General features: G+C 54.9%; 35 protein-coding genes and 1 pseudogene. 11 read left to right on the forward strand and 25 right to left on the reverse strand.

Going from position 1 to position 43,794, the window contains the following annotated elements; genetic code table 11:
• Positions 1-152 precede the first annotated feature (152 nt).
• From gspE to WH50_RS02135, 7 genes are all read left to right on the forward strand, one after another.
• On the forward strand, positions 153-1,862 hold the full coding sequence (gene gspE, locus WH50_RS02105; RefSeq protein ID WP_110185810.1) for a type II secretion system ATPase GspE: 1,710 nt from the start codon (positions 153-155) through the stop codon (positions 1,860-1,862).
• Between the two features lie 2 nt (positions 1,863-1,864).
• Positions 1,865-3,067, forward strand: a complete 1,203-nt coding sequence (locus WH50_RS02110; protein ID WP_110185811.1) for a type II secretion system F family protein — start codon at positions 1,865-1,867, stop codon at positions 3,065-3,067.
• Positions 3,068-3,143: 76 nt separating this feature from the next.
• Positions 3,144-3,614 carry a type II secretion system major pseudopilin GspG gene (gspG, locus tag WH50_RS02115; protein ID WP_243409957.1) on the forward strand — a complete coding sequence of 157 codons (471 nt, stop codon included), beginning with the start codon at positions 3,144-3,146 and terminating at the stop codon, positions 3,612-3,614.
• 9 nt (positions 3,615-3,623) lie between these two features.
• On the forward strand, positions 3,624-4,073 hold the full coding sequence (locus WH50_RS02120; protein ID WP_110185839.1) for a GspH/FimT family protein: 450 nt from the start codon (positions 3,624-3,626) through the stop codon (positions 4,071-4,073).
• Complete coding sequence (locus WH50_RS02125; RefSeq protein WP_110185812.1) at positions 4,070-4,453, forward strand: prepilin-type N-terminal cleavage/methylation domain-containing protein; 384 nt, start codon at positions 4,070-4,072, stop codon at positions 4,451-4,453. The genes WH50_RS02120 and WH50_RS02125 overlap by 4 nt, the downstream gene beginning before the upstream one ends.
• Positions 4,450-5,079, forward strand: a complete 630-nt coding sequence (locus tag WH50_RS02130) for a prepilin-type N-terminal cleavage/methylation domain-containing protein (RefSeq protein ID WP_110185813.1) — start codon at positions 4,450-4,452, stop codon at positions 5,077-5,079. The genes WH50_RS02125 and WH50_RS02130 overlap by 4 nt, the downstream gene beginning before the upstream one ends.
• Positions 5,080-5,907, forward strand: a complete 828-nt coding sequence (locus tag WH50_RS02135) for a type II secretion system minor pseudopilin (RefSeq protein ID WP_110185814.1) — start codon at positions 5,080-5,082, stop codon at positions 5,905-5,907.
• Positions 5,908-5,936: 29 nt separating this feature from the next.
• Here the strand turns inward: WH50_RS02135 and WH50_RS02140 are convergent, their stop codons facing one another.
• From WH50_RS02140 to WH50_RS02235, 20 genes are all read right to left on the reverse strand, one after another.
• Positions 5,937-7,061 (reverse strand): FAD-dependent oxidoreductase, encoded by a 1,125-nt coding sequence (locus tag WH50_RS02140; protein ID WP_165838275.1) that lies wholly within the window; start codon positions 7,059-7,061, stop codon positions 5,937-5,939.
• A 167-nt stretch (positions 7,062-7,228) separates the two neighbouring features.
• Positions 7,229-9,406, reverse strand: a complete 2,178-nt coding sequence (locus tag WH50_RS02145) for a hypothetical protein (protein WP_110185816.1) — start codon at positions 9,404-9,406, stop codon at positions 7,229-7,231.
• A 380-nt stretch (positions 9,407-9,786) separates the two neighbouring features.
• Positions 9,787-11,694 carry an asparagine synthase (glutamine-hydrolyzing) gene (gene asnB, locus WH50_RS02150; protein ID WP_110185817.1) on the reverse strand — a complete coding sequence of 636 codons (1,908 nt, stop codon included), beginning with the start codon at positions 11,692-11,694 and terminating at the stop codon, positions 9,787-9,789.
• The gene (locus WH50_RS02155) at positions 11,682-12,950 is read right to left on the reverse strand and encodes a flippase (protein ID WP_110185818.1); all 1,269 of its coding nucleotides are present in this window, start codon (positions 12,948-12,950) and stop codon (positions 11,682-11,684) included. The genes asnB and WH50_RS02155 overlap by 13 nt, the downstream gene beginning before the upstream one ends.
• A 105-nt stretch (positions 12,951-13,055) precedes the next feature.
• The gene (locus tag WH50_RS02160) at positions 13,056-15,116 is read right to left on the reverse strand and encodes an acyltransferase family protein (protein ID WP_110185819.1); all 2,061 of its coding nucleotides are present in this window, start codon (positions 15,114-15,116) and stop codon (positions 13,056-13,058) included.
• Positions 15,117-15,186: 70 nt separating this feature from the next.
• A complete protein-coding gene (locus WH50_RS02165; protein WP_110185820.1) occupies positions 15,187-16,071 on the reverse strand; it encodes a glycosyltransferase family 2 protein in 885 nt (294 codons plus the stop codon).
• A gap of 78 nt (positions 16,072-16,149) precedes the next feature.
• Positions 16,150-17,262, reverse strand: a complete 1,113-nt coding sequence (locus WH50_RS02170; RefSeq protein ID WP_110185821.1) for a GNAT family N-acetyltransferase — start codon at positions 17,260-17,262, stop codon at positions 16,150-16,152.
• A complete protein-coding gene (locus tag WH50_RS02175; protein ID WP_110185822.1) occupies positions 17,259-17,963 on the reverse strand; it encodes a GNAT family N-acetyltransferase in 705 nt (234 codons plus the stop codon). The genes WH50_RS02170 and WH50_RS02175 overlap by 4 nt, the downstream gene beginning before the upstream one ends.
• Positions 17,960-19,918: a hypothetical protein gene (locus WH50_RS02180; RefSeq protein WP_133251216.1), complete on the reverse strand. Its 1,959-nt coding sequence runs from the start codon at positions 19,916-19,918 to the stop codon at positions 17,960-17,962. Before WH50_RS02180 ends, WH50_RS02175 begins: the two co-directional genes overlap by 4 nt.
• Before the next feature lie 45 nt (positions 19,919-19,963).
• Positions 19,964-21,958 (reverse strand): hypothetical protein, encoded by a 1,995-nt coding sequence (locus WH50_RS02185; RefSeq protein ID WP_133251217.1) that lies wholly within the window; start codon positions 21,956-21,958, stop codon positions 19,964-19,966.
• A gap of 101 nt (positions 21,959-22,059) precedes the next feature.
• Positions 22,060-23,067: a polysaccharide deacetylase family protein gene (locus tag WH50_RS02190; RefSeq protein ID WP_110185840.1), complete on the reverse strand. Its 1,008-nt coding sequence runs from the start codon at positions 23,065-23,067 to the stop codon at positions 22,060-22,062.
• Between the two features lie 11 nt (positions 23,068-23,078).
• Positions 23,079-24,215 (reverse strand): glycosyltransferase, encoded by a 1,137-nt coding sequence (locus WH50_RS02195; RefSeq protein WP_110185825.1) that lies wholly within the window; start codon positions 24,213-24,215, stop codon positions 23,079-23,081.
• The gene (locus WH50_RS02200; protein WP_110185826.1) at positions 24,208-25,170 is read right to left on the reverse strand and encodes a glycosyltransferase; all 963 of its coding nucleotides are present in this window, start codon (positions 25,168-25,170) and stop codon (positions 24,208-24,210) included. Before WH50_RS02200 ends, WH50_RS02195 begins: the two co-directional genes overlap by 8 nt.
• A complete protein-coding gene (locus WH50_RS02205) occupies positions 25,167-26,546 on the reverse strand; it encodes an O-antigen ligase family protein (RefSeq protein ID WP_165838276.1) in 1,380 nt (459 codons plus the stop codon). Before WH50_RS02205 ends, WH50_RS02200 begins: the two co-directional genes overlap by 4 nt.
• Positions 26,543-27,646 carry a glycosyltransferase family 4 protein gene (locus WH50_RS02210; protein ID WP_110185828.1) on the reverse strand — a complete coding sequence of 368 codons (1,104 nt, stop codon included), beginning with the start codon at positions 27,644-27,646 and terminating at the stop codon, positions 26,543-26,545. The genes WH50_RS02205 and WH50_RS02210 overlap by 4 nt, the downstream gene beginning before the upstream one ends.
• The gene (locus WH50_RS02215) at positions 27,619-29,187 is read right to left on the reverse strand and encodes a GumC family protein (protein WP_110185829.1); all 1,569 of its coding nucleotides are present in this window, start codon (positions 29,185-29,187) and stop codon (positions 27,619-27,621) included. Before WH50_RS02215 ends, WH50_RS02210 begins: the two co-directional genes overlap by 28 nt.
• 9 nt (positions 29,188-29,196) lie before the next feature.
• A complete protein-coding gene (locus WH50_RS02220) occupies positions 29,197-30,198 on the reverse strand; it encodes a polysaccharide biosynthesis/export family protein (RefSeq protein ID WP_110185830.1) in 1,002 nt (333 codons plus the stop codon).
• 15 nt (positions 30,199-30,213) lie between these two features.
• A complete protein-coding gene (locus WH50_RS02225; RefSeq protein ID WP_110185831.1) occupies positions 30,214-30,861 on the reverse strand; it encodes a CpsD/CapB family tyrosine-protein kinase in 648 nt (215 codons plus the stop codon).
• A 1-nt stretch (position 30,862) separates the two neighbouring features.
• Positions 30,863-31,600 carry a sugar transferase gene (locus WH50_RS02230; protein ID WP_110185832.1) on the reverse strand — a complete coding sequence of 246 codons (738 nt, stop codon included), beginning with the start codon at positions 31,598-31,600 and terminating at the stop codon, positions 30,863-30,865.
• 770 nt (positions 31,601-32,370) lie between these two features.
• A complete protein-coding gene (locus WH50_RS02235) occupies positions 32,371-33,459 on the reverse strand; it encodes a TRAP transporter substrate-binding protein (protein WP_207780137.1) in 1,089 nt (362 codons plus the stop codon).
• Between the two features lie 289 nt (positions 33,460-33,748).
• On the opposite strand from WH50_RS02235, the gene hexR reads away from it, so the two are divergent.
• The 3 genes from hexR to WH50_RS02250 all read left to right on the forward strand — a co-directional run bounded on the left by hexR (position 33,749) and on the right by WH50_RS02250 (position 36,237).
• Positions 33,749-34,621 carry a transcriptional regulator HexR gene (gene hexR / locus WH50_RS02240; RefSeq protein WP_243409958.1) on the forward strand — a complete coding sequence of 291 codons (873 nt, stop codon included), beginning with the start codon at positions 33,749-33,751 and terminating at the stop codon, positions 34,619-34,621.
• A gap of 618 nt (positions 34,622-35,239) precedes the next feature.
• Complete coding sequence (locus tag WH50_RS02245) at positions 35,240-35,434, forward strand: PA3496 family putative envelope integrity protein (RefSeq protein ID WP_104153289.1); 195 nt, start codon at positions 35,240-35,242, stop codon at positions 35,432-35,434.
• A 197-nt stretch (positions 35,435-35,631) separates the two neighbouring features.
• Positions 35,632-36,237, forward strand: coding sequence for a MarC family protein (locus tag WH50_RS02250; RefSeq protein ID WP_110185834.1), 606 nt, complete (start codon positions 35,632-35,634; stop codon positions 36,235-36,237).
• Between the two features lie 56 nt (positions 36,238-36,293).
• On the opposite strand, the gene WH50_RS02255 is transcribed toward WH50_RS02250, so the two are convergent.
• From WH50_RS02255 to WH50_RS02270, 4 genes are read right to left on the reverse strand one after another with little or no spacing between them, the layout of a single operon-like run.
• Positions 36,294-37,193: a transglutaminase family protein gene (locus tag WH50_RS02255; protein ID WP_110185835.1), complete on the reverse strand. Its 900-nt coding sequence runs from the start codon at positions 37,191-37,193 to the stop codon at positions 36,294-36,296.
• Positions 37,194-37,205: 12 nt separating this feature from the next.
• Positions 37,206-39,686 carry a circularly permuted type 2 ATP-grasp protein gene (locus WH50_RS02260; protein WP_110185836.1) on the reverse strand — a complete coding sequence of 827 codons (2,481 nt, stop codon included), beginning with the start codon at positions 39,684-39,686 and terminating at the stop codon, positions 37,206-37,208.
• A 53-nt stretch (positions 39,687-39,739) separates the two neighbouring features.
• Positions 39,740-40,672, reverse strand: a complete 933-nt coding sequence (locus WH50_RS02265) for an alpha-E domain-containing protein (RefSeq protein WP_110185837.1) — start codon at positions 40,670-40,672, stop codon at positions 39,740-39,742.
• A gap of 4 nt (positions 40,673-40,676) precedes the next feature.
• Positions 40,677-42,131 (reverse strand): circularly permuted type 2 ATP-grasp protein, encoded by a 1,455-nt coding sequence (locus WH50_RS02270; protein ID WP_104153275.1) that lies wholly within the window; start codon positions 42,129-42,131, stop codon positions 40,677-40,679.
• Between the two features lie 524 nt (positions 42,132-42,655).
• On the opposite strand from WH50_RS02270, the gene ppnP reads away from it, so the two are divergent.
• A complete protein-coding gene (gene ppnP, locus WH50_RS02275; protein WP_104153273.1) occupies positions 42,656-42,937 on the forward strand; it encodes a pyrimidine/purine nucleoside phosphorylase in 282 nt (93 codons plus the stop codon).
• 94 nt (positions 42,938-43,031) lie between these two features.
• Here ppnP and WH50_RS26275 read toward each other — a convergent pair.
• Positions 43,032-43,794: pseudogene (locus WH50_RS26275) on the reverse strand (hypothetical protein); the annotation flags it as partial.

The following is a 43,794-nucleotide window of genomic DNA, read 5'->3' on the forward strand; positions in this document are numbered from 1 at the left end:
GCAGCCTTTGCCTGCGGATCAGGACCATACGCTGTGTTGCAACTGACACCGGCGCTTGAGCTGACTAAGTGAGCTTTTGGACTGCTGATAATAAGCGAGAAATATGTGCTTTTATATGACGGAAATAAGAGGTGGCGGAGTAAATACTGCGCATGGAATTAGCCAACATTATCAAACCCGACGATCTGGAACGCGCCCAGCGTCTGTATAACCCGGTCAGCGACGGGCGCTTTTCGGCCTTTCTGGTGCGGCTGGGGCTGGTGTCGGAGCGTGATCTGGCTGAACACTTTGCTGCGCAGTATCAGTTGCCCCGCTGGCAGGGCGATGAGGCGCAACTGGCACTGCTGGATGTGGCGGCGTTGCCGGAGGTGTCGCTGCGCTTTCTCAGGCAGCACAAGGTGTTCCCCTATGGCTGGCAGTCTGCGGCAGAGCGCGAGGCCACGCAGGGGGAGCCACTGCCGCTGTTGCAGGTGGTGCTGGCTGACCCGGAAGACCGTTATGTGGTCGATGCCCTGAGCTATGCCTGTGAGGCGCAGGTGGCCGTCAGTATCGGGCTGGCCAGTGATATAGATGAACTGCTGGAGCGCTATTACGGCCAGGGCCGCTCGGCCATGGGTTCGCTGGTGGAAAGTATCGGCGAGAGTGGCGACGTGGTGGAGGATGTGGAGCATCTGAAGGATCTGGCGTCAGAGGCACCGGTAATCCGGCTGGTCAATCTGCTGATCCAGCGGGCAGTGGAGCGGCGGGCATCGGATATTCATATCGAGCCGTTCGAGAACCGCCTCAAGGTGCGCTACCGGGTAGACGGTGTACTGCAGGACAGCGAGGCGCCACCGGTCAGCTCCACTGCAGCGGTGATTTCCCGCATTAAGATCATGGCACGGCTGAATATTGCCGAGCGGCGCCTGCCGCAGGATGGCCGCATCATGATGCGGGTGCAGGGGCAGGAGCTGGATTTGCGTGTGTCCACCGTGCCCACCAGCTTTGGGGAGTCGGTGGTCATGCGTCTGTTGCAGCGTGAAACGGTGCGCTTCGACTTTGCCAGCCTGGGTATGGACGAGGCGACACGGGCGCGTTTTCGTCAGTTGCTGGATCGTCCTCACGGCGTGGTGCTGGTGACCGGCCCCACCGGCTCGGGTAAAACCACCACGCTCTACACGGCGCTATCGGCGCTGAATACCTCTGAACGCAAGATCATCACGGTCGAAGATCCGGTGGAATACCAGCTCGAAGGTATCAACCAGATTCAGGTCAAACCCGCTATCGGCCTCGACTTTGCTCAGGCGTTGCGCTCCATTGTGCGGCAAGACCCGGATGTGATCATGATCGGCGAGATGCGTGATCTGGAAACCTGTCGCATCGCTATCCAGTCGGCACTGACCGGCCATCTGGTGCTGTCTACGCTGCACACCAATTCCGCCGCTGCCAGTATCACTCGGCTGCTCGATATGGGGGTGGAAGACTATCTGCTGGTTTCCACCATCAATGCCATTCTGGCTCAGCGTCTGGTGCGGCGGCTGGACCCGGCCCTCAGCGAAGCCTATGAACCACTGCCAGAAGTGACTGAGCGCTATCAGTTGCAACGCTATGCCCACGGCCAGCCTATCCGGCTGTATCGGCCCCGTGCCGGACTGGCCGCGGGTGAAGGTTATCTGGGCCGCTGTGCTATCACGGAGTTGCTGGTGCTGAGCGACAGCCTGCGCAAACTGGTGATGCAGCGGGCGGATGCTAGCCTGCTGGAGCAGGAGGCGCGGCGGCAGGGCATGCTGACGCTGTATGAGGATGGTTTGCGACTGGCCTTACAGGGCGTCACTACCCTGGATGAGGTGCTGCGCATTACCTACGATGGCAGCGAGGGCTGAGCATGGCACTGTACCGTTATCGCGCCGTGGCCCTGAATGGTGAGCAACAACAGGGGCAGATGCAGGCCCATTCCGAGCAGGACGTCATCACTTACCTGCAGGAGCGTGAACTGATGGTGCTGGAAGTCAGCGACCGGGCAGGGTGGGGGGCATGGCGACAGCTGGGGCAGAAGCCTGCCATGACCACGACCGAACTGCTGCGCTGGACCGAGCAGCTGGCGACCTTGCTGGCCGCCGGGCAAACACTCGACAAGGCGCTGACCCTGCTGGCCTCGCAGGCCCGCGAGCCGTTGCAGCGGCTGATTGAGCGGCTGCGCGAACGGGTCAAGGGCGGGATGGCGTTATCGGCAGCCTTGCAGGAAGAGCACGGCATCTTCCCGGCGCTGTATATCAGTCTGGTGCAGGCCGGTGAGGCCAGTGGCCAGCTGGACGACTGTCTGCGACAACTGCACGATTATCTGCAACGGGCGGCCGGACTGAAGGCCGAGGTGATCAACGCGCTGATCTACCCCTGTTTTCTGCTGGTCGGGGTGCTTGGCTCGCTGGTGTTGCTGCTGAGCTATGTGGTGCCGCAGTTTGTGCCGATCTTTACCGATCTGGGGGTGCCGATCCCGGCCATTACTCAGGCTATCCTGCTGCTGGGCAGCGGCCTGAGTGACTATGGCCTGATCGTGCTGATCTTTCTGGCGATGCTGTTCTGGCTGCTGGCGCTGCGTTATCGCCAGCCTGCAACCCGGCTGGCGTGGCAGGCGTACTGGCTGCGGCAGCGCGGGTGGGGGCCGTTGTTACAGCGTATACACACGGCACGTCTGGCGCGGACGCTTGGCACCTTGCTGCACAGTGGTGTGCCGTTGGTCAGGGCGCTGCAACTGAGCCGCGAAGTGACCAGTAATCTGGCGTTGCAGCAGGCCATGAGCGAGGCGACCGAGCGGGTGAAAAATGGTGCCTTGCTGTCCTCCGCTCTGGCTGAGGCACAACTGCTGCCCCTGCTGGCGGTGCAGATGATGCAGGTCGGCGAAGAGGCCGGGCAACTGGATGAGATGCTGCTGAAGGTGGCGGTGCTGTTCGATACCGAAGTCAAACACAGCATTGATCGCTTTATGGCTGCCCTGACGCCGTGCCTGACCATTGTGATGACGCTGCTGGTAGCGCTGATCATGCTGTCGATCATGCTGCCGTTAATGAACTTGACCAGTGGTCTGTAACCCCGTACAGGGCATGATCAGCACCACCGGTCGGACGATTGAATTGATACTCGCTGTCATGTGTAAAGGACACTTCATGAACCGAACTCTGTACTCCGCTGTCACCTCTCCTGTAGCGCTGGCATCTCGCCGTGGCATGGCTGCCCGGCCCCGGCAGCAGGGCTTTACCCTGCTGGAGATGCTGGCTGTGATCGTGCTGCTGGGCATTGTGGCCACCATTGTGGTGCGCAATATCGGCGGCAATGTTGATAAGGGCAAGTACAACGCGGGCAAGGCGCAGCTGGCCAGCCTCAGCATGAAAATCGAAAGCTATGCGCTGGACAATGGCGCACCACCCCGACAACTGGGCTTTCTGTTGGAAAAACCGGCCGGTGTGAACACCTGGGTTGGCCCTTATGCCAAGGCATCGGACCTGAAAGACCCTTTCGGCCATGAGTTTGGCTACAAGGTACCGGGACAGCATGGTGCCTTCGACCTGATCTTCTTCGGGCAGGACGGACAGGCCGGTGGTGACGGCTATAACGCTGACATCGGCAACTGGGAATAATCATCGCGCATGGTTCGCTGCGTCGGGCAGCGGGGTTTTACCCTGCTGGAGCTGCTGCTGGTACTGGTGTTGCTCGGTATTGCGCTGGTCGCCGTGTCGGTCAACATCAGCCGTGGCCTGCAGCCACAGGCCCGGCAGGAGGCTGCCGCGTTGCTGGCGGCCTTGCACAGCGTGCGCAGTCAGGCCATCAGTCAGGGGCAGCCGCTGACCCTGACCGTTGACCCTGACACCCGGCAATGGTCAGCGCCGGGTCAGGGCAGCCATCGTCTTTCTGCCGGGCTGATGATCGAACTGCACAGCGCCGCTCAGTCGTCACTGCCGCAGGGCACCTACACCTTCTACCCTGACGGCAGTGCCAGTGGTGGTTATATCCAGCTGACCAGCGGCGGACAGCGCTGGCGACTGGATATCGACTGGCTGACCGGGCAGATACGTCAGCAGCAGAGTGAGCAACCATGAAGCATGCAGGCGGACGGGCACAGCACGGCTTTACCTTACTGGAGCTGATGGCCGCGCTGGCGATTCTGGCATTGACCATGACGGTGCTGCTGGGAGCGGTTGGGGATGGTAGTCGCCTGACCGGCAAAAGTGTGCGTGCCGGGCAGATGGCATTACAGGCCCGTTCACTGCTCGAAGGGCTGGGCCTCAGTGGTCCGCTGCAGGTGGGTAACAGTGAGGGCGTGCTGGATGATGGCAAGACTCACTGGCAGTTGCATATCCAGCCCTATCCCGGCAGCTCAGCGCAGGTGCAGCTGCTGCATATCGAGCTAATTTTGCAGCGCGATGGTCAGCAACAGCGCTTTGTCACCCTGCGGGCACAGATTGAGGGGCAGACATGAGCGCTACACGCCTGCCCCGGCAGCAACGAGGCTTTACTCTGCTGGAGCTGCTGTTTGCCCTGGTCCTGCTGGCGTTATTGCTGTTGCTGTCGTGGCAGGCCATCAGCCGGGTGCAGCAGGTAGCAAGGCACGTGGAGCAACTTAACCAGCGTCAGGATGAGATCCGTACCGCACAGAATTATCTGCGTCAGGCACTGATGAATGCGTTAGCGCAGACAGTTCACACTGATGACAGCGGTCAGCGTCAGGTATTTGTCGGTGCGCCAGACTCGGTGCTGTTTGTGGCGGCGTTGCCCAACCAGTTTGCTGGCCTGGGGCCACTGGCACAGCAACTGAGCCTGCAGGAGCAACGTTTGCAGATCAGTCTGCATACCCTGCCTGCGGAGCCGGGAGCCACTCCTTCACCTTTCTGGCAGGAGCAACATACCCTGCTGGATGGGGTCAGGCAGTGGCAGCTGCAGTATCTGGGCTGGAACGAAAACGGCGAGGCTTCTGCCTGGCAGTCGTCCTGGCAATGGAGCAATCGTCTGCCGCTGGCCGTGCGTATTCACATCACTCTGGCAGAGGGTACACCGTGGCCTGTCCTGACCATTCCCATCCGCCGCAATGTGTCAGGTTACTGGTAGATGAACAACGCTGGTATCCGCATTCAACAACGTGGTGTGGCCCTGATTCTGGTGCTGTGGATCGCGGCTTTGCTGACCGTCGTGGTGACAGCGATGCTCAGCGTGACCCGTACCTCGCAGCGACTGCAAAGCTATCAGCTGCAACATACCCAGGCCGTGTTGCTGGCACAGGCTGGCGTGGAGCAGGTGGTGGCAACCTTGCTGCAAGCGGCTGATGGCGCAGGGCCGTGGCAGGCCAATGGTCAGCCCTATGCGATAAGCATCGACCAGCAACCACTGGAAATAAGGCTGTACAGCGACCTCGGCAAGGTGGATATCAACGTGGCGGGTAGTGAGTTGCTGACGGCCCTGTTCACCGCAGCGGGAGCCGATAGCCGTCTGGCGCAACGGCTGGCCGCCGAACTGCTGGACTGGCGTGATGCGGATGATCAGCCGCAGCCCAATGGTGCCGAAGCGCCTGACTATCTCGCCAGTGGCCGCCTGAGTGTGCCGCGTAATCAGTCCTTTCGCAGCATTGAAGAGCTGCGCCAGTTACGCAGTATGACCCCTCAGCTGTTTCTGCAGCTGGAGCCGCTGGTGACCATCTGGACCGGGCAGGAGGTGCCGCGCCTTAAACTGGCCGCTCCGGCAGTAGCGACGGCGCTGCAGCGTACGCAGGGCACTCAGCTCAGTAATCTGGCCAGCGCGCCCGGGAACGTGCTGACCATCATCAGCCAGGTACAGATGGCCAGCGGTGCCCCCGCTGGTGTGGTGGAAACGGTGATTCTGGATGCCGGTGGCGGCCGGCAGGGCCGACCCTATCGGTTACTGTATTTACGTGAGTTTTGAGCATCGCCATTACGGCAGGCTGGCGGTCGTCACCCCACTCCCATCAGTTTGGCCAGCTTGCGCTTCACCTTGCTGATGATTTCCGGATGCAGGGCATTGTCCGCCAGATAGACCCATTCCCGTTTGGCCAGACTGTCGACCGCCTGCTTGTCCGGATGACGATAGAACTGCTGAATCTTGTCGACCGTCATGCCGTCAGTCTCCAGCCATTGCGGTATCAGGCCAGACAGCACATCCACATCAGTCAGTACCTTGCTCAGCCCTTTGCCGGTGGCGGGGGACACGCTCTGGAATTCATCACCAATAACGACAATACCGGGCTGCTCCACCTTGCTCAGTTGATAGTACTGAGTGGGGAACAGCGCCACCTTATCAGAACCGGTCGGTACCGAATCACCGATCTGTTCAAACAGACCGGGGAAGTATTCATCCAGCTCCCGCATGGGGTTGCGACGCATGGCGCGCACGCGCATATCCTTGGGATGCCATTGGGTAAAGAGGTTGATGCGGACGCTGTCGCCGATGGGGAACAGGGTGATGTAGTCGATCTGGTGTTCGCGAGGATCGAGGAAGTAGTTGAAGCTCTGGAAGTCATAAGGCTGGCCATCGGCCCGGCAGATATCGAACGCAAACGACAGCGAACGCAGCTCACGGGTGGCCTGCTGTCGCATGCCCAGCTTGAAGGCCAGTGGGTTGATGACATTACCGCCGGTAGCCAGCACCAGCAGCCTTGCTTGCAGCTGCTGTCCGTTTTCCAGCACGAGATGCTGTTGTGTGCCTGAAGTGGAGAGGTCAATCACCCTGGACTGAAAGAAGTCCACATGCTGTCTGGCCAGGCTGCGTAGCTGATTGACCGTATCGGTGTAGTGAATACCGTACTGCGGCCCGACATCCTGCTGATAATGCTGGCCCTTGCGGTAACAGTCGACACGGTGAATGGGCGACGCCAGCGGCTGGCGGGCATCGAGCAGGCCGAATTTGCTGAGCAGTTCAGCCTGATCCTGCTCCAGTTTTTCGGCACGAAAGCTGGGAGGGTAGCTGGTATTACGGTCAAGCAGCGCCACTCTGCACGACTGCTTTCGTAGCAACCAGCTCAGGCAGGATCCGGCAAAGCCGGCACCGATGATCGCGATATCGTAAGTAGTAGGTGGCACGCTCCCTGTCCTATGTTGAAAAGCCTGGGTAATTATTAACCAAGAACGTCAAGTGGGCTGTCGTGTTTGTGTAAATGGCAGAATAGGGTTGAGTTGACAGAGGGCTGATAGATACAAAGCTCAGCCCAGCGCTGAAAACGGACTTTTCCTGATGATAGCCAGCCAGGTCAGACTGTCGCCTGGGTGGATGGCTCACCGCGCTCCGTCACGACAGATTGCTTTTCCCCTGAGCCTGACAAATGCAACCATGTGGGATAAGTCAGCTTGCCTGCACTGACAGGTCGATACCATTGATGATCACTGGCTTTGACAAATCCCGCATTGTGGAACAGGTCTGCACAGGGGGAATTACGTTCGCTGGCAGTGAAGGTGCCAACGAGGGTATGGATACCCGTAAAAGTGGCTACCGGCATACTGATCAGCAACGATTCCAGGCCAAACCCCATGGCTCTGCAACTCATCACCACACTTTCATAGATAAGGCACTGATTATCGACGCGACAGATCACACTGCCGACAATGCCCAGCGAGCCAAACTTATCTGACAGGGTGGCAACAAAGACGCCATGGTCACGAGCCTTTAACAACTGCTCTAGCTCTGCCTGGCTATAGCGAATCGTGGTGGTATTGAACTGATTGGTGCGACTGATCAATTCATGCAATCGGTCCAGGTCCTTGTGCGTTGCAAGCCGCCAGCCCACCTTAAGTTCCAGGCTGTGCATCATGGCATCGTAGTCGAAGCTAATGGCTTGGGCTTCCCGACGTTGGGCAGCTTCACGGTACATGCTGGTGCGTCGGCCTGCCTCTTCCGTCTGTCGGGTGGCCGGGAATGAGAGTAACCAGCGCAGATATTGCCAGCTGGAGGGCTGTAAAGGGTCGAAGGCCGTGATGCCCTGTACGCTGGTGGTAACCAGTTCACGTTCCACAGGGTTGTCGTCCAGCATGACAAAGGAGCGTGGATCAAGGTCCAGTACTGATGCCACCTCAAGAACAGCCTGGGGCTTGGCATCCCAGCTAATTTTATGCAGTACGAAGTCATCCGGCTGGAGCTGCATTTCCTCCCAGCGGATGTTTCTTGGGTCGTTCTTGCTGAGGGACACCAGCAGAATGCCCGCCTGTTGCAGTTCTTTCAGTAGCTGCTGGCCAGCAACATCATGCACAACGGGGCCATCGGCCATGACTCCCTGCCAAAGCGTGTTGTCAAAGTCGACCAGCAGGACCTTGGTATTCGCCAGCAGGTAGTAGGCATTCACCATGTGGGCATACTCCTCAGCCATTAGCATGCCAAAGCGTGAATGGTGGATATAGGCGTTTTTTCGCAAGGCGTGCGGCAGTAAATGCTGGCTGGCGTAGCGGTGTCCTGCGCGCGCCACCACTGCTTGCTCATCGATCAGCAGGATATTCTCCAGGTGACCGGCAATATCTCGCAGCCCCGCATTCAGGCGCTCTACCACATAGCGCTTGCCAGGACTCATGACGGGCAGGAACGGCAGTCGCCGGCGATATTTTCCCAGTGGTAGCCCACTGCAGCCATGCAACAGAATGGGAGTGTTGGTCCTGGCTCGAATGGCAGCAATATAACGGTCGATTGATACCAGTAGCGCATCGCATTGCTCGTTCAGCACGGACAAGGCTACTTTTCCTGAGGTTGCTGTCTGTAGTAGATGGGTATAGAGCGGTAGCCCTTCAAAGGTCAGGAAACTGAGGGCAATCAGGTCGAACTTGCCGGAGGCGATACCTTCTTCAATGCCTTGGGTATCGATACCCTCGCCCATGCGGCTGCTGAAGTAGAAGGTTTTGTAGTCAATGCTGATAGTACGTTCAAACAGCAGTGGCTCAAGAAAGCTACTGATTTCCGTCATGATGCAGTCGCCAATCAAAGCGATACGAATCGGCTTGGACGAATGCTTGTTGAGCAGTGGCTGATGTACACCTTCCATTACTGCACAGAAAGCGTCTGCCACATCTGGAGCGTTGCAGCGGAGCAGGTCGGTTATTGACTGGATATCTGCCGCAAGCATGTCCACCAGCTCTGTCAGCCCTCCTTGCTCTCTACTGTCAAGCGGCATGAACCTTAGTCGCTCACTACCGTATATATGCAGGAAATGTCTATCCCCTTTAGCAAAGGCCAGAGACAGCAGTTTGAGCAAGGTACCAATATAGAACTCTTCATATTCCTGCCAGTTGCTATTGATTTTTATATTTATATTTTTCACATAAATAGGGTAGGTGCTATGACGTAATGACCAGCTTTTCACCAGACTTGAATAATGGTTACTGATGGTTGAGGAAATTATTTGCCGGTCTTTCCTATGTAGTCCTTCCATGGTGGAGGTCATTTGCATGGCTCAATCCTTTGATTTTTAGTGATAAATAGCTATTGCCAAAATATGTCTAACTAATTAATAGCAGAGGCTGTTCCTGTTAATAGAGTTATGTCTCGTTCACGAAATATTTTTCCTAGTAATTTAGACCCATCATTATTGAGATGAGTATTGTCCCGATAAGTTAGGATAGTTTTATGGTGAGAATGGTGCGTACGTATATCCAAAACTAGGAAAAGGAAGATCAGCATTATGGCCAGCTTAAATTTGGTTTGTGATATCAACCGCCTTTAGTCGTGCCCCTTTGAGGTGATAACTGACCAAGCCCCTGCTTTGCAGGGGATTGTACTCAGCCCCTTTCGTCACACCAGTTTATACTCCACTGTTTTACTGGATAAAATTTACATGCTGCTTCTCATCCATTTCTCGTACCACATTTGGAATATAAGCAGAGTCCATAGTTTTCCCACGTGGCGCTTATCTCCCGCCAGATATCTATTCTTTAACTTCATTATGGTTTTGCTATTAAAGAGTCCTTGTTTCTCTAGCCTATTGCTGTTCAGGTGGTATTCCAGTTGCTCATTAAAGGCATCATGCAGCCACTCGGCAATGGGCATGCTGAACCCCATCTTGGGTCTATCCATCAGTTCTTTAGGTAGATACTTATGGGTAATTTGCTTGAGCAGATATTTTTTCTCGCCATTCCGAATCTTGAGATTGGAGTCAAGGCGGGCAACAAATTCAACCAGCCGGTAGTCTAGTAATGGTTCTCGCCCTTCCAGTCCAACGGACATCGTGGCTCTATCCACTTTGGTCAAAATGTCATCGGGTTGGTAGGTTTTGAAATCCATTGCCATCATCTTGTCTTCATGGCTGAGTATGTCATTGAGCTGTGCCAGCGTATCGAAATCTGTAGGGGGGATGGTGGCGTTGGCTTTGAGCAGGTAGGGCAGTTCTGTGTCCATAAAAATCTGCTGTAAAGACTGGATGGTCTCGAACTGGCTGGAGCTGGACATGAATAGCAATGCCCTGTGGTATTTATTGGTGAAGTTGGAGATGATCGCATCCAATCCTGTGGCATTCGGTGGAATCTTCTGTAGCAGTTTGACCAGTGCTGCCTTGCAGGGGATGCTGTCAAACATATGACTGTGACGAGACTGCTGAATATATTTCTCGTAGCCGCCAAAAAGTTCATCGCCTCCATCGGCACTAAGGGATACGGTAACCTGTTGGCGTGCCAGTTGGCTGACGAGTGTGGTGGGGATGACGGAACTGTCGGCAAAGGGTTCATCCCAGATGTCAGGCAGACGCGGAAAAATCGCTAATGCATCTCGCTGTGTACAGTAGTATTCAGTGTGGTCAGTACCGAGATACTTGGCGACTTGTTTGGCATAGGGGGCTTCATTGAATTTGTCTTCGCTGAAGCCGATAGAGAAGGTCTTGAGCTTCTCGGTGCGATCAGATTGCAGCAGGGCAGTGACGGTGGAGGAGTCATAACCACCACTCAGAAACACTCCGACCGGAACATCGGCAACCATTCTGTAGGCACAGGAGGATTTTAGTAGTTGTTCTGTTGTATCCATGGCCTCTTGTTCAGACAGCTTTAGCTTGGGTTGATTATAGGCTGCATATACATCCCAGTACTTTTTCACTGAATAGCGCTGGGAGCTTAAATCGAACTCCAGATAGTGGCCTGTCTGTAATTTGTGTGCATGGCTGAAAATGGTGTGAGGCTGGGGGATATAACCGTGCTGCAGGTACAGGGCCAATCCATGGTGATTTATTTCCTTGGTAAAGCCAGGGTGACAATGAAAGCTTTTCAGTTCGCTAGCGAACATGAATAAACCATCTTTCTTGTACCAATACAGAGGCTTGACACCCATTCGATCTCGAATAAGGGTAAGTTTTTGCGCTTGTGTATCAAGAATAGCAATTGCGAACATGCCATTGAATTTCTGTACAGATTGAATCCCCCATCGGTGAAAGGCTTTGAGGATAACCTCGGTATCGGAGTTGGAGTCAAACTGGTAGCCTTCTACTTCAAGTTCACGCCGGATTTCCCTGAAGTTATACACTTCACCATTGTAGATCATAGTTAGATGGGTAAATGCCATTGGTTGATGGCCATGGCTGGAAAGATCCAGAATAGATAAGCGGCGGTGGCCCAGACCTACTTGAACATTGTCAATGCTTTTAAAAAAATAGCCGCCATCGTCGGGACCACGGTGATGCAGGGCCTCGGTCAGCGCCACTATATTTGCCTGACTACTGCTGCTGTTGAAGTCAATCAGCCCTGCTATTCCACACATAGGTCTTTTCTCTTTAAATATTGATGTTCGCGTGAGAACAGAAATACATGGTATACCTGTCCTAATACCCAGGCGGCAGCCAGCCCTTCAGCGCTAAAATAATGAATCAGTGGGAATACTAACAATAGATTCAATATCAGGGTTTTCTTCAATACGGTAGCAACCACTTCGCCCTTGCCTGCAGCCATGATGCTATTTGTATAGGCAGGGCCAAAAGGTGAAGTGATAATAGAAAGTGCCAAAATAGAGAAAACGGCCAAGGTATGCTGGTCTTTATTACCTGCAATCAAGATGATGATGTGTTCTTTAAATAACATTGAGATTACAAAAAAGGTAATGGATCCAAATAGCAGGGAGAAATTCAGCTTCCTGAACACGCGGTAAAATTTTTCTCTGGACTTTTGATAAAGATTAGATAGATAAGGATAAAAAGCTTGTAGGATAGGGCCAAATAAGCCAGCAATAGCCTGTACAATTTTGTCTGCGATAGCGTAGTAACCAACAATGGTGTGATTAGTCATAATGCCAAGCAGGATAATATTGGTAGAGCCATAGAGATTTGCATAGATTCTACTCAGAAAAACATGCCAGCCTTCGACCAGATACGACTTTACTGTCTGCCAGGATTGTATTTTAAATCGCATGTCGAAGTTTTTGTAGGCAATATAGAGTGAGCAGACAGCTACGGTAATAGATCCCATAGAAGAGAAAATGGGAACCCAAAAATAATGCTGTTGTTTATGAATAAAAATGAAAATACAAATAGTAAAGAAGGCCTTGGAAGCGATATTAATATAGGTAATGTATTTCATCTTTTCCAGACCTTGGTAAAGCCACACAGGAAATAAGGTCTGCCCTAGAACTGTGCCAAAATACAAAATATACACCAGCCAGTCCTTTTTTAAGCTGGGGAAAATCATTATGGCCACCATCAATAGCACGAGACTCAGTGCCATTAAGACAAGCTTGGCCATGAGTACAGCGCTGAATATCTCGTTGAGACTTGTCTGGTTATCTCTGTTGATGGAAATCTGCCGTGTGGCTGACAGACTGAAACCATAGTCTGTCAGCAAGACAAAATAGGCAGTGAAAGCCAAAGCAAAGGAGAGTAGACCAAACGTATCGATACCAAGCGTACGTACCAGATAGGGAAAGGTGAGTAGTGGCAGAAGATAGTTCACCCCTTGCAGTACAACCAGAGCCAGTATGTTGGCTGCCAGCCGCTTTTGCTCTTCTGACCTGAGTAGACTTTTCATTGCATTCTGTTTCTCACAATACAAATCTTAAAAATTGACTGTTTCGCTTTGATTGGAGTCTGCTTTCGGCTTCTTTGGGCAGACAAAAGCATAATCCATCTTCGTTTAGTTGGCGCTTTGCTTATTACCAGGTGACAGTAAAAGTTGCTTTACAACGGCATCCGCGGATGTCGTGGTCAAAATACTGCTATCCATGAATTGCGCATTGTTTACTGTCCAATCCGGGTTGAAGTGGGCATGATCCTTGAAAATCGGTAAACCTGAGGTGGTGACTCGGGGGCAAGAGTTATCCGGGCACGCGACTTCATAGGGATCGATAACCCTGGCGCCGAACTGTTCCGCTATCCTCAGTAGATCCTGATGCAACTGTTGCTGTGCGGTATCAATTAGTAAGAGGGGTTGGGTGGCCGAGCGGTTGGCGGGTAGCAGCCTCACACCAGAAGTAAAGGGGCTGAGTTCCTGACTGATGGGATTGCCCAGCACCAGATAGACCTCCTTGCCCAGCTGTTGGAAATAGCGAATATCCTGGCCCAGCTGACTAAGTGCTGCGAGACGACCAGCATCAGTGCTGACGTTGATGCGGCTGCCTTGTTGCTGCAGGTAGTAGGGACTGTTGAGCAGATACCAGTGCCATGCCCCGCCGATGACCACGCGCTTGATGGCGGGATCACTGGCCATCGCGAAACCCTGTTTGCGCAGCTCCCAGCAGCCCTGGCGATTCAATTCATCGGTAAATGCTTGTCTGATAGGGATGCAACCCCCGCCTACAGCAAAAATGGCGCTCAGGCTGTTGGGCTGGGTTGACTGCACCCGGTGAACGCGCTCGGCGTACTGCGCCAGCTGTGAGTCCCCCAGATACAGCACTGTATCGGCAGATTGCCCAGGCAGGCGATATATACCAATGCCGGTGCTGTCAAAGTGACTGACGGTGGTTCGGAGAAAATCCCATTCATTCTTCTCTGGCACGACTACCTGCTGCAGGCGTGGTGCCAGTGTGTGCTGGTAGCTCAATGCTCCCAGGCAAACTGCACCTATCATGGCTACCACCAGGTATTGTAACGGCCGACGGCTGCCATTTTGTCTAACCTGGCGTTGCAGCGGGCGCTCCAGCAGGTGGTAGGTCAGTACTGCCAGAAATACTGCCAGAGCCAGTAGCAGCAGCGTCAGTTTGTTGCCATGGAAAGGTTTGATAATGCGGCCGAAGGACAGCAGCGGCCAGTGCCATAAATAGAGCGGGTAGCTGATCAGGCCGAGATAGACCATGCCGGGTTGGCTCAATAGTAGACGGCCAATGTGGCTGTGCTGGCCGAAAACGATCAATAGTGCAGCGCCCAGGGTGGGTAGCAGTGCCCAATAGCCGGGAAAAGCACTGTCTTTGTTCAGTACAGCCAGTGCCCCACTAATCAGCAGTAGTCCCAATAGCACAGCTCCGTTGGCCAGCCAACGTTGTTGCTGCCAATACTGCAGGCGGGCAGATCGGTGGTGTTGAATACTTGCCAGTGCTGCACCCACTAACAACTCCCAGGCACGACTGAGGGGCGAGTAGTAGGCAGCAGTACTGTCGCTGAATACATAGTAGATGCCGAGCAGCATTGAGCTCAGTCCACTGCATAGCAGCAGCAGGAACAGCGCCCTGGTGCGCAGGCCGACCATCACCAGCAGTAGTGGCCATACAATATAGAACTGCTCTTCGATAGCCAGACTCCACAGATGGAGCAAGGGTTTGGCGATGGAGGCGTTGTCGAAATAACCGCTCTCATGCCAGAGCGTCAGGTTCTGGACGAACCCCCCGGCACTGAGGATATGCAGCCCCAGCTGACGGAATTCAGGGTTGAACAATACGAACCAGCCGAACAGCAACACACTGACCAGGACAGCCAGCAGTGCAGGGAAAATGCGCAGTATCCGCTTGCGATAGAAGCGCTGGATGCTAAAGCGCTGTTGCCTGATGTCGTTCAGCAGGATGCCGGTGATCAGATAGCCAGAGATGACAAAGAATATGTCAACACCGACAAAGCCTCCTGGCAATAAAGGGGGAAAGGCATGGAAGATCACCACAGCCAGTACGGCAATGGCACGCAGTCCATCGACATGGGGCAGATAGACTGGGTGTGACGCAGGTATGGGGGTGCCTTCGGTGGCGGGTGTCCGAAGCCTCGAGTCCATTCGTTTACGTTCCTTGCAACTGTGGGGCGAATCGTTTTGTTAGTACATGTTTGGAGCAGGCATGTGCCTGTTATGGCAGATTTTCTATGCGGTCGTGTCGGGGTAGTTGATTGCGTAACCACAGCTCGGCGTAGGCGAGCAGTTTCAGCAGACCGCGTATCCATCGGGGTTTGCCAACAATCATATAGCGGTCCGTACCGCGATGCTTGCGCAAGGCCAGACGAGCCAGAGCGGTTTGTTGGGCAGACCTGGCATTGCCGATGGAGCCTTCACGGATATAGAAGGTATACAGTGGCTGGTTTACGGAGAAGAAACGCCGCCCCTGCTGCAATAGCCGTAATATCAACTCGTAGTCCTGAGCGTAGCGAAACTGCTCATCATAGCCTTCGGCCTTCAGCAGGTCGGCCCTGAACGCCAGGGTGCCATGGGCAAAAATATTGCCATACTTGATTACGCTGTCGACCTGACGCAGGTGGTGAAGGAAGGGAATAGTTGCAATATGGCGCTGCTGCTGATCAATGATGATGGCTTGTGAAAACAGCACATCCGGTCGTGTGGCACAGCCTTCAAATAGGGCGGCAAGACGCTCAGGATGGCTGTCATCATCGGCATCTTGTCTCACCAGGTACTGCCCACGTGCAAGGCGAATGGCACGGTTGAGCGACTTGGTGAGCCCCCGATTGTCCTGATTGACATAACTTACCCGGGAGTCCCGTGCGGCATAGTCGGCCAGTAATGCCTCAGTGCCGTCGCTGGAGCCGTCATTGATCACGATAATCTCAAAGTCGGTAAAGCTTTGCTGTAGCAATGAATCAAGGCTGGCGGCCAGGGTGGCTTCGGCGTTGTAGGCACCCATGATGACACTGAAAAATGGGGCGGCTGCGTCACTGCCCGTGGTGGCAGGGCGTAAATGAAAGCTGCCGGACTTATCCTGACAAACTACTACTGTATTCATTGCATGTGGCTCAGGTTAGGCGCAGCCGCAGAGGTGGAGAAAAAGGCCTCTAACGTTGCTACGAAAGGATAACGGCGATCAGTGGGCATCTATGCTGCCTGATTGGGTAGACGGTTGTTTGCGCTGTTTGTAAGTATTCCACAGCCGATACATCAGACTCAGCACTATCCCTGCGGGTCTGTAGGAATAGAAGCTCCAGCGATAGTGGGTAATGGTGTTGGTCATCCGCTCATGCAGCTGATGATTGGACTTCATACTGACGCGTGATGCATCCAGCCACTGCACTCCCTGTTCCAGACCCCAGCGAATCCACTCATCCAGTAACAGGCGACCACTACCAAGCGCGGCATGGTCCGGGTGAAAGGCCAGATTGAAATCATAGATACGCCCCTTATCCAGGGGGCCGATACGGTAGCTGATGTATCGGCCTTCGTGTTGCAGGGCGATCACGCTCACCAGACCTGCCTTGGCTAACTGTCGGAAGGCCTGTTTCATCCACTGGGCGTGATCACTACAGAATACGCCAACCTCCTCGGTACCTTTCCAGCTGGCCAGTTCCACCTGGCTTATCTGTTCAAGAATGCTGTCGATACTGTGTTCATCGGGTTGCAGGCAGATGATCTCCGCCCCCAGAGCAGCAGTGCGTTTGCGAGCACGGCGCAACTTGTAGCGGGCATCGCCGCTGATTTCCTCGCGATCAGCGGCGGTGATGGCATGTTCCGGGGCATGACATATCAGCCGTTGTTCCCAGTAGCAACTACATTGACCCCACTGCCGAAACACGGCTTCACCGCTTTCAGCGGTGACCTCATTCAATTGCAGCAGTGCATAGGGTAAGTGCTGCTGGATGGCGGTGAGTATAAGCGGCGCAGCCTCGGCAGCCTCTTCCTTCAGCATCAGGCCGATGCGGTCACTCATGGGAAAGCCCAAATGGCGGACTACCATAAAATGCAAACCCTTTTGCTGCTCGCGACGACGGATCAGCGGCAAGCAGCCTACCAGCTGGGTGGTCTGCCAGATCAGCAGAATGGCCAGCTGAGTATCTGCGGTGAGCGCATCTTCGGCAGCAGTGAGCCATGCCAGATGGTTGTACGGGGTGGCATGGGGCAAGTATTGGTAGAGACTGACATAGTCCGCTGTCGGAAAGTGCGTGTCGTGAAAGGACGTCAGCCATTGCAGGCGATAGGTCATTGGTAAGGCGCTCCGCTGTCGTCAACTGCTGCACAGGCTGATAGCGCCCGCTTGCGTGTGGGTTTTATGAGATGCGCGAACCGCTGGCCCTGGTAGGGTTGCCTGCGGCTGAAATAAAAGTGATGAGCAAGGCAGTACACCTGCTGCATAAGCCCTGTTTCGTGAAAGCCGATACCCAGGCAGAAGGTCAGGGAGCGTAGATTGGACAGGTCAACAACGGCCTGAGCACGTTGATAGCCACGTTGGTGGCAGTCTGCAAAGACATAGTGCAGCAGTAGTGCCAGCCCTGAGCCGCGCAGCTTTTTTGCCACCTCACCATAGACCAGATAGACCGCATCCGTGGGTACACGTAGCCAGCAGTGATAGAGATGAGGATCGTAGTAGTCGCCATCTGCTACCCAGGCGAATGCAATCGCATCACCCTGTTCATCCACGGCGGCATAACCATGCAATCCATTGGATAAAAAGTCTTCAGCTACAGTGATATGGCGTGGAAAGTGCCGGGACAGTACGGTCAACGTGGAGGCTGACAGACGCATGTGTTCGCCTGACCAGATAATGCGTGCTGGCATGGGCATGGCCAGGCTGCGCTCCAGCCATACCAGCTGCCAGCGCTGAAGAATAAATCGCTGAAAAACAAAACGTACAGTGCCAAACAAGCCTTTCTGATAGGACTTCTTTAGCAAGGACAACAGATTCATGGTGCGTTATTCCAGTGCAGAGCAAACAGGCTCTGTGGAGGAACCGTAAAGCTCAGTTGACCCTGACGGCAGACGAAGTGGCCAGAAGTTTCACCCTCGACAGTGAGGATTGTCAGGTTTAATGAAGTATTCGCACATAACGACTTGCTTGGCAGAGTGACGTGCTGCATGCGTGCAGCTTTATTCACTGCAAGAATGCTGATACTGCGATTGTCAGTCATGGCCATGGCATCCACCTCAAAGGCACTGTTCTGCAGAGGCAGGGTGATGGGTTTCCAGAATCGGTTGATAAAGGCCATGGCTCTGGCAACCGGGCGAAGAGTGAACTGGCCGTTGTCAAAACCCACAATGCCCTTGTGATGGTTGTCATCATCGACTGTCAGAAACCAGGCAAGCCCAGAGAGTTTGCCGTCCATGGCACTGTTGATCACCACCGATGTCCACCAGAGATCTGCATAAAAGGTATCCTGCTGATAGGGGCTGGTGCTATTGCCTGAGCCAATATTGGTCTGGTCTATATATAACGGCAGACGGGCGCTGCCATCAGGATGACTACCAACCAGTTGTGCTGCCTGTTGTACCGAATGGCGATACCAGCGAGTAGCTAGCAGATCTTTGGAGTGATCCCACTCATGCCAGGCGACCGCATCGACCAGCCCAGGATTATCGGCGAGCAGCTGACGGGCCCAGTCAATACCTTTGCGCTGAGCCGCCCCATCACTGAAAGGTGTGTTGACGAAGTTGGCACTGGCAGGTGCTGCAATACGCACTCCTGCCTCATATGCGCCGGGATAACTGCGAACAAACTGGGCCATCTGGCGGAAGTAGCGTTCATAGCTGGCATAGTCAGGGTATACGTTGTTCGGTTCATCGGCGAAGCTGATATAGTGCAGGCCGCCATTCTGCAGGCGGATACGCATATTGAGCCAGGCAGCCAGGCCGCGTTTGACATCATCTGTTGCATCCAGCCTGCCTCTTTGTGCTCCGTTCATCCCTGTGCCTGCCAGGAGGGTGACGCTGTCTTCCATGCCCATTCTTTGCAGGGTCTGCATATTGTCATCCTGGCGGAATGGATCACGGTTGAGGGCATCATAGAAACTATAGGCTCCCAGAAAGCGCGGTTTCAGCGCTGCCAGAGACTGCAGCATAGCGCGGGGTAGCTGGCTGGCATTGAAGTCATAGAACCCTAGTTTGGGGGTTTTACCGTTGGCGTGCGTGCCCAGCGTCAGGCTGACCTGGCCAGTCGCGAAGTTGACATCGCGCAGGTCACCCGGTGACTGGGCGAACAGATTGGCGGTGCCATCCAGCCAGAACGCGGCCTTACCCGTACCATTCAGAGTGAGCTGCCAGACCTCCCGCTGCTGGCTGACGGGGAGGGGCAGACGGTCATACTGAAAACCGCGCTGCAGGGTTTGGCTCAGTGGTAGTTGCAGCTGCTTCCCATCGGACAACCGCCGCAGGCTGTAAGCACTGATACCTTTGTCCTGATATTTGCCGCCCAGTATCGCCTGTTCGCCTGCCTTGGTCTGGAAGTAGAGTTCACTGTTGCGTTGCTCTGCTGTCAGTGAGAAATGTACCTTGGAGGGCTGCAACAGAATGGCGGACTGCGGCGCGGCCAGTCGGAAGTTACGGAAGGAATAACCAGGGATTACAACCTGATAGGGCCCCTGACCGGTCAGTGACGTGGTGTGTGAACCATTGGCATTGCCTGCGTCCAGCGTCTGCTCATCCAGCAACTGGCCTTGGGCATCCAGTACAAAAAGGCGGTCCTGATTGGCATCAGCCAGCCAGGCAGCACGCCAGTCAATCTGCAATGTCGTCGCTGCTGCAGGAAAGATATACAGCTGCACGGCACGCAGATTGCTCCAGGGCAGGGGGGAGGCGTGAGCAAGGTTGCTGATAACTAAGATTGTAGCTATGCACAACTGCAGTAGTCTCAGCCTTCTTATGTTCATCGCTATCTCCCCTCATTCCTTAACAAGACTAAATCATTCGTGCGATTACTGAGCCGTCCATGACAGTGCAAAAATCGTTTCGCCGGGTACAGTAAAGGTGACCTTGCCATTACTGCAGCTGGTGCTGCGCTCGTACTCACCCCATTTGTTAAATACCGTCAGCTTGAGTGAGCTGTTGTTGCAGGGCACACCAGTTCCACCCAAAGTGACATTCTGTACTCGGTAGGGGGCCTTATTGACACCCAGAATGCGGCGTTGTGCCCCGTCCGACATGGCCATGGCATCCACCTCAAAAGCATCATTGTTGAGCTTCTGCACCTTAGTCAGCCAGTGTTTAGCGACAAACTGCTGGGCATATCCAACCGGACGTAGCTGAAAATCGCTGGTCATAATACCTTTGTGATGGTTGGTATCATCGACGCCGGGGAAAAAGCTAAAGGCGGATAGCAAACCATCCTGAGACGCGTTGATGACAGCAGAAGCCCACCACATCGCTGCAAACAACGTATTTTGTTCGTAGTCGCTGGTACTGTTACCGGGGCCGATATTGGTCTGATCGATTAGTAGGGGAATACGTGGTGACCCATCGGTTTTTTTGCCAACCAGACTGGCTGCTGTTTGTACTTCGGTGCGATAGCGACGGGTATCCAGCAGGTCGTAGACCATCCATTCATGCCATGCCAGTGCATCTAACGTTGAGGGGTAGCTTTTTAGTAGTTGTGCTGCCCACTGCACACCTCGTCGTTCGGTACTTTTAACATCCAGTGTTGTTGGTGGCGTTTCGGTAAAGCGTGAGCTGGCAGGAGCTATCACTCGAACCCCTGCCTGACGGGCGCCAGGGTAGTTGTTGATAAATTCGGACAGGCTGACAACGGCTTTTTCAAAAGTCGCATAGTCGGGATAACGGAAGTTTGGCTCATCAGCAATGGCCAGATAGTGAGGGCCGGGGTAGTTTGCCCGCACGATAGCATCCAGCCATTTACTGATGCCGGTTCGGATATCACCATTATCTTCAGTAATACTGGTAGATCCATCTCTTCCGCTACCTGAAATTAGGGTAATTGTTTGCTCAACGCCATCTGCTTTGTATTGTGCTAGTGGAGCGTCCATACGTGATGGATCTCGTGTCAACGAATCATAGATTGCATATTGAGAAATAACTTTTGGTTTGGTTTTCAAGATTTCAGCAAGTGCTGCCGAGGGTGGGTTATTGGCTTTATTTGGTGTGTCATAGTAATAACCGTACAGACCTAGCAGAGGTGTATTTCCTAATACAGTGTTGTTCAATGTTAAACCCACAGTGCCAACTGTGTAGAGATTGATGTCCTCATCTAGTGCGGCAGTATTCTGAGCAAAATAGTTATTAGTACCATCCAGCCAGAATGCAGGTCTGCCTCCTTGACCCTTTAAGGTCAGTTTCCATAGCTGATCACTACTGCTGGTGGGTAGATCAGCCAAATCATACTGATAGCCATATTGATAGGACTGGTTGAGAGTCAGGGTGACCTTTTTATTGTCCGACAGGCGGACTGCCTCCAGAGCCGTAATCCCCCTGTAGTACTTTCCGCCTAGCTTAGCTTGCTCGTTGGCTTTAACTTTGAAATACAGTTCGGCATCAGTCTGACTGGTATCCATGAAGTACCGGCCTTTGGGTGGTTGTAGCACAATGTTGCTGCTATTACTGACTACAGAAAAACGACGAGCAGAATATCCGGTTATTTCTAACTGATAAGGCCCCTTGTCGTTTAAAACGGCGGTATCGGAGCCATTAGTTTTATCAGTCCCAAGTATCCACGACTGACTGAGAGCACCTCGGCGGTTTAACAGGTAAACATGATCTTCATCTTGAGATGCACGGCCTACGGCGTCCTCCCATGAGAGTTGCAGATCTGTAGTACCTTGTGGAAAAAGATAAAAAGTCCCTTCTCTGAGACTGTTCCAATTTAAGGGGGCTGCCCAACTAGCAGAAGAGCCAATGGCAATGGCAAAGGTTAGCAATGAGCGTTTAAAGAGCTGGGATTTGTTGTATTGCAGTTCCATTGAGTAACGTCCTTAGATCCTTGTTCACATTCCTGAATAGTGCTTTTTAACTCAGCGTCTGGAAGAGGGGAGGTCCTTTGGTTGTTTGATGGCTCCTTGGGTTAGTGATGAGGTCGGCCAGCTTGTTGGATTCGCCAGCCTAGCAGAGCGGGTGCGGCTGCCACCGCCTGGCTGATCCCTATACGGGGCAGACCATAAGGCATTGAGGATTGAGCGCTGTAGATCCCCGCTCGAGTGCTCAGTGCAAAAGGCAGGGCATGCTGTTGAATACAGGCCGTGACTGAGGCGCTGTAATTGCCATTGGGATAGCAATATATCGGCAGTGGTTGCTCGCAGTGGCTGGCAATGGCTGCCAGGCTGCGGCTGATGTCTTGTTGCAGTTGCGATGGTGACAAGCAGTCGAGCAAGGCGTGACTCGCTCCATGGGCACCAAAGCGAATCAGGCCACTCTGTTCAAGCTCGGTGACCTGAGCCCAGCTCATGGCCTGCGGCGGGTCCGACAGCGGGCAGCTGTCTGCCAGAGCTTGTAAGGTCGGTGCAGGCAGGTCTTTAAGGCTGGCTAGATAGCGCATAACCAGGCGGCTTCGGTCTGCATTTTGTGGCATCGACCTCAGGAGCTCAGGTACAGGTTTACCGGAGGCGGCCAGCCGTGGCAGTAAGCTGTCGATCGCGGCTAAGCCGAAACTCCCCCACAGGGTTTCCCCAATACTTTCCCACCAGAACCCTTGCCTGGTGCCTATAAAGTCGGTGGAAAGGAAAATGCTGGCGGGCACCTGATGTCGTTGCAATATGGGGAAGGCCAGGGTGGCATTGTCATGCCAGCCATCATCAAAGGTCAGCGCCAGACGCGGTCGATCAGAGGAGGAAGGAGTGGTCAGCAGCGGCTCCAGCTCACAAATGTCGAAATGCCGTTTTAGCCAGCCGAGCAGACGATCAAAGCTGTGCTGACCAACACATAGTTCGTTGCGATGAGGTAGGGAGGCAGCTTCATCACTCTCCACCACGCGATGTAGCATCAGGATCACAGCACGGTCGGCCAGAGCCTGTTTACCTGAGCCCGAGCGCAAGTAGAGAGCGCCAGCAGCCATCTTCAAGGCGCGTTTTAGCATGGTGAGATGCCTCATCTATTCTGCTGTGGATTCCACATTTTCAGGCGTTTGCCAAAGATAAACTGGATCACCGCAATGGCCATTCCAGACAGTGAGATCAGGGTATAGCCTGCCAGTCGAAAAGGCTTGGGGAGTCGCTTGGTATGGTCCAGTAATCCGACGATTGCCACAGCATAGGCCGCTATTTGACAGAGTAGGGCGGTTTGATAAAAACCATGGTGTTGCCACAGGGCAAGATTACTAAGTATGAGAGGAATCAATAACAAAGGAGCCAGACGGCGTATCAGCTTGTGGCTGAGCAGTGCCACCGCATAGCCGCCAAATCGCAGTGGATTCATCAATTGTTTACGACAGGCCAGGCTTTGCAGGCCGCCCAGCGTGACTCTGAGCCGACGACTGAATTGCTTGTTGGTTTCGTCCACGCCTTCATCAAGGACTTTGGCTGCATCCACATAGACAAGGCGCTTGCCCGCTGCAGGGGCACAGGTGCTGATAAAGAAGTCATCATTCACGTCGGAAGGAATAGCTTGAAATAGTGATCGGCGGATAGCCAATAGGGCTCCATCCAATGCGACGGTACAGCCGGTCTGGTTTTCCGCCCTGCGTATCCAGGCCTCGTAGCGGCGGTAGAGGCTGTCGCCCTGACTCAGCGCATGGCCGGGTTTGGAGATGATCATATTCCCTCCGGTGGCGCCCACGGCTGTGTCACTGAACGGTGCCATCAGCGCTCCCAGCGTAGAGGGAAACCACTGATTGTCTGCATCGGTAAACACCAACACATCACCAGAGGCGTACTGTACGGCAGTGTTTAATGTGGCTTGTTTGCCTTGTCTGGGTAGGTCCAGCAGCAGAATATCGGGATGATTGAATGTCCGGGCCAGGGCAATGGTGTCGTCTGTAGAGCCGTCGCTGGCAATAATGATCTGCCGCGCAGAAGGGAGATAGTCTTGCTCCAGCAGGCTCTTGATCTTGCCCTCAATGTGCCGCTCTTCATTATGGGCAGCAACAATGATGCTGATGGACTGAGGGTGTGGTGCCAGGGCGATTTGCCGAGGCTTGAATGCTGCCATCATGGCGAGTCCCAGGGGAAAGCCGATATAGGCATAGAAAGGAATCAGCAGGCTCAGCCAAAAAATAATCTCAGCCACGTTCCGGCCTCCTTGCCTGGTAGCGGATCAGTCCCAGCAATAAAGCGACGGCTGCCAGATGCAGACGAAGCCAGTGCAGGGGCCACAGTCTTAGCGTCAGTAATGGGTCTCGGTGCCAGCGCGTCTGGCGCAGGCTCAGCAGTAATGGCAGGGCCAGGCTCATGCTGAGAGCAGGCAGGCCAGACCAGGTATTCCCCCAGATACAACCCAGCACTCCATAAAGTGTCAGCAGCCAGCACAGGATCGACAGCAGAGGGAACCGCAGTACACGCCATTGGCGCTCCTGCTGCAGTAGTTGCACATTGCTCCCTTGACGCCATAGCTCCTTACCAATCCATTCCCGCCAGCTGCCTTCATAACCCCAGTGCAGCGCTGGCGGATGGGTCAGGCAGATGAGCTTTGCCCCGGCCTTACGCAGGCGCAGGCTGAACTCTTTGTCTTCGCCGCTCTGCAATTGTTCATCGAAGCCCCCTGCTTTACTGATCCACTCCCGTTTCAGAACGACATTGCAGACCGACAGCCACTGCATATCGCGCACGGGGACGTGGGTAAGGTGATTGCGCGCCTGCCATGTGTGGGCAAACCAGGGAGCCGCAGCGGGGGTGGTCAGCGAGAGGGCTACCATGTCGCCTTGCTGATGAGCTATGGCGTCGAGACTGAGTGCCAGCCAGTCCAGGGGGACTTCAATATCGGCATCTAAAAACGCCAGATAATCACCGCTGGCAGCGGCAATCCCCCGGTTGCGTAGTGCACCAACGACGATGCCAGGGTAACTGATGACGCTGGCACCCAGGGCAGCAGCCAGAGCCGGGCCGTTATCCTGCGAGCCATTGTCCATCACCAGCAGTTCACAACAGATCCCTGCATGATCTGCCGCAAGGCGCGCTGCCCGCAGCGTTCGCTCGATATGGCGTGCCTCGTTATACATGGGGATGATGATGCTAACTAGGGTCATGGCTGATTTGTCGGTGGGGAAGATATATAGGGGGGAACAACATGACCTTGGCTGCAGCGGAGGCCAAAGCTGGAAAGTGCCAGCAAAAACCAGATGTATTTATGGTCTTGAATACTTAAAAACATGAGGAAAAACATGGTCACCATCAGGGCGAGACCGAAGTGGGTCATCAGGTTAGCTTGATGCTGCTGTCCAAGCTGCAAAAAATATCGCCGGGCAAGGTAGTAGTTGCGAAATGCGAGGATAAACAGACCCACAAAAGCGATCACTGCAGGCAGGCCCGCTTCTGCGGCCATCTGCATATAGGTATTGTGAGCTGCCCTATACAGGTCGGTGCGATCAGGCATAAAAGAAAAAGCTACGGCGTAGCTGGAACGTGCAAAATTCAACGGAAAGGTACCTGGTCCGGTGCCGAATAAAGGATGGTTCTCGACGACCTGCAGGCCTACGATCAGATATGAGGTGCGGCGACCAAGAGAGGGATCCTGAGCCACACTGGGGCCAGACACCAATGAGGTCAAAGACTCAATACGTTGGATGTAGCTTTCGGGCACCATAACGATCATGGTACTCACCAGTATCACCAGGCCTAGCAAGGCAAAACCGAAGTGACGTGGGTGCAAGTGATGAAGTGCATAGCGGTAGTGCCAGAGGCAAGCCAGTAGCACAACAGCCAGAACTACCAGTCCTGAGCGTGAGTCGGTACTGATCAGTGCCTTTGTCAGCACGCATGCAACACCAAGCCAGAAAAGGCGCTCCAACCAATGTGTTTTGGAAGCAATAAGCAGCAAAGAAAATACAATGCCAACATCCAACTGCAGGGCATAGTAGTTCGGATCCCCAGTGAAGCCTGCTTCGCGGTTGTTGATCATGGTGCTTGGATCGGCAATCAGGTAGGTAACTGCCACACCGAGCGCACAGCCTTTGGCTATAAGTGTCAGATTCAGTCTGGGAGCGAGCAGGATGGTAGCGGCAAAGCATATCTGACTCAGCATCAGCTCTCGTGTAGTAAAGGTAGACAAGGGTTTGTCCTGCGAGTACCAGACGCTGACCAGGTAGAACAGCATAAACGTGCCTAAGCTTAGCCATAGGTTACTGCGCAGTTGGTTGAAGGATATCTGCTTCAGTGCCAATTGCATGACCAGAATCACGAAGAGGGGGGCAAGAAACTTATTGGCACTGATGTCTATACCAAATGCACCCTCAAATGGCAGGCTCAGCCATGCAGCGGTGAGCACCCATTCTGGCTTTTTGTAAGCGACTATCATGACCACCAGTAAGGGGACAATCATGGGAGCCAGCTCTGGTGAAGGGCTGAGCAATATACCTATGCAACTCACCACCAGCAGGGCGAACAGCGCGACGGTAGCGATCACTTGGCCTGGCTCCCGCAGAGAGACTGATAGACCGCACTCCATTGTTTGACCAGCTCAGGCAGGTCATAGCGCTGTTTTAATACGGTAAAGGCTGACTGGGCTAAGTGTGGTCCTAGTTCTGGCCGCTCCAGTAGGGTGGTCAGGTGCTGTTGCAGAGTCTGCGTATCCAGCGCCGGTGCCAGCAGGCCACTGTGGCCATCGTCAAGCACATCGGGAATCCCTCCTACGGCAAAAGAGACGACTGGCAGACCGGCGGCCATCGCCTCCAGCAATATCATGGGTGTACCTTCGGTGCGTGAACTGATCACCAGAATATCCAGTCGTTGCAACCATGAGACCATATCCTGCTGGTAACCGGGCAGGGTGATCTGTGCCTGTAGTTGTTGCGCCTTGATACGCTCCTCCAGGCGGCTCTGCTCTGGGCCCTCGCCGAGCATGACGGCGCGTAGCTGAGGGTATGTCTGGCACAACGGGATCAGGGCATCCAGAAACAGGTCGGGGCCTTTCTCGCCACTCAGGCGTCCGACAAAACCAATCAGGCTGGTTGGGCCGAGGCGGCGGCGCGTTGCTGGCGGCTGATCAGGAGCATGCATGCCATTGGGGATGACTGTCAGCTTCTGTGACTGGACCCGATGGGCAGTATGGATGCGTGCCACGCTGTCCGCGACACATACTGCCCGTTTTATCCAGGGGAACTTGCACATCTGCAGGCTGGCCCAGGTATACAGCCGCTGTTTGCGGCTACGGGGGGTGAAACCATGCTGAGTAAATATCACCGGCTGGCGGTCGAGCACGCCCGATAGCCAGGCCCACACCTGGGCTTTGAAGTTATGGGCATTGATGATGCAGGGGGCATCGGGCATCTGCTGCAACAGCTGACGCCAGCTGGCAAAGTTTGCGCAACTGCTACAGTCTACGCCTGCAGCAGTAAAGCGCTGGCGCAGGGCGTCAGGCCCCTGAATCAACACCACCCGGTGGTGGCCTGGGGTGGTCAGGCAGTGGTCCAGTAACATCCGTTCGGCGCCGTAGAATTCGCGGCTGCTTATCAGATGCATGACAGTGGGCAGGTTCATCAGTGGCTCGTCCAGTACCTGAGCCATTTGATGCTGCCACGTTTGTGCGGGTTGACTTCCGCCGGTGTCTGATCATTGATGACTAGTAGAACGGGCAACTGCAGCTTACCTTGCACTTGCGCCGGATGCTTGAAGCGATGATCGAAGAATTCGCGAATATAACCCAGCGCCAGGGACAGGAAGGCGGCCGCGATCAGACCAGAGATGATGACCTTGAGAGCTCCCGGTGTAGACGGCTGGGTAGGAATAAAGGGTCGACTAAGAATCTTGGCATTGGATGCATTCTGATCATCCAGCACCTGCTGCGTGCGGCTTTCCTCGAAACGTTGGGTATAGGCGGCATACACTGTCTGCAGGGCGTTGAGGTCGGTGGTCAGCCGATCCAGTTGCGTCTGTACATCCTGCAGTTTGTGAATGCGCTCTTTATAGGACGCAACACGTGAGGTTTTCTGCGTCACCACATCCTGCATCACTCTTATATCGTTTTGCCGCTCATCAATACGGTTGGCGATAACTTTCAGCAACTGATTGCGGGTGCGCTGTATTTGGTCACTCTGCTGCTTGACGGGCAAGCTACCGGATTTAAAGGTGGCAGTGGTGTCGCCATACTCGTTGATCTGGGTGGTAAGCAGGGTGGTCAGCTGGCGAATCTCGGCATCATCGTAGGTCAGGCCGTTTTGTGTACTACTGAAGGTATAGGGAAAGGCGGCCTGGGTGAGGTCGGCCTTCTTCATGGCGTCCAGATTTTTTTGCAGGTAACTCAGCCAGTGCTGGCTTTCCAGCAGGCGGTCGTTCAGGCCGCTAAGCGCCTGTTCTTCGCTGTTAATGGCCTGCAGATTGAAAGAAATTTCGACTGCCGGGTCTGATACATTGTAGTCCCGCAGTAGATCCAGCCGCTGTTGCTGCAGGTGTTGCAACTGCTTCTGGTACTGGCTGCGCTTCTGTTCATAGAAGGCCGAAGGCATTTCGGCGGACTGCATTTCCTGACGGATGCTCATGTAGTTGTCGAGCAGGCGATTGACCAGATCGACGGCTAACGTCGGATCCGATGACGAGTAGGTAACAGACACCACGTTGGAGCCCGGCAGAGTGACTACATTGAGCGAGTTCAGCATCATCTCGGTCAGGTTTTCTACCCGGGTATCACGCTTTTCCGCATTACTTCCGATCAACGTTTTCAGGGGGGTAATGACATAGTTTTTCAGTGGCTGCTTGACCCAGGTATTGAGCAGGCTGTCTTCGGGAGCGAAATAGCCTTCCTGCAACATCTGCTCAATGGTTTTACGCATCAGCCCTGGTGAGCGCAGCATGGTGCTTTCCGTTTCCATGTCGGCCAGTGTCGGTGGCACGAACTTATCGGTATCGGCATTCAAGGAAGTGCTGGCATCAGCCTGGGAAAGTTTTTTCGACTGCACCACAACCTGTGCAGAGATGTCGTACGACTCCTTGATGAAGGCAGGCAGGATCAGTACCAGAACTGCCATGTAGATAAAGGTGCGCTTGATCAGTCGCTTGTTGGCGAAAAAGATCCGCAGAAACTCGTGCAAATGGTTTTCTGACGTATTCACGAGAGCACCTTAGTTATTGCTGTTGTCATCAGACAGACTGTAGGACAAGCCGAAGTTCAGCCCGGAGAACAGGATGACATCCGCCAGTTGGCGGGTCAGCTGTGCGGCAGCCACCAGCTTGGTCTTGGGTACATAGAGCAGGTCATCAGGCTGCAGGTAGGCAAACTGTGCAGCCTTCCCCGCCATGACATCCTTGGCGTTGTAGACCCGGGCCTCTACCTTATCGCCAGTTCGGCGCATGATTACTACCGAGTCCAGCTGAGCTCCTATCGTAGCGCCTCTGGCCAGCGACAGCGCTTCTAGCACAGAGACCGGTCGTTGGATCGGGTAGGCGCCAGGCTGCTGTACTTCGCCCATGACGAAAACCTCATTGGCTACAGTGGAGCGTAGCACGACATCTACACTGATTTGGCTGTTGCGCTGGTGATAGAGATCATTAACCCGGCTATGTAGTTTGGACAGGGTCAGCCCCCGTACAGGAATGTTGCCGATTAGTGGGAAGCTGGCATAGCCGTCATTGCTGACGGTGACGCTACGGGTCATACCTTGTCCGGGTGTGGTCAGGGTCTGACGCAAATTTTCCAGCTCGGTTTGAGGGCGAGATACGGCCAGAGATACATCAGGCCGCTGCAGTACCCGTGAATAGGCCAGCTGTACGGCATCCTTGGCTTTTTCTACGGTTAAGCCTGCAACCAGCAGCGAGCCCACGTAGGGGAGGGGAATGGTGCCATCCGGCATCACCAGCCGCGAGCCACTCAGGTTGGGGGCGGTCAGGAAGCTCAGCTCGACCTGATCACCGGCTTCAATACGGTAAGCCTGTGCTGACTCATTGCTGAAGTGATAAATAACGTCAAAAACATCCTGTGGTCGCAGTATCTGCTCGACTGGCAATGTCTCAGATAGCGTGGTATCCGCTGTAGGAGTAGATACCGGCATGGAGATAAGCTCCGGCCGACTTGAACAGCCCGCCATGGCTGCGGACAACAGTAGTACTGCCAAGGTAAAACGCATTGTCGAGCTCCGTAGTTACAGCTGATCGTACAGCCATTTCGGCATGTAATATTTGCGTCGGTTAAATACCGTACCCAGGATATGGGCGCCGTTCTGAGTCAGGCGATGGGTGGCTGCCTGCGCTACTTCCCAGCGGGTTTCCTCAGCGCCTATGACCAGAATCACGCCATCAACCAGTGAGCTGAATATCAGTGTATCGGCTGAGGCGTAGACCGCATCTGCATCAATGACGATAAAACGGAAGTGGCGTTTGAGCAGGCTCAGTAGCTGACTGGTCTTCTCCTGCATCAGCTGTTCGGACTGAGCGGTGCGCTGCCCTAACGGCAGCAGATGAAAGGGCAGCTCGGGAAATGACAGAACCGAGGCGGCCAGCTGCTCACTGGTCTGGTTCTCCAGCAGTTCCAGCAGACCAGGCGCGCGGCGCAGGTCTGACTGCTGGGTAAGACTGGTAGCAGAAAGGCTGGCATCAATCAGTAGTACCTGGCCCATAGATGCCTTGGCCAGCTGATTGGCCAAGGTGACGGCGCTGGTGGTGGTGCCGCTTTGACTGCCAGCAGAGGTGAGCAGAAATACCTGTTGTGCCGGGTCCAGCATGGTCGAGACCAGGTTGATCTCACTGGGGGCCTTGGCGAGGTGTTGCAACATACGGCTGTTGCCATTCATATCAGCCTGCTCCGTGTCCACTGATGACTTTAATCGGGGTCTTTAGAAGGATCTTAAAATCCAGCCAAGGGCTCTGTTTGCTGATATAGGCCAGATCCAGCAGCACGCGCTCGTCAAAGTCGACATTGCTTCTGCCAGAAATTTGCCACAAGCCGGTGATACCAGGATAGGCGTTGAGTCTTACCAGATGATGATCCTGATAACGCAGGGCATCAAAGGAAGTTGGGCGGGGGCCGACCAGACGCATCTGCCCCTTCACAACATTGATCAGATTGGGTAGCTCATCAAGGCTGGTGCAGCGCAACCAACGGCCGATGGAGGTAATGCGTGGATCCTTATCGACTTTGAAGTCCACTGAATGGGGGCCGTGCTTGTTCAGATGGCGCAGTGATTCCTTCAGTTCTTCGGCATTGACCACCATGGTGCGGAATTTGTACATACCAAAGCGGCGTCCGCGAAAGCCGGTACGTTGCTGCACGAACAGCACGGGGCCTTTGCTTGTCAGCTTGATCAGTAAGGCAATCGCCAGCAGGGCGGGCGACAGGATCAGCAAGCCCAATGCAGCGAGGGAGGCATCAATATAGCGCTTGCGGCGTGACAGTATCCAGGGGCAATACCCTGGCCGTTCTCGCGGCAGATCCTCAATGGCCTTATCAATCTTTTCACGTAGTGCTTGGTTCCGACGCTTGTTGTGCAGGGCCAGAGCCTCAACATCAGCATCTTTCGCAAGTCTTTCCATGAGCGAACGTCTCTCTGGTTGTGGTATGCCGTGCCGTGTCAATCAGCTGCACGTGCCACCTTGGCAGTGACTACATTGTTCACCTGCATGTTGCATATCTTCATTAACGCGATAAGCATTTGAGCATGCGTTCAATGTGTTTTTGTGTAAGTTTAAGTAATTAAAAATTGTTTATGTGCTTAATGCTTGCTTATAGATGTCCGGTTTAAGCAGTACCAAAATGGGTAACTAATAGGGCGTCAGCGAATACGATGTGAACAAGAGTCATGAATTAAGGGCAATACTAAGCGCTGGCTATTATTCAAATCGATTAGATGGATGTCCAGCTTTGAATGCTTAAGTGCTAATAAATAAGTTTGTATGTGTTTTTATGTTTTTTAATGTAAGTTTTGCTTTGCAAAAACATCCTTCTACTGACGCTGGTCAGATGGCCCCGGTCTGATTTTTATGTGATCAGATTTTTTAGCACATCAAGCTGCGATCCTGTCTCTGGGCACGTTCAACACACAAGCAATTCGCGCACCACAGTATGACTAACCCGGTGAGCTCATTATCGAAGTGTCGTAATGATGGCGGATGGTCCAAGCCTGACTACCGTTCACACCCCTAGAAAGGATATAGACCGTATCTAAACGACCGTAAAGGCAAGATGCAGTGCAGCGGGGAACAATACCGACAAGAAGGCGCATTCTTATCCGGTCATCGTGGAGGCTGGGGAATGTTGCGGAGGGCGGCGGTGCCAGCGCTTGCGTACTGGCACCGGTTTTCAATTAACCGATGGTGTCAGGTGAACGGGCGTTCAGATAGGCCTGTTCTGACACGGCGTGCCACTTGATGGCTTGCTCACGGAAAGCAACGAAAGAGTCGTAGACTTTCTTCGTAACGGGATCAAGTTTCGCCTCATCGGCGACCACTTCGTCAGACAGCCGCTTGAGCTCGGCCATAACGTCTTTGGGGAAGCGACGCAGCTGAACGTTGTTCTTCTCTACCAGTTCCTGCAGTGCAGCATTATTTTTTGCCGTCAGTTCCGCCAGCATGTCCTGGTTGGCGATGCGCGAGGCATTCAGTACCAGTTCCTGCAGCTCTTTGGGCAACTCTTCCAGTGCTTTCTGGTTAATGAAGCACTCCAGTGTGGTACCTGGCTCATGCCAGCCGGGATAGTAGTAGAACTTGGCTGCTTTATGCAGGCCGAAAGCCATATCGTTGTAGGGGCCAACCCATTCGGTGGCATCGATAGCTCCAGACTGCAGTGAGGGGAAGATTTCACCGCCGGGCAGCAGAACCGGAGTCCCGCCTGCACGCTTGATGACTTCGCCACCCAGGCCAGGGATACGCATTTTCAGACCTTTCAGGTCTTCAACGCTGTTGATTTCCTTGTTGAACCAGCCGCCCATCTGCACGCCAGTGTTACCTGCGGCGGTGGGAACCAGCCCGAAGGGGGCATAGACTTCTTTCCACAGATCCATACCACCACCGTGGTACAGCCAGGAGTTCATTTCCTGTGCGTTCAGACCGAAGGGAACGGCAGCGAAGAACTGGGCAGCAGGAGATTTGCCTTTCCAGTAGTAAGAGGCTCCGTGACCCATCTCGGCTGTGCCGCGAGAGACCGCATCGAAGATTTCCAGTGCGCCGACCAGTTCGTTGGCGCCATACACTTTTACCTGTACCTGGCCGTTGGTCATCTTGCCAATCAGTTCGGCCAGATAGTTCGCGCCAGTACCCAGGCCCGGGAAGTTCTTCGGCCAGGTGGTCACCATTTTCCATTTGTAGACTTTCTTATCGTCAGCTTTGGCACCACTGGCAACAACACCAGCAGCTGCGCCCACGCCAAGGGCTTTAATTAACTCGCGACGTTTCACGGGGATCTCCCTTATAGTCCAGTTATTATCGTTGTAGAAACTTATTGCGGGAAACGAGTGAGGCAGTGAACGCAGAGGTTGCCGGTGCAAATGGTCGGCGGCTCGCTGCGCGCCCTGACTTCCTGCAACTGTCTCTCGACGGACAAATAGTCACGTTCTGAAAAGTAGCATGGCATATGCATGCCTGCAATCTGACTATTGGACTGACAATCCCTCGACATCGGCGCCTTACGTCAGGGGGGCTTTGTGTATAATACCGACACTAGGGATTACGGCCAGGAACAGACCCTTGCAGCATCCAAATCTTCTCAAGCACATCGCTGAAAGCAAGCCACAAATGCGCAAATCGGAGCAAAAGGTCGCCGATTACGTGCTCGCACAGCCGCATGAAGCGATCCATATGCGTATCGTTGATCTGGCGGCGCAGGCCAAGGTCAGTGAGCCGACGGTGGTGCGCTTTTGCCGGGCACTCAATTTTGATGGCTTTCAGGATTTCAAGCTGTGTCTGGCACAGGTACTGGCGAGTAATACCAATTTCGAGCAGTTCTCCCTCAATAACTCCGACACGGTCAAAGAGTTCAAACACAAGATCTTCGAGTCCACGGTCGGCAACCTGATCAATGTGCGTGACAGCCTTGATCCCGACACGCTGGAGCAGGCCATCGATGCCATGGCACAGGCGCGTCGTGTGGAGTTCTGGGGCTTTGGTGCCTCGGCGGCGGTGGCGGCGGATGCCCAGCACAAGTTTTATCGCCTGATGGTGTCATCCACGGCGCTGTCTGATCCGCATATGCAGACGATTTCTGCCCTGACACTGGGCGAGCAGGATGTGGTGCTGGCGATCTCCCAGACCGGGCGAACCAAGGATTTACTGCATTCCATCCGTCTGGTGCGGGACTCCGGCGCTACGGTGATCACCCTGTGTCCGGGCAACACCCCTCTGGCGGATCTGGCTGATATCGCCATTCATATCGATCTGGCCGAAGACAAGGATCTCAATACCCTGATGTCCTCGCGTGTGGCCCATCTGGTGGTAATGGATGTGCTGGCCGTTGGGGTCGCCATGCGTCATGGCCCGACGCTGATTGATCATCTGAAGACCATTCGCCGTGGCTTGCGCTCGCTGCGCGTCAATGACCGGCGCCCGATCAAGAAAGACTGACCGCGGGCCCACTCCGAGGAAAACCCTGTCTTGCTTCCTGATGGTGTTACCTATGGAAGCACAGCGACGCTGCTACTGCGTTGATTCGCTTGCTTTCTTTCCCGGCCTCCAGATTGTTGCAGACATCCCGTCCAGCGCCATTTGCCGTTTTGCTATGCGGATGGCGTACGTCCTGATTATTTACCTTGTTACAAGAAAGCTGATTAATTGCTGATCATGTAACGTGGCTGACATCTTGCATATACATACTGTGCATCGACTGTACTGTTACATGCCGACGTGTTTCCCACGGTGGAATAAACGTCAGCAACGCAGAACAGGGTTTTGTGCGATTAAGCGTCTTAACTATCAGCTACTGCAGCAGTTATCTACTGAACCAGCAACTGACCCTGGATGAGGTGAAGCTGGCGATCGGCAGACAGCATTAGAGTGTTGCCCGGGATATGTCCGGATGCTTATGACCGGTGTTCACAGTTTTGGGGCGTGGGTGCTCCTGCTGTACCGGAACGGGGCAAAGAAAGACGTTATCTGCTGGAGCAAAACTACCGCCGACGGGTTTCGCCGCGCCATATCGAGTCAGACGTGCTGGGCATATAACAATGTTAAGGAGGCATGTCTATGCAACAGTCAGAGCGTCTTGTCGAAGTTCAGGCTCAGCTTTTTGACATCTATGCGAACCTGGAGCGTGATGCACGCCAGGAAAAACAGAAGTTCATGACCCGCAAATCCCTGCTTGCCCGTCGTACCATCGAAAAACTGCGCGAGGAAAAGGATCTGGCCAAAGCCGCGGCCCTTTATTGCTTCGACGAATAGTCGTCGCTGAGGTCTTTGCCAGGCGCTGCTGCGTGGTCAGGGCGCCTGCCACCTCCCCGTTATCTGTGCATTACCTCTGACAAGACTGCCAACGCCCTGCCTGGTTTATTGCTTCTTTATATTGACTCCTGATAGGAAAACTCACTGCCTATTGGCTAAAATTCACGGCAACTTCTCTATCCTGCAGGATTGCTGTCATGAGCCTGTTTGTGGCTACCTGGGTCAAGTTCTTCTTTCTCTATGCGCCCTTCTTTGTGGTGTCGATGTTCCTCTCCCTGACGCGTGGCGACAGCCCGGCCAGCCGACGCAAGGTGGTCAATCGGGCGGTACTGGCCGCGCTGGCCATCAGTGTCATTCTGCTGTTCTTCGGCAGCACGCTGTTTGAGATTCTCGGTATCACACTCGACTCCTTCCGCATTGGCTCCGGGGTGCTGCTGTTCCTGTCTGCGGTCAGTCTGGTGCGGGATGGCATTCGTACCCATGCCACCGGTATGCCAGCCGAGGAGCGGGATGACATTTCCGTCGTGCCACTGGCGATTCCGACCATCATTGGTCCGGCTACCATCGGTGCCATTCTGGTGTACGGTGCTGAGCTGAAAGGCTGGGACGTGATGATCGGGCTGTTAGGGATGCTGGCAGCGCTGGCCGGGCTGGCTATCACGCTGCATCTGAGCAGCGTGTTCGAGCGCATTCTGGGGCGGACCGGGCTGAATATTCTCAGCAAGATCACCGGCCTGATTCTGGCGGCGATGGCAGCACAGATTATTCTGTCGGGTGTGCGGGGCTTTCTGGAGTCAGTCTGAAATGCCTTGTGCGCGCCGGGGTACGCTGTCTATTTATGGCTGATGAACGGGCTGGGTTATAACCCCAGCCCTTCGCTATCTGCCAGCGGCATCACATCCACCTGCACCGTCAGCTGGTGCTGTCCGCCGCCACTCATCAGACCCTTCAGCGGCACGACATCGGCATAGTCGCGGCCAAAGGCCAGCGTGATATGGCGCTCATCGGGGATCAGATCGTTGGTCGGGTCAAAGTCGACCCAGCCCAGAATCGGATCAAACACAGCAAACCAGGCATGCGATGCATCGGCGCCGACCAGTCGTTCCTGACCGGGAGGCGGAATGGTCTCCAGATAACCGCTGACATAGCGCGCCGGGATGCCCATCGAGCGCAGGGCGCTGATGGCCAGCTGGGCAAAGTCCTGACACACCCCGCGTTTCTGCTGCAGCACGGTATGTACCGGCGTGGCGAGGGTAGTGAAGCCCGGGTCATAGGTAAATTCATCGAAAATACGATGGGATAGACGTTTCGCCCCTTCCAGCACAGGCATGCCGGGCTCGAACACCTCCATGGCGAAGTCACGAAACAGTTTATCCGTCGGCGTCATGCGGGTGGCAGTACGCAGCAGGCGGGCGTGCAGCGCCTGGGTGTCGGTGGCATGACCCAGATAGACCAGTAACTCTTCCCACGGCGTGGATTCTTCCAGTTGCTGGCTACCCAGACGGGGCAGCACTTCCACCAGACTGGTGACCTTTACTTCCAGCTGGGTATGCAGCTTGTTGACGTGGAAGAAGGTATGGCGATTGCCAAAAAAGTCCAGATGATCGTACAGGCTGCTGGGCGAAGGGGAGACTTCCAGCCGGGTTTTGCGGGTCTTCTGATAGGCCAGTTTACGCGGTGACAGGCAACTGAGGTTGTAGCAGTTGGCGATGTCCTGCAGGTAGTGATACTGGGTCAGGTGGCTGATCTGGTATTTCATGTGCTTCAGCCCTCAGATCCGCACGATGGGTTTGGGAATGTCGGCGTGATTGAAATACGCCAGCGTGATGGCATCTGACAGCTGACTCAGCAGCGTCTGGATGCGGCCCAGCAGATCACCGAGCTGTTCTGACGGTTTCCCCGCCTCGCTCATCAGGGCGTCAAGATCCACCAGCTGCAACAGGGCAACCAGCTCCACCATCAGTCGCTGTTCAGCGTTGAGGCCGGGCAGGGTGGAATCACGATCCGGCAGATGGTTGACCTGCCGCTTGAGGCGAATGCACTGATAGCCGACCGAGCGCGGGGTGCCCTCATCAAGCAGCAGCAGGTCGATAATAGCGATGGGGTGCAGCTCCGTGCGGTAGCGGCGACGGTAGGTCATCAGAGTATCGGCCATGCGCAGCACTGCTTCCATCAGGCTGGCAGGCGGCGTCGGGTATTTGACGAAGACATTTTCCAGCATGGCGGTGGTCTGCATCGCCCGTTCCAGATGCTGGCCAATGTCCATAAAGCGCAGGGTCTGGGTACGGCTCATGGTTTCATTATTGAGACCGTAAATGGCCGACTGCAGCAGGATGACGTCATCCAGCGCCCGCACCATGCGCGACGTCGAGCCCTGCGCCGGGAAGTTGTTCAGCGCATGCTGCAAACGCTCCAGCACGTGCCAGGTATCCTCACTGAAGAATTCCCGCACGGACTGGGCATTCATGATCAGCGACTGCATCACTGCCAGCAGACCATCAAGACGGTCGCGGGCAAACAGACTGCTCAGCTGCGCGGTCAGTTCGTCGGGCGAGTCGGTCGTGGTAAAGGTGCCACCATTGATGGTGCAGGCAAACTCCACCATCGGCGTGAGCGTTGCGACCTGCTCTTCCTTGACCACGGTGCTGACCAGCGGCAGTGCCGCGCGCAGGGCACGGCAGGCGAGGTTCAGGCGTTCGCTGTAACGACCCATCCAGAACAGATGATCAGCCACCCGGCTGGGGAGCAGCCCGGCCTTACGCGACAAACGCACACTGGTCAGGGCGCTGTGCAGCAGGCTGATGTACTGATCGGTCTGGCTCTGCAGCCAGACATCCTTGGCCATGAAGTTGGCTTCCAGCCCCAGCTGCAACTGCACCGGCTGGTCGTGGCAGCGGGCCAGACCACCGGGCATGACCACGTCTTTCTGTTCCTGACTGAGCACGAAGGTACGCAGTACCACGCTGCGTGACTGCAGTTCGTTCTGTTGCCATACCGGTAAGGTGCTGAGTGGCAGTATCTGGCGGGCCAGGTAGCGCTGCGGATCGGCATTCACTCGCTCCACCAGCGCATCGCGTTCACTGCGGCTGATCTGGGCGACGGCGATCAGCTCACCGGGGCGTTCGAGATCATGGATGATCATGTCATCCAGCTGTTTCAGCACGCGCGCCAGATGCTTCTCTTCGCCGCACCAGAATGCTGGGGCAGAGGGCAGTAGCAGCTCCTCTTCCAGCAGGTGCTCACAGAGGATGTCCATATAGGGCAGCAGGGCGCCGCTGTCGATAAAGGCCACACCGGGCGGGTTACAGCACAGCAGATTGCCCTGGCGAATACATTGCAGCAGGCCGGGGCTGCCGGCGACGCTGGCATCCAGCTCCAGTGGATCACTGAGCGCATCAGGCATATAGCGCATCAGCGCATCCAGTGGTTGCAGGCCGCTCAGGGTTTTCAGCCACAGGCGACCTTCCTTGTACATCAGGTCAGCGCCGTGCACGAGGGCGATATCCAGATAGTTGGCGAGGAAGGCGTGTTCAAAGTACTGACGATCACGGTAATTGCGTGTCATCAGGCCGATGAGCGGTTCGCTGGAATAAGGCATCTGCGGCACCAGTGCCTTTTGCAGATGCTTGAAGAAGGTGGCTAGCTGACGCTTCTGAAAGCGTCGCGATAATTCGGGAATGACCTGATTGATGGCGACCCGGTTTTCCAGCACATAGCCCATGCCGCCGGGGGCCAGCGTGCAGTCACCGTAGGCGCAGAAACGCCCGGCACTGTCACGGCCGATATCACAGCCGAGCAGCAGCAGCCATTCACTCTCTTCGGGAAGCAGGTGATGGCAGGGGAGCAGATAGTTGGCGTTCCGGTAGATCAGTTCCGGCGGCAGAATGCCTTGCTTGAGCAGCTCCTGCGGACCGTAGATGTCACGCAGGACAGCTGACAGCAGGCGTCGGCGCTGGCCGAGCCCGGCCTCAAGTTGTTGCCATTCGGCCGGGTCGATCAGCCACGGCAGCAGGTCGACAGTGCGGCTCTGCTGGCGTTGCGGATCAAAGGTGGCACCGTGTTCGCGTAGCTGGTGCTGGAGATCGGCGGTCAGGCCCGCGAGGGTATCGCTGCCCTGATCGGTGAACCAGCCCAGTACGTCAGACCAGCTGTCGTCCTCGGCGTGCGGTAACCACTCATCCATGCCCTTGGCGCGGCGTCGGTATGCCTGTGTCAAATTATCCAATGACAAAGGCGCGTCTTGCTGGATCATGAATGAGCCTTACCTAGTCCGTATGAACAGCACACCCGGCTGACCTGCGAGGGTCAGCGCGTCGGGGTATGCAGGGAGTCAGAAATCAGAGCTGTGTGAATGTCGATCAGCCCGGCCTGCAGATCATCAATCAGAGAGTGCAGGTCGTGGGTCGACAGTTGCGTCAGGGGCTCAGAGTCTAACTCTTTGCGTAGCTTTTCAATAGTCTGCAGCAGGCTGTCAGCACGGGGTAGAAGTTTGGCTTCATTCTGCATCTTGTCGAGGCAGTACACGATGGAGCGGGGGAAGGCCTTGTAGGTCAGCAGGAAATCGATCACGTCGGAGTCGCCTTCCTCGCGGGCGTAATACCGCTGGTAGGACTCCACCCCACCCAGCGCATTCAGCACGGCATTCCACTGAATTTCACGCCGCCCCTGATGGCCCATGGCAGGCGTCAGTTGCTGCAGAATCAGAACGTCCATGATACGGGTGGTCATATCCGCCCGTTCCAGATGACGGCCAATATTGAACAGCCGGTAAGCGTCGTCGCGCAGCATGGTGCCATCCATGACGCCAATTACCATCTGGCAGCGGCGCACCACTTCGACCATCAGGTTATAGCGCTTGCGACGACTGGAAGCCTGGGTGCATTCCGCCTGCATGAACTGGTTAAGTGAATTCACCTCTTCCCAGATATCACGGGGGATAACTTCCCTCACGCAGCGGGCGTTGGCGCGCACCTGAGTGCAGGAGAAGCGGATGGACGCCGGGCTGTCTTCCGCTGCAATCAGGTAATGCATTACCGTGCGCTCGCTGGAGCCACCTTCGCTGATAAAGCGGCGATTGTCCTCGCCCAGAACGTTGATCAGCACCGGCCAGCTGAAGCGGGTGTCCTTGTGCGAATCGATCAACATATGAGTGGTGGCGTTGATCAGGCGCGCGGTATCGTCGATACGCTCCAGATAACGACCCATCCAGTAAACATTTTCAGCCACACGTGCCAGCATGGTTTCAGCCCTCGTCGTTAATTATCCAGGTATCCTTACTGCCACCTCCCTGAGAGGAGTTGACCACCAGTGAGCCGCGTCGCAGCGCCACCCGGCTCAAGCCGCCGGTGGTGCAGTAGAGTTCTGCGCCCTGCAGGATGAAGGGCCGCAAATCCAGGTGACGGGGTTCCAGCACGCCATCACAGAGAGTGGGGGCGGTGGACAGGTTGAGGGTGGGCTGAGCAATAAAGTTACGTGGATTGGCCTTGACGGCTTCGGCGCACTTGGCGCGTTCTTCGTCGGTGGCGCGTGGGCCGATGAGAATGCCGTAGCCGCCGGACTCGTTGGCGGGTTTCACCACCAGCTTGTCGAGGTTGGCCAGCACGTATTCCCGCTCTTTGTCGTCCATGCACAGATACGTGGGGACGTTGTCGATCAGCGGTTTTTCACTGAGGTAGTACTCAATGATCTTGGGTACAAAGGCATAGACCACCTTGTCGTCGGCCACACCGGAGCCGGGGGCATTGGCGATGGCCACATTGCCTGCCTTCCAGGCGCGTACCAGACCTTTGATGCCCAGTACCGAGTCCTTACGGAAGACTTCGGGATCGATAAAGATGTCGTCCACGCGCCGGTAGATCACATCCACCTGACGCGGACCGCGCAGGGTACGCAGATAGACCTTGTCATTATCGACATACAGATCGGAGTTTTCGGCCAGATAGCAGCCCATCTGCTGGGCCAGATAACTGTGCTCAAAGTAAGCCGAGTTATAGATGCCGGGTGTCAGTACCACGACCACCGGCGTGATGTCCTGTCGGGGCGACAGCGAGGCCAGCGTCTTCCACAGCTGATGAGGGTAATCATCGACCGGATAGATCGTCGATTCGGCAAAAAGCTCAGGGAAAACACGCTTCATTACGGTGCGGTTTTCCAGCATGTAGGACACGCCGGACGGTACCCGCAGGTTGTCTTCCAGTACATAGAACTGGCCATCCTGATCACGCACCAAATCGGTGCCGCAGATATGCGCCCATGCGCCGTGTGCGGGGGTCATGCCCTGACATGGTGCCAGGAAGTTTTTGGAGTGGAGAATCAGCTCGGCGGGGACAATCTTGTCCTTGAGGATGCGCTGGTCGTTGTAGAGATCGTTGATAAACAGATTGAGGGCTTGCAGGCGCTGCTTGAGACCGTCACTGGTGCGCTTCCATTCCGTGCTGGAGATGGTGCGTGGTACGACATCAAGTGGCCAGGAGCGATCAATATTCTGGCTGTCGGAGTAAACCGTGAACGACACCCCCATGGACTGGATGGTGGCGTCCAGCTGCTGCTGGCGACGGACCAGTTCTTCTTCGCCCTTCTGAGAGATAAAACGCGCGATGGGTAAAGCCTGGGGGCGAGCGTTACCATCAGAATCGACCAGCTCATCAAAACAATCCGGGTATGGCTGGTACGGACTTAGTGCAAAGACTTCTGACATGGATGCACACTCCCTATTCAACATTTCCGTAATTACAAACTGCCGTAACTACAATCTTCCGAACCTGTTATTTGTTTCGGGCACATTGCGCAGTGCTGGGCCGGGCATCAGAGGTAGTACTTCGCCTGTGTCTGGGCGCCAGGACCACGCCACATCGGTGAATGCTGTCAGCTCGACAGGCCTGTCAGATCAGTAATCTGACCTTCACTCACTGCTTTAGCAAAGCGGATGCCATATTTGTCCGGTACGGGCTTTGGCATGGTGTCAGTCAAGCCGACTAAGAAGTCCTCCGTGAGCGAGTGGAAGGGAAAGGGTGATCACATTGTGAGCAAAAACACCCGTTTCTGATCCTATACCCGCCTTCAGGCGGATAACAAGCGCAAGGCTGCAACAAATCGCAAAAAACCTTCATTGTCAGCCTAATGGACCAGACAAAAAGTCACGGAGCGGCGGATGACAGCCCCCGGCAGTGGCTCTACTATGGTCAGCCTTACTCCACCGTGTGACTAAACGACAGGTCCATCATGTTTAATGTGAATGAATATTTTGACGGTAAAGTGAAATCCATCGGCTTCCAGACTGCAGACGGACGCGCCACTGTGGGTGTAATGGCTGCCGGTGAGTACACCTTCGGTACCGATGCGCCGGAAGAAATGACTGTCGTCAGTGGTGCGCTGACTGTGCAGCTGCCCGGCGAAGAAGAGTGGGTGACGTTCGAGGCAGGCGAAGCATTCTTCGTGCCCGGTAACAGCAAGTTCAATCTGCAGGTAGCAGAAAACACAGCCTACCTGTGCCGCTACCTGTAAGTAGCCGCTTAATTGACGCCAACAGGCGTCGAGAAACACCAAAGCCAGCTTGATGCTGGCTTTGGTGTTTTTGATCACATCTCTTTTGTGGTGATTACACTTTCCCAAATCGCTGCTGCTGTTCGGTATTGATGGCGTCTACTCTGGCTTTGAAGGCTTCTTCGCTGAGGTCACGCCACTGGCGCGGGTGGCGCCCGGTTTTGCGGTCATGTTCGGCAGTGGTGGGGTCGAGATGGCGGAAGGCTTCGAGCATGGGCAAGTCAGGCAGTGGCTGGTTGATGTCCATATAGGTATGCAGGCAGTCCCATAAACGCCGTGCTTCGTGCTCTGAGCCTACGGCACCGTAGAGTTTGCTCAGGGCGATATTGTGATGAGGCTGTGCGGTTTGGCGTAGCCACATAAAGTACGACATGATCAAACCCTGATGATTGGGTACGGAGACCAGCTCAGCCGCCATGTCAGCGAAGGGAATAACGGCTTCTACTTTTCCCTTCCCTTTGTATATGGTCACCATGCCAGTACGTCGGTTGAGGTCAAAGTAGGGGCGCATGGCGTTAAAAGTAAAGTTACTGCCCAGATACAGAGCGGCTTTGCCTCCCCCCCATAGGGCGAGTGGGATACCGACCAAAGAAAAAAAGACAGGAAATGCTGCTGCTCCTGCACCTTTAGCCAAAGCAACAATTAGAGCAAATGTGCCTGCAACCAATAATACCCAAGTACCCACTTTCCCAATGGCATAAGCAAGGGTGCCGAAGGCATATAGCCAGGAAGCCTCCCCATAAGAGACCCCCCTGAGTATTTCGTGGTCGAGGCGCATCGGCAGTTGCTGCACTTCTTCGGTGGTGAGGTCGTCAGCG

The organism is Pokkaliibacter plantistimulans, from assembly GCF_003194385.1.
GTDB lineage: Bacteria > Pseudomonadota > Gammaproteobacteria > Pseudomonadales > Balneatricaceae > Pokkaliibacter > Pokkaliibacter plantistimulans.

Excerpts from the sequence above, each read along its gene's own strand:
- WH50_RS02110 (WP_110185811.1), top strand. The coding sequence starts at position 1,865 with ATGGCACTGTACCGTTATCGCGCCGTGGCCCTGAATGGTGAGCAACAA.
- WH50_RS02155 (WP_110185818.1), bottom strand. The coding sequence starts at position 12,950 with ATGAAAAGTCTACTCAGGTCAGAAGAGCAAAAGCGGCTGGCAGCCAAC.
- WH50_RS02200 (WP_110185826.1), bottom strand. The coding sequence starts at position 25,170 with ATGACCCTAGTTAGCATCATCATCCCCATGTATAACGAGGCACGCCAT.
- WH50_RS02145 (WP_110185816.1), bottom strand. The coding sequence starts at position 9,406 with ATGCAAATGACCTCCACCATGGAAGGACTACATAGGAAAGACCGGCAA.
- WH50_RS02225 (WP_110185831.1), bottom strand. The coding sequence starts at position 30,861 with ATGAATGGCAACAGCCGTATGTTGCAACACCTCGCCAAGGCCCCCAGT.
- WH50_RS02170 (WP_110185821.1), bottom strand. The coding sequence starts at position 17,262 with ATGACCTATCGCCTGCAATGGCTGACGTCCTTTCACGACACGCACTTT.
- WH50_RS02190 (WP_110185840.1), bottom strand. The coding sequence starts at position 23,067 with ATGCTAAAACGCGCCTTGAAGATGGCTGCTGGCGCTCTCTACTTGCGC.
- gspG (WP_243409957.1), top strand. The coding sequence starts at position 3,144 with ATGAACCGAACTCTGTACTCCGCTGTCACCTCTCCTGTAGCGCTGGCA.
- WH50_RS02160 (WP_110185819.1), bottom strand. The coding sequence starts at position 15,116 with ATGGACTCGAGGCTTCGGACACCCGCCACCGAAGGCACCCCCATACCT.
- WH50_RS02265 (WP_110185837.1), bottom strand. The coding sequence starts at position 40,672 with ATGCTGGCACGTGTGGCTGAAAATGTTTACTGGATGGGTCGTTATCTG.
- gspE (WP_110185810.1), top strand. The coding sequence starts at position 153 with ATGGAATTAGCCAACATTATCAAACCCGACGATCTGGAACGCGCCCAG.
- WH50_RS02120 (WP_110185839.1), top strand. The coding sequence starts at position 3,624 with ATGGTTCGCTGCGTCGGGCAGCGGGGTTTTACCCTGCTGGAGCTGCTG.
- WH50_RS02210 (WP_110185828.1), bottom strand. The coding sequence starts at position 27,646 with ATGGCTCAGGTACTGGACGAGCCACTGATGAACCTGCCCACTGTCATG.
- WH50_RS02180 (WP_133251216.1), bottom strand. The coding sequence starts at position 19,918 with ATGAACATAAGAAGGCTGAGACTACTGCAGTTGTGCATAGCTACAATC.
- WH50_RS02125 (WP_110185812.1), top strand. The coding sequence starts at position 4,070 with ATGAAGCATGCAGGCGGACGGGCACAGCACGGCTTTACCTTACTGGAG.
- WH50_RS02255 (WP_110185835.1), bottom strand. The coding sequence starts at position 37,193 with ATGAAATACCAGATCAGCCACCTGACCCAGTATCACTACCTGCAGGAC.
- WH50_RS02245 (WP_104153289.1), top strand. The coding sequence starts at position 35,240 with ATGCAACAGTCAGAGCGTCTTGTCGAAGTTCAGGCTCAGCTTTTTGAC.
- WH50_RS02130 (WP_110185813.1), top strand. The coding sequence starts at position 4,450 with ATGAGCGCTACACGCCTGCCCCGGCAGCAACGAGGCTTTACTCTGCTG.
- WH50_RS02260 (WP_110185836.1), bottom strand. The coding sequence starts at position 39,686 with ATGATCCAGCAAGACGCGCCTTTGTCATTGGATAATTTGACACAGGCA.
- WH50_RS02220 (WP_110185830.1), bottom strand. The coding sequence starts at position 30,198 with ATGCGTTTTACCTTGGCAGTACTACTGTTGTCCGCAGCCATGGCGGGC.
- asnB (WP_110185817.1), bottom strand. The coding sequence starts at position 11,694 with ATGTGTGGAATAGCAGGGCTGATTGACTTCAACAGCAGCAGTAGTCAG.
- WH50_RS02185 (WP_133251217.1), bottom strand. The coding sequence starts at position 21,958 with ATGGAACTGCAATACAACAAATCCCAGCTCTTTAAACGCTCATTGCTA.
- ppnP (WP_104153273.1), top strand. The coding sequence starts at position 42,656 with ATGTTTAATGTGAATGAATATTTTGACGGTAAAGTGAAATCCATCGGC.
- WH50_RS02175 (WP_110185822.1), bottom strand. The coding sequence starts at position 17,963 with ATGAATCTGTTGTCCTTGCTAAAGAAGTCCTATCAGAAAGGCTTGTTT.
- WH50_RS02270 (WP_104153275.1), bottom strand. The coding sequence starts at position 42,131 with ATGTCAGAAGTCTTTGCACTAAGTCCGTACCAGCCATACCCGGATTGT.
- WH50_RS02135 (WP_110185814.1), top strand. The coding sequence starts at position 5,080 with ATGAACAACGCTGGTATCCGCATTCAACAACGTGGTGTGGCCCTGATT.
- WH50_RS02250 (WP_110185834.1), top strand. The coding sequence starts at position 35,632 with ATGAGCCTGTTTGTGGCTACCTGGGTCAAGTTCTTCTTTCTCTATGCG.
- WH50_RS02230 (WP_110185832.1), bottom strand. The coding sequence starts at position 31,600 with ATGGAAAGACTTGCGAAAGATGCTGATGTTGAGGCTCTGGCCCTGCAC.
- WH50_RS02165 (WP_110185820.1), bottom strand. The coding sequence starts at position 16,071 with ATGAATACAGTAGTAGTTTGTCAGGATAAGTCCGGCAGCTTTCATTTA.